Annotated in this window: 50 protein-coding genes and 1 pseudogene (1 of these 51 running past the window's edge); 11 read left to right on the forward strand and 40 right to left on the reverse strand. The window is 60.9% G+C overall.

The window, feature by feature from the left end:
• Positions 1-783, forward strand: a 783-nt coding sequence (locus tag GVN17_RS25800; RefSeq protein WP_166598116.1) for an HAD-IC family P-type ATPase, incomplete at its 5' end; no start/stop codon positions are given.
• Positions 784-945: 162 nt separating this feature from the next.
• On the opposite strand, the gene hutG is transcribed toward GVN17_RS25800, so the two are convergent.
• The 10 genes from hutG to hutU form a co-directional block, all read right to left on the reverse strand.
• Positions 946-1,749, reverse strand: coding sequence for an N-formylglutamate deformylase (gene hutG / locus GVN17_RS25805; protein ID WP_166598117.1), 804 nt, complete (start codon positions 1,747-1,749; stop codon positions 946-948).
• A gap of 24 nt (positions 1,750-1,773) precedes the next feature.
• Positions 1,774-2,979 (reverse strand): imidazolonepropionase, encoded by a 1,206-nt coding sequence (gene hutI, locus GVN17_RS25810; RefSeq protein WP_166598118.1) that lies wholly within the window; start codon positions 2,977-2,979, stop codon positions 1,774-1,776.
• 131 nt (positions 2,980-3,110) lie between these two features.
• A complete protein-coding gene (locus GVN17_RS25815; RefSeq protein ID WP_166598119.1) occupies positions 3,111-4,505 on the reverse strand; it encodes an amino acid permease in 1,395 nt (464 codons plus the stop codon).
• A gap of 214 nt (positions 4,506-4,719) precedes the next feature.
• Complete coding sequence (hutH, locus tag GVN17_RS25820; RefSeq protein WP_371928619.1) at positions 4,720-6,270, reverse strand: histidine ammonia-lyase; 1,551 nt, start codon at positions 6,268-6,270, stop codon at positions 4,720-4,722.
• The gene (hutH, locus tag GVN17_RS25825; RefSeq protein ID WP_166598120.1) at positions 6,267-7,904 is read right to left on the reverse strand and encodes a histidine ammonia-lyase; all 1,638 of its coding nucleotides are present in this window, start codon (positions 7,902-7,904) and stop codon (positions 6,267-6,269) included. The genes hutH (GVN17_RS25820) and hutH (GVN17_RS25825) overlap by 4 nt, the downstream gene beginning before the upstream one ends.
• Positions 7,905-7,918: 14 nt before the next feature.
• The gene (locus tag GVN17_RS25830; RefSeq protein ID WP_218576409.1) at positions 7,919-8,746 is read right to left on the reverse strand and encodes a glycine betaine/L-proline ABC transporter ATP-binding protein; all 828 of its coding nucleotides are present in this window, start codon (positions 8,744-8,746) and stop codon (positions 7,919-7,921) included.
• A complete protein-coding gene (locus GVN17_RS25835; RefSeq protein ID WP_166598122.1) occupies positions 8,746-9,597 on the reverse strand; it encodes a proline/glycine betaine ABC transporter permease in 852 nt (283 codons plus the stop codon). Before GVN17_RS25835 ends, GVN17_RS25830 begins: the two co-directional genes overlap by 1 nt.
• 169 nt (positions 9,598-9,766) lie before the next feature.
• The gene (locus tag GVN17_RS25840) at positions 9,767-10,732 is read right to left on the reverse strand and encodes an ABC transporter substrate-binding protein (protein WP_166598123.1); all 966 of its coding nucleotides are present in this window, start codon (positions 10,730-10,732) and stop codon (positions 9,767-9,769) included.
• Between the two features lie 130 nt (positions 10,733-10,862).
• The gene (locus GVN17_RS25845) at positions 10,863-12,332 is read right to left on the reverse strand and encodes a cytosine permease (protein ID WP_166598124.1); all 1,470 of its coding nucleotides are present in this window, start codon (positions 12,330-12,332) and stop codon (positions 10,863-10,865) included.
• Between the two features lie 161 nt (positions 12,333-12,493).
• A complete protein-coding gene (gene hutU, locus GVN17_RS25850) occupies positions 12,494-14,188 on the reverse strand; it encodes a urocanate hydratase (RefSeq protein ID WP_166598125.1) in 1,695 nt (564 codons plus the stop codon).
• 427 nt (positions 14,189-14,615) lie between these two features.
• Here hutU and GVN17_RS25855 point away from each other — a divergent pair, with 427 nt between their 5' ends.
• On the forward strand, positions 14,616-15,200 hold the full coding sequence (locus tag GVN17_RS25855; protein WP_166598126.1) for a sigma-70 family RNA polymerase sigma factor: 585 nt from the start codon (positions 14,616-14,618) through the stop codon (positions 15,198-15,200).
• Positions 15,197-15,838 (forward strand): DUF1109 domain-containing protein, encoded by a 642-nt coding sequence (locus GVN17_RS25860; RefSeq protein WP_166598127.1) that lies wholly within the window; start codon positions 15,197-15,199, stop codon positions 15,836-15,838. Before GVN17_RS25855 ends, GVN17_RS25860 begins: the two co-directional genes overlap by 4 nt.
• Before the next feature lie 57 nt (positions 15,839-15,895).
• Here GVN17_RS25860 and GVN17_RS25865 read toward each other — a convergent pair whose 3' ends face one another.
• The 7 genes from GVN17_RS25865 to hutC form a co-directional block, all read right to left on the reverse strand.
• Positions 15,896-16,636: an anti-sigma factor domain-containing protein gene (locus GVN17_RS25865; RefSeq protein WP_166598128.1), complete on the reverse strand. Its 741-nt coding sequence runs from the start codon at positions 16,634-16,636 to the stop codon at positions 15,896-15,898.
• A gap of 196 nt (positions 16,637-16,832) precedes the next feature.
• Positions 16,833-17,558, reverse strand: coding sequence for an anti-sigma factor domain-containing protein (locus GVN17_RS25870; RefSeq protein WP_166598129.1), 726 nt, complete (start codon positions 17,556-17,558; stop codon positions 16,833-16,835).
• Positions 17,555-18,109, reverse strand: a complete 555-nt coding sequence (locus GVN17_RS25875; protein WP_166598130.1) for a sigma-70 family RNA polymerase sigma factor — start codon at positions 18,107-18,109, stop codon at positions 17,555-17,557. The genes GVN17_RS25870 and GVN17_RS25875 overlap by 4 nt, the downstream gene beginning before the upstream one ends.
• A 99-nt stretch (positions 18,110-18,208) precedes the next feature.
• Positions 18,209-18,739, reverse strand: coding sequence for a DUF3455 domain-containing protein (locus GVN17_RS25880; RefSeq protein ID WP_166598131.1), 531 nt, complete (start codon positions 18,737-18,739; stop codon positions 18,209-18,211).
• 110 nt (positions 18,740-18,849) lie between these two features.
• Positions 18,850-20,028 (reverse strand): Na+/H+ antiporter NhaA, encoded by a 1,179-nt coding sequence (gene nhaA / locus GVN17_RS25885; RefSeq protein WP_166598132.1) that lies wholly within the window; start codon positions 20,026-20,028, stop codon positions 18,850-18,852.
• An 84-nt stretch (positions 20,029-20,112) separates the two neighbouring features.
• Entirely contained in the window at positions 20,113-20,706 is a 594-nt protein-coding gene (locus tag GVN17_RS25890; RefSeq protein WP_166598133.1) for a HutD family protein, read from the reverse strand.
• A complete protein-coding gene (gene hutC / locus GVN17_RS25895; protein WP_178115765.1) occupies positions 20,703-21,413 on the reverse strand; it encodes a histidine utilization repressor in 711 nt (236 codons plus the stop codon). The genes GVN17_RS25890 and hutC overlap by 4 nt, the downstream gene beginning before the upstream one ends.
• A gap of 196 nt (positions 21,414-21,609) precedes the next feature.
• On the opposite strand from hutC, the gene GVN17_RS25900 reads away from it, so the two are divergent.
• Positions 21,610-22,974, forward strand: coding sequence for a formimidoylglutamate deiminase (locus GVN17_RS25900; protein ID WP_166598135.1), 1,365 nt, complete (start codon positions 21,610-21,612; stop codon positions 22,972-22,974).
• Positions 22,975-23,112: 138 nt separating this feature from the next.
• Here GVN17_RS25900 and GVN17_RS25905 read toward each other — a convergent pair whose 3' ends face one another.
• The 7 genes from GVN17_RS25905 to GVN17_RS25935 all read right to left on the reverse strand — a co-directional run bounded on the left by GVN17_RS25905 (position 23,113) and on the right by GVN17_RS25935 (position 33,080).
• The gene (locus GVN17_RS25905; protein ID WP_256665389.1) at positions 23,113-23,655 is read right to left on the reverse strand and encodes a lipocalin family protein; all 543 of its coding nucleotides are present in this window, start codon (positions 23,653-23,655) and stop codon (positions 23,113-23,115) included.
• A gap of 41 nt (positions 23,656-23,696) precedes the next feature.
• Positions 23,697-23,951, reverse strand: coding sequence for an outer membrane protein assembly factor BamE (gene bamE, locus GVN17_RS25910; RefSeq protein WP_081563693.1), 255 nt, complete (start codon positions 23,949-23,951; stop codon positions 23,697-23,699).
• Between the two features lie 349 nt (positions 23,952-24,300).
• On the reverse strand, positions 24,301-24,903 hold the full coding sequence (locus tag GVN17_RS25915; RefSeq protein WP_166598137.1) for a DUF924 family protein: 603 nt from the start codon (positions 24,901-24,903) through the stop codon (positions 24,301-24,303).
• Positions 24,904-24,905: 2 nt separating this feature from the next.
• On the reverse strand, positions 24,906-25,916 hold the full coding sequence (locus tag GVN17_RS25920) for a class 1 fructose-bisphosphatase (RefSeq protein WP_166598138.1): 1,011 nt from the start codon (positions 25,914-25,916) through the stop codon (positions 24,906-24,908).
• A 182-nt stretch (positions 25,917-26,098) separates the two neighbouring features.
• Positions 26,099-27,484, reverse strand: coding sequence for a DUF3999 domain-containing protein (locus tag GVN17_RS25925; protein WP_166598139.1), 1,386 nt, complete (start codon positions 27,482-27,484; stop codon positions 26,099-26,101).
• Positions 27,481-30,348: a DUF2339 domain-containing protein gene (locus GVN17_RS25930; protein ID WP_371928620.1), complete on the reverse strand. Its 2,868-nt coding sequence runs from the start codon at positions 30,346-30,348 to the stop codon at positions 27,481-27,483. The genes GVN17_RS25925 and GVN17_RS25930 overlap by 4 nt, the downstream gene beginning before the upstream one ends.
• A 248-nt stretch (positions 30,349-30,596) precedes the next feature.
• Entirely contained in the window at positions 30,597-33,080 is a 2,484-nt protein-coding gene (locus GVN17_RS25935; RefSeq protein ID WP_166598140.1) for a glycogen/starch/alpha-glucan phosphorylase, read from the reverse strand.
• A gap of 312 nt (positions 33,081-33,392) precedes the next feature.
• Here GVN17_RS25935 and pip point away from each other — a divergent pair, with 312 nt between their 5' ends.
• The 4 genes from pip to mdoH all read left to right on the forward strand — a co-directional run bounded on the left by pip (position 33,393) and on the right by mdoH (position 39,772).
• Positions 33,393-34,364: a prolyl aminopeptidase gene (gene pip / locus GVN17_RS25940; protein WP_166598141.1), complete on the forward strand. Its 972-nt coding sequence runs from the start codon at positions 33,393-33,395 to the stop codon at positions 34,362-34,364.
• A gap of 142 nt (positions 34,365-34,506) precedes the next feature.
• Positions 34,507-34,944: a D-aminoacyl-tRNA deacylase gene (gene dtd / locus GVN17_RS25945; protein WP_166598142.1), complete on the forward strand. Its 438-nt coding sequence runs from the start codon at positions 34,507-34,509 to the stop codon at positions 34,942-34,944.
• A 258-nt stretch (positions 34,945-35,202) separates the two neighbouring features.
• Positions 35,203-37,191 carry a glucan biosynthesis protein G gene (locus GVN17_RS25950; RefSeq protein ID WP_166598143.1) on the forward strand — a complete coding sequence of 663 codons (1,989 nt, stop codon included), beginning with the start codon at positions 35,203-35,205 and terminating at the stop codon, positions 37,189-37,191.
• On the forward strand, positions 37,184-39,772 hold the full coding sequence (gene mdoH, locus GVN17_RS25955) for a glucans biosynthesis glucosyltransferase MdoH (RefSeq protein WP_166598144.1): 2,589 nt from the start codon (positions 37,184-37,186) through the stop codon (positions 39,770-39,772). Before GVN17_RS25950 ends, mdoH begins: the two co-directional genes overlap by 8 nt.
• 369 nt (positions 39,773-40,141) lie before the next feature.
• Here the strand turns inward: mdoH and GVN17_RS30090 are convergent, their stop codons facing one another.
• The 12 genes and pseudogenes from GVN17_RS30090 to ubiE form a co-directional block, all read right to left on the reverse strand.
• Entirely contained in the window at positions 40,142-41,017 is an 876-nt protein-coding gene (locus GVN17_RS30090; RefSeq protein WP_371928621.1) for a methyl-accepting chemotaxis protein, read from the reverse strand.
• A pseudogene (locus tag GVN17_RS30095) lies at positions 41,000-42,085 on the reverse strand (methyl-accepting chemotaxis protein); the annotation flags it as partial. The pseudogene GVN17_RS30095 and the gene GVN17_RS30090, both read right to left, overlap by 18 nt.
• A 284-nt stretch (positions 42,086-42,369) precedes the next feature.
• Complete coding sequence (locus GVN17_RS25965) at positions 42,370-44,286, reverse strand: methyl-accepting chemotaxis protein (protein ID WP_166598146.1); 1,917 nt, start codon at positions 44,284-44,286, stop codon at positions 42,370-42,372.
• A 180-nt stretch (positions 44,287-44,466) separates the two neighbouring features.
• Entirely contained in the window at positions 44,467-45,174 is a 708-nt protein-coding gene (locus GVN17_RS25970) for a 16S rRNA (uracil(1498)-N(3))-methyltransferase (protein WP_166598147.1), read from the reverse strand.
• Positions 45,171-45,965, reverse strand: coding sequence for a twin-arginine translocase subunit TatC (tatC, locus tag GVN17_RS25975; RefSeq protein ID WP_166598148.1), 795 nt, complete (start codon positions 45,963-45,965; stop codon positions 45,171-45,173). Before tatC ends, GVN17_RS25970 begins: the two co-directional genes overlap by 4 nt.
• A complete protein-coding gene (gene tatB, locus GVN17_RS25980) occupies positions 45,962-46,474 on the reverse strand; it encodes a Sec-independent protein translocase protein TatB (protein ID WP_166598149.1) in 513 nt (170 codons plus the stop codon). Before tatB ends, tatC begins: the two co-directional genes overlap by 4 nt.
• 10 nt (positions 46,475-46,484) lie before the next feature.
• Positions 46,485-46,757: a twin-arginine translocase TatA/TatE family subunit gene (locus tag GVN17_RS25985; RefSeq protein WP_166598150.1), complete on the reverse strand. Its 273-nt coding sequence runs from the start codon at positions 46,755-46,757 to the stop codon at positions 46,485-46,487.
• Positions 46,758-46,799: 42 nt separating this feature from the next.
• On the reverse strand, positions 46,800-47,132 hold the full coding sequence (locus tag GVN17_RS25990; protein WP_166598151.1) for a phosphoribosyl-ATP diphosphatase: 333 nt from the start codon (positions 47,130-47,132) through the stop codon (positions 46,800-46,802).
• Between the two features lie 2 nt (positions 47,133-47,134).
• Complete coding sequence (hisI, locus tag GVN17_RS25995) at positions 47,135-47,539, reverse strand: phosphoribosyl-AMP cyclohydrolase (RefSeq protein ID WP_166598152.1); 405 nt, start codon at positions 47,537-47,539, stop codon at positions 47,135-47,137.
• A 56-nt stretch (positions 47,540-47,595) separates the two neighbouring features.
• On the reverse strand, positions 47,596-49,215 hold the full coding sequence (ubiB, locus tag GVN17_RS26000; protein WP_166598153.1) for a ubiquinone biosynthesis regulatory protein kinase UbiB: 1,620 nt from the start codon (positions 49,213-49,215) through the stop codon (positions 47,596-47,598).
• Entirely contained in the window at positions 49,212-49,835 is a 624-nt protein-coding gene (locus GVN17_RS26005; protein WP_166598154.1) for an SCP2 domain-containing protein, read from the reverse strand. The genes ubiB and GVN17_RS26005 overlap by 4 nt, the downstream gene beginning before the upstream one ends.
• Positions 49,835-50,605, reverse strand: coding sequence for a bifunctional demethylmenaquinone methyltransferase/2-methoxy-6-polyprenyl-1,4-benzoquinol methylase UbiE (gene ubiE, locus GVN17_RS26010; protein ID WP_166598155.1), 771 nt, complete (start codon positions 50,603-50,605; stop codon positions 49,835-49,837). Before ubiE ends, GVN17_RS26005 begins: the two co-directional genes overlap by 1 nt.
• A 141-nt stretch (positions 50,606-50,746) precedes the next feature.
• Between ubiE and GVN17_RS26015 the strand changes: the two genes are divergently transcribed.
• The 3 genes from GVN17_RS26015 (at position 50,747) to GVN17_RS26025 (ending at position 52,621) form a co-directional block, all read left to right on the forward strand.
• Positions 50,747-51,025, forward strand: coding sequence for a polyhydroxyalkanoic acid system family protein (locus tag GVN17_RS26015; RefSeq protein ID WP_166598156.1), 279 nt, complete (start codon positions 50,747-50,749; stop codon positions 51,023-51,025).
• Between the two features lie 263 nt (positions 51,026-51,288).
• Complete coding sequence (locus GVN17_RS26020; protein ID WP_166598157.1) at positions 51,289-51,726, forward strand: phasin family protein; 438 nt, start codon at positions 51,289-51,291, stop codon at positions 51,724-51,726.
• A gap of 10 nt (positions 51,727-51,736) precedes the next feature.
• Positions 51,737-52,621 (forward strand): phasin family protein, encoded by an 885-nt coding sequence (locus tag GVN17_RS26025; protein WP_166598158.1) that lies wholly within the window; start codon positions 51,737-51,739, stop codon positions 52,619-52,621.
• Positions 52,622-52,748: 127 nt separating this feature from the next.
• Here the strand turns inward: GVN17_RS26025 and GVN17_RS26030 are convergent, their stop codons facing one another.
• The 4 genes from GVN17_RS26030 to phaC (GVN17_RS26045) form a co-directional block, all read right to left on the reverse strand.
• The gene (locus tag GVN17_RS26030; RefSeq protein ID WP_166598159.1) at positions 52,749-53,363 is read right to left on the reverse strand and encodes a TetR/AcrR family transcriptional regulator; all 615 of its coding nucleotides are present in this window, start codon (positions 53,361-53,363) and stop codon (positions 52,749-52,751) included.
• Between the two features lie 161 nt (positions 53,364-53,524).
• Positions 53,525-55,207, reverse strand: coding sequence for a class II poly(R)-hydroxyalkanoic acid synthase (gene phaC, locus GVN17_RS26035; protein WP_166598160.1), 1,683 nt, complete (start codon positions 55,205-55,207; stop codon positions 53,525-53,527).
• Between the two features lie 162 nt (positions 55,208-55,369).
• Positions 55,370-56,224, reverse strand: a complete 855-nt coding sequence (phaZ, locus tag GVN17_RS26040; protein ID WP_166598161.1) for a poly(3-hydroxyalkanoate) depolymerase — start codon at positions 56,222-56,224, stop codon at positions 55,370-55,372.
• 241 nt (positions 56,225-56,465) lie between these two features.
• Positions 56,466-57,671: the 3' portion of a class II poly(R)-hydroxyalkanoic acid synthase gene (gene phaC, locus GVN17_RS26045; RefSeq protein ID WP_166598162.1), read on the reverse strand. The gene runs 474 nt beyond the window's last position; the window shows 1,206 of its 1,680 coding nt (coding positions 475-1,680); the start codon falls outside the window, past its right edge; its stop codon occupies positions 56,466-56,468.

The following is a 57,671-nucleotide window of genomic DNA, read 5'->3' on the forward strand; positions in this document are numbered from 1 at the left end:
TCTCAGGCCATTGCCACTGATTTCGGCAAGGACGGGCATCTATCGGTCGAGGGGTTCGAAGCGCTGGGCGGGCGGGGTGTGAAGGGAGAGGTCGATGGTCGTCTGTATCACTTGGGCAACCACCGGTTGGTGCATGAGTCGGGGCTGTGCTCGCCCGAACTTGAGGCGCGTCTTGAGGTGCTGGAAACCCAAGGCAAAACCGTGGTGCTGTTGTTCGACGAGACCGGACCGTTGGCGTTGTTCGCCGTGGCCGACACGGTCAAGGACAGCAGCCGTGAAGCCATCGCGCAATTGCATGCGCTGGGCGTGAAGACCGTGATGCTCACCGGTGATAACCCACACACTGCCAAGGCGATTGCCGCGCAGGTGGGGATTGATCAGGCCCAGGGCAACCTGCTGCCGACCGACAAGTTGCAGGCGATTGAGGGCCTGTACGCGCAGAACCACCGCGTCGGGATGGTGGGTGATGGCATCAACGACGCCCCTGCATTGGCGCGGGCGGAGATCGGCTTCGCAATGGCCGCTGCCGGGACTGACACCGCCATCGAAACCGCCGACGTGGCGTTGATGGATGACGACTTGCGCAAGATTCCGGCGTTCATCCGCCTGTCGCGGGACACCGCTGCGGTGCTCAAACAGAACATCGCGCTGGCGCTGGTGATCAAGGCGATCTTCCTGGCCGTGACCTTCGCAGGCGTCGCGACCATGTGGATGGCGGTGTTTGCCGATATGGGGGTGAGCTTGCTGGTGGTGTTCAACGGGTTGCGGTTGTTGAGGAAGTAACGCAAGTTTTGATGACGCTGCGCTATCCCCTGTGGGAGCGAATTCATTCGCGATGGTCTGTCTGACGATGGATCTGCGTCGGATGTACCCATGTCTCGCGAATGAATTCGCTCCCACAGTGAGGTCAGCATTTCACATCAGGAAGTGTATGAAGTGGAGCGATTACTTCCCGTACTTCTCCCGCCCCCAGGCGATCATGCTTTCCAGAAGTGATTTCAATACCACCCGCGTCGGATCAGCCAGATCCGCGCGGTAGTGGAACGGCACGAACTCTTCCATGTACGTGCTCTGCGCCAGTTCCAGCTGCACCGCGTGGATGTTCTCGGACGGGTTGCCGTAGTGGCGGGTGATGTGGCCGCCCTTGAAACGACCGTTGAGCACATGGCTGTAGTTCTTCGCGCCTGCGCACACCGCTTCAACGCGTTTTTCCAGCTCGGGATCGCAGCTCGCGCCGTTGAAGGTGCCGAGGTTGAAGTCCGGCAGGCGACCGTCGAACAAGTGCGGGATGTGGCCGCGAATCGAGTGGGCGTCGAACAGCAGCGCGTAGCCGAACTCATCACGCAGACGCTCAAGCTCGTTGCACAGGGTGTCGTGGTACGGCGTCCAGATTTGCTCCAGATACATCGCGCGTTCTTCCTGGGTCGGCACCTGGCCTTCCTTGAACAGCGGGTCGCCTTCGAACAGCGTCGACGGGTACAGCCCCGTGGTCGCACCGGCATACAACGGCTTGTCGTCTGACGGGCGATTGAGGTCGATGACGAAGCGCGAATACTCGGCCGCCAACACGCTGGCGCCCAGATCGTGGGCGAAATCGTAGAGGCGCGGGATGTGCCAGTCCGTGTCCGGCAGGCTCACAGCCTCGTCCACCAGCCCTTCGCGCACCACCGGCGTCAGGTTCAGACCTGGGTGCGGCATGCTGATCAGCAGCGGCACGCGACCGCGAGTGAAACTAAGTACCTTGTCCACAGTATTCTCCTGATTGGAAACGGCTTAGAAACGACTTTCCACGCCGTGACGCACGACGCGTTTATCCAGATCCCCGCCCAGCCAATAGGCCAGGTCCGCGGGCCGTTCAATGTTCCATGCAACGAAATCGGCGACCTTGCCGACTTCCAGCGAACCGTGCGTTTCGGCCAGTCCCAAGGCTTGCGCGGCATGAATCGTTGCGCCCGCCAGGGCTTCTTCCGGGGTCATGCGGAACAGGGTGCAGGCCATGTTCAGCATCAGTCGCAGCGACAGGCCCGGCGAGGTGCCGGGGTTGAGGTCGGTGGCGATGGCGATCTTCACGCCGTGTTTGCGCAGGGCGTCCATCGGTGGCAACTGGGTTTCGCGCAGGAAGTAAAACGCACCCGGCAGTAACACGGCGATGGTGCCGGAAGCGGCCATTGCGATGGCGTCTTCCTCGGTCATGAATTCCAGATGGTCAGCCGACAGCGCCTGATAACGGGCTGCCAGACTCGAACCATGCAGCGACGACAACTGCTCGGCGTGCAGCTTCACCGGCAAGCCCAATTGGCCGGCGGTGATGAACACCTGCTCGACCTGGGCAGGCGAAAACGCCAGGTATTCGCAGAACGCATCCACCGCATCCACCAGATTTTCAGCCGCCAGTGCAGGCAGCATTTCCGAGCAGATATGGGCGATGTAATCGTCGGCGCGGTCTTTGTACTCAGGGGGCAGGGCGTGGGCAGCGAGGCAGGTGGTGCGCACGGTGACCGGGAGTTTTTCCCCCAGCTGGCGAGCGACGCGCAGCATTTTGCCTTCGCTGGCCAGGTCCAGGCCGTAGCCGGATTTGATCTCGATCGTGGTCACGCCGTCCTTCAGTAAATGCTGCACACGGCGCTCGGCGCTGGCGTAGAGCTGTTCTTCGCTGGCCGCCCGGGTCGCGCGCACGGTGCTGGCGATACCGCCACCGGCCGCTGCGATCTCGGCGTAGCTGACGCCTTGCAGACGCTGCTCGAATTCGCCGCTGCGATTGCCGCCAAACACGGTGTGGGTGTGGCAGTCGATCAGGCCAGGTGTGACCCACGCGCCGTCAAGGTCAACCTTTTGAGCATCAGCCAGATCAGGGGCATCGCTCAGAGGACCGACCCAGGCAATGTGCGCTCCGTCGGTCACGATGGCCGCGTTCTCGATGATCGAATACGTGCCGTTTGCCATGGTTGCTGCGTGACAGTTATGCCAGAGCGTTTTCATCGATACCTCCAGAGTGCGAAACGATAAAGAACCTGTGGGAGTGAGCTTGCTCGCGATGACGGTGTGTCAGACGGCATAGATGTTTCTGGCCCGTCGCAATCGCGAGCAAGCTCACTCCTACAGGATTGGTGTCATCCGACAGATCGATGTTTGGTCAAGTCTTGTTTTGGCTTCACCCAAACCCGATACGCAATCACCAACATCACAATCCACACCGCACCCACCAGAAGCGCTGCCTGCGTATCGGGGAAATACCCCAGCACCACAAACACGAATACCATGAAGGCAGTGGCGGCAATCGGTGCGACCGGCCACAACGGCACCGGAAATTTCAATTGCGCGACGTCTTCCGGACTCATCGAGCGACGCATCGCAATCTGCGTGACGAGGATCATCAGCCACACCCAGACCGTGGCGAAGGTCGCGATGGATGCGATCAGCAGGAACACGTTCTCCGGAATCAGATAATTCAGCACCACGCCGCAGAGCAATGCGGCGCCCATCACCAGCACGGTCATCCACGGCACGCCGTTGGCCGACAATTGCGCAAAACCCTTCGGTGCCTGACCCTGTTTGGCCAGGCCATACATCATGCGACCGGCGCCGAAAATGTCGCTGTTGATCGCCGATACCGCTGCCGAGATCACCACGATGTTGAGGATGATCGCCGCCGAGGAAATCCCCAGCTTGTCGAAAATCTGGACGAACGGGCTGCCCTGATTACCGATCTCCTGCCACGGATACAGTGACATCAGCACGAACAGCGTCAGCACGTAGAACAGCAGAATGCGCAGCGGCACGGCATTGATAGCGCGGGGAATCACCCGCTCAGGATTGCGCGCTTCGCCTGCTGCCACACCAATAATCTCGATGCCACCAAAAGCAAACATCACCACTGCCAAAGCCGCCACTAGCCCGCTGACGCCGTTGGGCATGAAGCCGCCCTGGGTCCACAGGTTGCTCACGTGGCTGACGCTGTCGCCCGCAGACGACCCGATGCCGAACAGCAGAATCCCGAAGCCCGCGAGGATCATCGCGATGATCGCGCCGACCTTGAGCAGCGACAGCCAGAATTCCGTTTCGCCAAACACTTTGACGCTGCACAGGTTGAGCGCGCCAATCACGAAAACGATGCCGAGCACCCAGATCCAGCGGGGTACGTCGGGGAACCAGAAACCCATGTAGATCCCGAATGCCGTGACGTCGGCCAGGCAGACGATGATCATCTCGAATGCGTAGGTCCAGCCCAGGACGAAGCCTGCCAGCGGACCCAAGTATTGCGTGGCGTACTCGCTGAACGAGCCGGACACCGGGTTGCGCACGGCCATCTCGCCGAGTGCGCGCATGACCATGTACACCGCGGCACCCGCGATGAGGTAGACCAGCAGTACAGCGGGCCCGGCCAGTTTGATCGCCGACGCCGAGCCATAGAACAACCCGGTGCCGATGGCAGAACCCAGCGCCATGAAGCGAATGTGACGGGCGCTGAGCCCGCGTTTCAGATCTGTTGCGTTTTGCGGTTTCATTTCACGCGTTTTCCTAGTCTTTCCTTTTGCTGAAATGAGGATGGGCACCCAATCCTGTAGGAGTCAGCTTGCTCGCGATAGCGGTTTGTCAGACACGCAATTAGCGCCTGATGAACCGTCATCGCGAGCAAGCTCACTCCTACAGGGCGGTGGCGAAACGCCAAAAGCGCTCCCACCTTCATTTCAATGACAGGCCGTCCCTGGCCTGTCCCGATCAGAAGCTCGGCAGCAGGTCAGCGGAAACCAGTTCGCTCAGGCAATTGGATGCCAGCAGCGCGGTGGCGGCCTCGATGTCAGGGGCGAAAAAGCGGTCTTTTTCGTAGAACGGGACTTTGCCGCGCAGGGTGGTGCGGGCGATTTCCAGTTTTTCCGAGGTCTTCAGACCATTGCGCAGGTCCAGACCCTGACACGCAGCCAGCCATTCTACAGCCAGCACGCCACGGGTGTTTTCCGCCATTTCCCACAGACGCTTGCCAGCGGCGGGTGCCATCGACACGTGGTCTTCCTGGTTGGCCGAGGTCGGCAGGCTGTCAACGCTGTGCGGGTGGGACAGCGCCTTGTTCTCGCTGGCCAATGCCGCTGCGGTCACCTGGGCGATCATGAAGCCGGAGTTCACGCCGCCATTGGCCACCAGAAACGGCGGCAGTTGCGACATATGCTTGTCCATCATCAGCGAGATGCGGCGTTCGCTCAGCGAGCCGATTTCAGCGATGGCCAGCGCGATGTTGTCGGCGGCCATGGCCACCGGCTCGGCGTGGAAGTTGCCGCCCGAGATGATGTCGTCTTCGGCGGCGAACACCAGCGGGTTGTCGGACACGGCGTTGGATTCGACGGCCAGCACTTCAGCGGCCTGACGCAACTGGGTCAGGCACGCGCCCATGACCTGTGGCTGGCAGCGCAGGGAATACGGGTCCTGAACCTTGTCGCAGTCGCGGTGGGAGTCGGAGACCTGGCTGCTGTCGCCCAGCAAGTCGCGATAGGCCGCGGCGGAATCGATCTGACCACGTTGACCACGGGCGGCGTGAATCCGCGCATCGAACGGCGAACGCGAGCCGAGCACTGCTTCAACGGTCAGCGCACCGCAGCTCAAGGCGCCGGCAAACAGGTCTTCGCCTTCGAACAGGCCACGCAGGGCGTACGCGGTCGACACCTGTGTGCCGTTCAGCAGGGCCAGGCCTTCTTTTGCGGCGAGGGTCAGCGGCTTCAAGCCAGCGACTGCCAAGGCTTCAACGGCGTTCAGCCACTGGCCCTTGTGGCGCGCCTTGCCTTCGCCCAGCAGCACCAGTGACATGTGCGCCAGCGGTGCAAGGTCGCCGGACGCACCGACCGAACCTTTCAGCGGAATGTGCGGATAGACCTCGGCGTTGATCAGCGCGATCAGTGCGTCGATCACCTGACGACGAATGCCCGAGAAACCACGGCTCAGGCTGTTGACCTTGAGCACCATGATCAGGCGCACCAGCTCGTCACTGATCGGCTGACCGACGCCTGCGGCGTGGGACAACACCAGCGAGCGTTGCAGGTTTTCCAGATCGGCGCTGGCGATGCGGGTCGAAGCCAGCAGGCCGAAACCGGTGTTGATGCCGTAGGCCGTGCGGTTTTCAGCAAGGATACGCTCGACGCAAGCCACGCTGTCTTCGATCTGTTGGTCGGCGCTGGCGTCCAGCGTGAGGGTTACGGGTTGCTGATAGATCGCGCGCAGTTGCGCCAGGGTCAACTGGCCGGGGATCAGGTTCAGCGGGGTCGCCTTTTGGGTGTCGGTCACGATGCTGCTACTCCTTCGTTGATGTCGGTCGCGTGCCTTGAACTGGCTCCTGCCTGTTCCGCGCTTGTGGCGCTCGGACTGCGACTGTTGCTGTTATGGGTTGCCGCATAATCGCGGCAGACCTGAAAGACGGTTTCCAGTGATTCTTCGTTCTTGAGCAGGGTCACGCTGCTGGCGATGTCCGGGGCCAGCCAGCGGTCTTCGTCATAAGCCGGAACGCGCTCACGCAGCAGACGCCACGCGGCTTCGGTGCCCACGCCGAAGCGCGGCCCCTTAAAGAATTCGAACGCCTGAGCGGCGAGCAAGTACTCGATGGCGAGGATCTGCGTGACGTTTTCCAGCACCTTGTGCAGCTTTAACGCGGCGCTGGTGCCCATGCTCAAGTGGTCTTCCTGAAGCCCCGACGTCACGTAGTTGTCGATGACGGCCGGTTGCGCCAACTGACGATTTTCCGCGCAGAGGGAAGCGGCGACATATTGCACGATCATCATCCCGGAGTTGACCCCCGGCTGGCTGACCAGAAACGCAGGCAGGCCGCTGACGGTCGGGTTGATGAGGCGGTCCAGACGTCGCTCGGCGATCGAGCCGAGTTCAGCCATCGCAATGGCGAGCAGGTCCGCCGCCATGGCCACGGACTGACCGTGCGGGTTGGCTTGCGAGACGACGCGATAGGCGTCAGGCGTGCCCAGCAGCAACGGGTTGTCGGTGGCCGAATTCAGCTCGGTTTCGATCTGCTGGGTGGCGTGGGCGAGTTGGTCGCGGGTGGCCCCGTGGACCTGCGGAATCGAACGGATGCTCAAGGCGTCCTGTGTACGAATGCCTTTGCTGTTGGCCAAGACTTCGCTGCCCGCCAACAGACCGCGCAGGTTCCTGCCCACTTGCTGCATGCCCGGATGGGGCTTGAGCGCAATGATCGTTTCATCGAATGCGTCGAGCTGACCGCGCAGGCCTTCGAAGGTCATGGCGCTGATCACGTCGGCCCATTGCATCAGGCGATTCACGTCGGCGATGGCCAGGCAGCTCAGGCCGGTCATGCACGGCGTGCCGTTGACCAGACACAACCCGTCCTTGGCGCCTAGCTCGACCGGCGACAGACCTTCCTCGCTCAGCGCTTGCAACGCCGACACGACTTGCCCGCGATAGCTGACCTGGCCGACACCCAACAGCGCGACGCCGATGTGTGCCATGTGGGTCAGGTAGCCGACCGAACCCTGGGACGGCACCTGCGGCGTGATGCGGCGGTTGAGCAAAGCCATCAGCGCTTCGACCACCTGACGATGGATGCCGGACTTGCCCTGTGTGTAGTTGATGATCGCGGCGCAGATGATCGCGCGGGTCTGCTCGTCGGGCAGCGCCGGGCCGACACCGCAGGCGTGGCTGAGCAGCGTATTGCGCGACAGGCGGCTCAGTTGCTCGCCTTGCAGCGACACGTTGCACAGCGCCCCCAAGCCGGTGTTCACGCCGTAGGCGCGTTCATCGCTGGCGACGATGCGCTGCACGATGGCCTGGGCGTTGTCGATCCGTGCCCAAGCGTTATCGGACAAGGCCAGCGTGGCGCCATGACGGGCCACGGCAGTGATGTCCTGCCAAGTGACCCGTGCATCGCCGATGATGATCTGTTCTGCTCGCGACATGACTACAGCCGTCCTTAAATGGTCGCCACCCGCCGCTGGACGAAACGGTCAACGTAGTCGTCTGCAGGGGAGTAGAGGATTTCTTTGGGGGTGCCGACCTGAATCAACCGGCCATCCTTGAGAATGGCGATGCGGTTGCCGATGCGCACGGCTTCATCCAGGTCGTGGGTGATGAACACGATGGTCTTCTTCAGGGTTGCTTGCAGTTCCAGCAACTGGTCCTGCATTTCGGCGCGGATCAACGGGTCGAGGGCGCTGAACGCTTCGTCCATCAGGATGATGTCGGTGTCGGCGGCCAAGGCGCGGGCCAGGCCCACACGCTGACGCATGCCGCCCGAGAGCTGATGCGGGTACTTCTTCTCGTAGCCCTTCAAGCCGACGGTGGTGATCCAGTGCTGCGCACGCTCGGCACATTGCGCCTTGCTCTCGCCGCGAATCGCCAGACCGTAGGCCACGTTGTCGGCCACGGTCTTGTGGGGCAGCAGGCCGAAGCTCTGGAACACCATGCTGATCTTGTGGCGACGGAAGTTGCGCAGCGCTTCCATGTCGTAGGTCAGGATGTTCTCGCCATCCACCAGAATCTCGCCGCTGGTGGGGTCGATCAGGCGATTGAAGTGGCGCACCAGCGTGGATTTTCCGGAACCCGACAGGCCCATGATCACGAAGATCTCGCCGCTGCCGATCGACAGCGACAGGTCGTTCACGCCGACCACACAGCCAGTCTGAGCGAGGACCTGATCCTTGCTCTGGTTCTGCTGGACCATCGCCAACGCTTCGTTGGCGCGGTTGCCGAAGATTTTGTAGACGTTTTTGACGACGATTTTGTTCTGTTCAGCGTTCATCACTTGCTCGCCTCATGCCGTGGGCGGCCATAGGCCTGCGTGATACGGTCGATCACGACCGCCAGGATGACGATGGCCAGGCCCGCTTCGAGGCCGCGTCCGACGTTGAGCGTCTGAATGCCCACCAGCACGTCTTCGCCCAAGCCACGGGCGCCGATCATCGAGGCGATCACCACCATCGACAGGGCCATCATGGTGGTCTGGTTGATCCCGGCCATGATGCTCGGCAGGGCCAGCGGCAGTTGCACGCCGAACAGCTGTTGCCAGCGGTTGGCGCCGAACGCGTTGATTGCTTCCATCACTTCGCCATCGACCTGGCGGATGCCGAGGTCGGTCAGGCGAATCAGCGGCGGCGCAGCGTAGATCACGGTCGCGAAAATCGCCGGGACCTTGCCCAGACCGAACAGCATCAGCACCGGGATCAGGTACACGAAGCTCGGCATGGTCTGCATGATGTCGAGCAACGGCATCAGCACCGACCGCAGGCGATTGCTGCGCGCGGAGAGAATCCCCAGCGGCACGCCGATCAGCACCGAGATGAAGGTCGCCACCAGCATCAGCGCGAGGGTCTGCATCAACTTGTCCCACAGGCCGACCGCGCCGACGAGGAACAGCAGACCGACCACCACCGCCGTGGTAGTGAATTTGCGCGTGGCGTGCCAGGCGATGAGGCCGACGATGGCCAGCAACACCCACCACGGCGCCACGCGCAGCAGGCCTTCGAGTTTGACGATGGCCCACAGGAGCGTGTCGGAGATGTGCCGGAACACGTCGCCGTAGTTGGTGACCAGTTTGTCGACCCAGTCATTGACCCAGTCGGCGATGGAGAACGTGAAGCTTTCGGGGAACATAATCTTGTCTCGATCTATTTGATGGCGCTTAGCCCCTGTAGGAGTGAGCTTGCTCGCGATAGCGTCGTGTCAGCCAAGGATGATGTTGGATGTTTAAACGCTATCGCGAGCAAGCTCACTCCTACAGGTTCGGTTATGCCGCGATTCGTGCGGCATCCGGATCTAAGCCTTACAACGAAGCTTCTACCTTCTTGGCAGCGTCTTCGCTGACCCACTGGTGCCAGACCTCAGGATGTTCCTTGAGGAAGATCTTCGCCAGCTTTGGCGACTCGATGCGATCCTTGGTCATGCGGGCCAGGTTCTGGTTCAGCAAGTCGATCGGGATGTTCACCTTTTCCAGCACCGACACCAGCTCGGGCGCCTGCTCGTGGAAGGTCTTGGACAGGCCGACTTTGATGTCGATGGTTTTGTTCACGCCCGCTTTTTCTTCCAGACGCACCATGTCCACTTGCCCCATCAACGGCGTCGGCGACCAGTAGTACGCCAGGATTGGCTCGCCACGCTTGTAGCTCGACAGAATCGCTGCATCCAGCGCCGGGCCGGTGCCAGGGCGGAAGTTGGTGTACTTGCCTTCCAGGCCGTAGCTTTTCAGCATCTCGCTGTTTTCCAGCTCACAGGTCCAACCAGCCGGGCAGTTGTAGAAACGGCCCTTGTCCGGCTCTTCGGCGTCCTTGAAGACTGCTGCGTATTTGCCCAGATCGGCAATCGTTTTCAGGTCCGGGGCCTTGGCTTCCAGCTTGCGCTTGGCGTCGCCTTCAATCACGTAGCGCGGCACGTACCAGCCTTCCACGGCACCTTTGACCGGCGCGCCGACACCCACCACTTTCCCGGCGGCTTCAGCCTTGTTCCACACTTCGCTGCGGCCTACCCACTCCTCAGCGAAAATTTGAATGTCGTTGGTACTCAGGGCGTTTTCCATGGTGATGGAGTTGCCGGGCAGGCTGTCGGTTTCGCAGCCGTACCCCTTGTTCAACACCACTTGCAGGACGTCGGTCAGCAGCATGGCGCTTTCCCAGTTCAGACCGGCGAATTTCACCGGTTTGCCAGACTCACACCATCCCGCTGCCTGGCTGGCACCACTGGCGAACAAGCCTGCGGTCAGCAGTGTGGATAGCAGGGCCTTTTTGGATTTCATTATGTGTAGCTCCTGGTCTTGAATGGGTTTTCGACAATCACCAAAGCGGTCGGCACTCAGCCTGATCAAAGGCCGGATGTGGGTTCCGCACCGCTCTGGCACAGCTTTAACAGACGGGCATGACGAACTTTCAGTTCACCGCAGCCTGCGTCGGTGCTGCATTTTTGGGTGTTTGAGGCGTGACGTCTTCGGTCGGCAGAATCAGGCGGTCGGCGATCTTTCCGGGCCATTTCCGCGCGGCGACGTAATACAGCACCGCAGGCACCACCAGACCGATGATCCACGAGATGTCGGTGTCATCAAGGCTGGCCACCAGCGGCCCGGTGTAGAAATGGGTCGAGATGAACGGCATCTGAATCAGCACGCCGATCACGTAGATGCTAATGCCGACCCAGTTCCAGCGACCATAACGACCGTCCGGGTTGGACAGGGCAGGGATGTCGTAGCGCTCCTTAGTGATGCAGTAGAAGTCCACCAGGTTGATCGCGCTCCACGGCGTGAAAAACGCCAGCAGGAACAGGATGAACGCTGAGAAATCCTTGAGGAACGAGTCCTTGCCCAACAGCGCCAGCGCGGTGGCGATGCCGACCATCGCGAAGATGTACGTCAGGCGCAGCGCGCTGGAGATGTGGCGATTGCCGCGAAAGCCGCTGACGATGGTCGCAATCGACATGAAGCTGCCGTAGGCGTTGAGCGTGGTGATCGTCACCTTGCCGAACGCGATGCTGAAGTACAGCGCGGCGGCCACGGCACCGGTGCCGCCCAGGCCGACGATGTACGAGACTTCGTGATGAGCGAAGTTCTTGCCGGCCAGTGCCGCCGCGAACACGCCAAACACCATCGAAGCCTGTGCGCCAATCACCGAACCCAAGCCGACGGCCCAGAATGTCTTGCTCGCCGACGTGCTGCGCGGCAGGTAGCGCGAGTAGTCCGCGACGTACGGGCCGAACGCGATCTGCCACGAGGCCGACAGGGAAATCGCCAGCAGGAAGCTGCTCAGCGAGAAGTGTTTGTTGCCCAGCAGCGCGCCGACGTCGTTACCGGCCAGCAGTGCGCCGAACAGGTAAACGAAGGCGATCACGCCGATGATGCTGGCGATCCGGCCGATCATGTGGATGACCCGGTAGCCGAAAATGGTCAGGACGACGATGGCAGCGGCGAACAGCACAATGCCTTGCCAGTCGGGCACCTGAATCAGTTGAGCGACGGCTTGCCCGGCCAGCAACGAGCCGCTGGCGGAGAAACCGATGTACATCAGGCACACCAGCACCAACGGGATCACAGCCCCATAGACGCCGAACTGCACCCGACTGGAAATCATCTGCGGCAGACCCAGTTTCGGACCCTGCGCCGCGTGCAGCGCCATCACGCCACCGCCCAGCAGTTGACCGATGAACAAACCGATCAGCGACCAGAACACGTCGCCGCCCAACACCACGGCCAAGGCCCCGGTGACGATGGCGGTGATTTGCAGATTCGCACCCAGCCAAAGGGTGAATTGACTGAACAGACGACCATGTCTTTCCGCGTCAGGGATGTAGTCGATCGAACGCCTTTCGATCACCGAAGCTTGTGCAACACGATCCTCTGGAACAGCCATCTCAAAACTTCCCCTAAAGCGAGTGTTGATGCACGTATTGCCGAACGCCGACCTTCTGTAGGAATGAGCTTGCTCGCGAAGGCGTCAGGTCTGACTCCATGACGGCGTCTGATAGGCCGCTATCGCGAGCAAGCTCACTCTTACAAGGGGTTCCGCCTGACTTACTTGATCATCGGCAGATTCAGGCCCTGCTCTTTGGCGCAGTCGATGGCGATCTGGTAACCGGCATCGGCGTGGCGCATGACACCGGTGGCCGGGTCGTTGTGCAGAACGCGGGCGATACGCTCGGCCGCTTCGTCAGTGCCGTCGCAAACGATGACCATGCCCGAGTGTTGCGAGAAGCCCATGCCGACGCCGCCGCCGTGGTGCAGCGACACCCAGGTCGCGCCGCTCGCGGTGTTGAGCAAGGCGTTGAGCAATGGCCAGTCGGACACCGCGTCCGAGCCGTCTTGCATCGATTCGGTTTCGCGGTTCGGGCTGGAAACGGAGCCGGAGTCCAGGTGGTCACGACCGATCACCACCGGCGCCGACAGCTCGCCACTGCGCACCATTTCGTTGAACGCCAGGCCCAGCTTGGCGCGCTGGCCCAGACCGACCCAGCAGATACGTGCCGGCAGACCCTGGAAGCTGATGCGCTCGCGGGCCATGTCCAGCCAGTTGTGCAGGTGGTCGTCGTCCGGGATCAGTTCCTTGACCTTGGCGTCGGTCTTGTAGATGTCTTCCGGGTTGCCCGACAGCGCGGCCCAGCGGAACGGGCCGATGCCACGGCAGAACAGCGGACGGATGTACGCCGGGACAAAACCCGGGAAGTCGAACGCGTTGCTCACGCCTTCTTCCTTGGCCATCTGGCGGATGTTGTTGCCGTAGTCGAAGGTCGGGATGCCTTGTTTCTGGAACGCCAGCATCGCTTCGACGTGTTCGGCCATCGATTGCTTGGCGGCCTTGACCACGGCAGCGGGTTCAGTGACAGCGCGGTCGCGGTACTGCTCCCAGGTCCAGCCTTTTGGCAGGTAGCCGTTGAGCGGATCGTGGGCGCTGGTCTGGTCGGTGACCATGTCAGGGCGCACGCCGCGGCGGACCAGTTCCGGGAGGATTTCAGCCGCGTTGCCCAGCAGCGCGATGGAGATCGCCTTGCCTTCGGCGGTGTACTTGGCGATGCGGGCCAGCGCGTCGTCGAGGTCAGTGGCTTGCTCGTCGACGTAGCGGCTTTTCAGGCGGAAATCGATGCGGCTCTGCTGGCATTCGATGTTCAGCGAGCAGGCGCCAGCCAAGGTCGCGGCCAGAGGCTGTGCGCCACCCATGCCGCCCAAACCGGCGGTCAGGACCCAACGGCCTTTCAGGTTGCCATCGAAGTGTTGGCGACCGGCTTCAACGAAGGTCTCGTAAGTGCCCTGAACGATGCCCTGGCTACCGATGTAGATCCAGCTGCCAGCGGTCATCTGGCCGTACATGGCCAAGCCTTTTGCGTCCAGTTCGTTGAAGTGTTCCCAGTTCGCCCAGTGCGGCACCAGGTTGGAGTTGGCGATCAGCACGCGCGGGGCATTGCTGTGGGTCTTGAACACGCCGACCGGCTTGCCGGATTGCACCAGCAGGGTCTCGTCGTCATTCAGGTGGGTTAGGCTTTCGACGATTTTGTCGTAGCACTCCCAGTTACGCGCCGCACGACCGATACCGCCGTACACCACCAGCTCGTTGGGATTCTCGGCGACTTCCGGGTCGAGGTTGTTCATCAGCATGCGCAGCGGCGCTTCGGTCAGCCAGCTTTTTGCGGTCAGTTGGGTGCCCCGGGAAGCGCGGATTTCCACGTCGCGGCGTTTGGTCCATTGCTGAGCTGGGGTTTTGTTGTCAGTAGTCACGTCACAATCCTCGATGGTCAATCCGGCCCAGGCACTGGGCTGACGGTGCCTGTGTCGAACAGGCGGAATATGGGTCTGGCAGATCTGGCGCCGCTGACAGTGAATCGAAGCGGTGCACTCACAATACTCTTGCATACTCATATTTACTTGTACATACAAGCATATGCAACCTAAAGGCCAACTTGCTTCGTCCACGTTTCGAAACCCCGCCAGCCCGCGCAGTTCGTGACGTTTCTATGTTTCGTGGTATTGCAACTATGGGCCTCAAGGCGTTACGGGATTCCCGTGATTGTTACTTTTAGGTGCGACCGCTCCCTGACGGTGCATTAGGTAACAGAAAATTGAATTGTTTGTGGCAGCGGTTGGGCTTCTACTGCGCCTGCGATTTACAAAGAAAATTTCAACGCGGATGTAACCAGGGCGACCGATGGACCGAATTACAGATCACGCTGCGCACACCACTGCCTTGCGGACCCGGGAAACGCAGCTTCAATCGTTGTTTCTGGCCGGTCAGGACGGTAACGAGCGGGCTTACAGGACCTTTCTGACTGACTTGAGCACTCACTTGCGAGGCTTTTTGCGCGCGCGGCTTCAGCGTCAGCCCGGTGAGATCGAAGATTTGCTGCAAGAAGTGCTACTGGCCGTGCACAACGCCAGGCATACGTATCGGGTCGATCAGCCGTTGACCGCCTGGGTGTTTGCCATTGCTCGCTATAAACTCACGGATTTTTACCGTGCGAGGTCCAGGGGCGATGTGTTCAACGACTCGCTGGACGACACCGCTGAGCTGTTCGCCGAACCCGAGCTTGAGCCTGCACAGGCCAGTCGCGATTTGAGCAAGCTGTTGGGCGATCTGCCTGACCGTCAGCGCTTGCCGATCATGCATGTGAAGCTTGAGGGGTTGTCGGTGACAGAAACCGCGAAGATGACCGGGCTTTCCGAGTCGGCGGTCAAGATTGGCGTGCATCGCGGCCTCAAGGCGCTGGCGGCACGCATACGAGGCACACGATGAAAACCGATGATCTGATTTCCATGCTCGCGGGCGGCGTCGCCCCGGTTGATCGCGGGCAGCTTGCCAAGCGTTTCGGCCTGGCAGTGGTGCTCGCCGCGCTGGGTTCGTTATTGATGGTGTTGGTGAAGTTTGGCGCCCGGCCTGACCTGATGGAGGCTGCCCAGACGCCGCTGTTCTGGGGCAAAATCGCGTTCCCGGCGTGCCTGGGCGCGGGTTCGTTGTGGATGGTCCTTCGTCTGGCTCGACCTGGTCTGAGCGCGGGTTCGGGGCGCTGGCTGGTGGGGGCGGGCGTATTGCTGGTCTGGCTGGCGGGGGTGATTGCCTTGATGCAGGCGCCTGCCGACGCGCGTGTCGCGATGATCTTTGGCAAAACCTGGAAAGTCTGCGCGATCAACATCGTGCTGTTGTCGATTCCGGGCTTCATCGCGATCTTCTGGGCGCTGCGTGGCATGGCGCCGACCCGTCTGCGTCTGGCGGGGGCCAGCGGCGGATTGCTCGCCGGTTCGCTGGCGACCATCGCCTACTGCCTGCATTGCCCTGAAATGGAAATTCCGTTCTGGGGCGTCTGGTATCTCATGGGGTTGGTGGCATCCACCGTAATCGGTGCGCTGGTCGGGCCTCGGGTATTGCGCTGGTAGGCACGGCGGAGCACCGAGCGACGGCTGACAGGATTGCATTCAGTCAGCCGTTGTCGCTCAACCCGCCTTCACCGCTTTACCGATGAACTGAATCGGCCCGCTTGGCTTGTTGATCGGCGAGCCACCGGCCTTTTCCAGCGACAGCTCGAACACCTGATTGGGTTGCAGTGGCGGCAAGCGATCCGTTGGCACGTTCAGCGTCTGGCCCGGCCCGACGAGTCCGAGGGAAATCGGACCTTCCCAATCATCCGCCTGGGTCCAGAACTGCAACACCTTGCCCAGTGGCACCTCGACCTTGTCCACCGGCACCAGTTCGATACCGCGCAGGTTGCTCGCCTGAATCACCCAACTGGCGGTGTGATTTTCGGGGGAAGAGAGCACGGCCAGAAAGGCTGGCGCTGGCGGGGTCGGAATCTGGCCCAGCAACTGGGTGGTCAGAATCGCCGAGGCGGCCAATCCCATGCCCGCCAGCCCGCGCCACAATCCGGCGTTGTCCCACCACTGGCTACGACGTTTCAGTCGTTGAGCTTTGCCACCCGGCTGCGTAAACGGCAGCGTACCCATCGTGCGGTCGATGCGCCCCCAAAGTCTAGGCGGTGGTGTCTTCTGCGGTTCGGCCATTTCGGTCAGGGTCAGCAGCCGAGACCGCCAGGCATCAATGGCCTTGCGCAAGGCCGGGTCATGGGCCAGACGCTCTTGTACCTCAACCCGTTGCTCAGCCGTCAGTGTGCCGAGCACGTACTCGCCGGCCAGGGTCTGAACGTCGAGATCCGGAATCTTGTCTTGTTTTTCACTCATCCAAAAACACTCCCGCCACACGGCCACGCCGTGCTCGATACAGGCGTTTACCGTGCCCGACGGCGCACCAGATGCGTGTGCGATGTAGTGCTGAGAATAACCGCCGACGCATTCCTGAAACACATCGTTACGACGCACGGAAGGCGAATTTTCAGGGTCGTTTCGTCAGCGCCCATCCACTCATTTCCCCAGCGGCTCAAATCACCTTCACGGCGCGACCAATGAATTGAATGGGGCCTGTTGGTTTGTTGATCGGCGAGCCCGTGGATTTCTCAAGGGTCAGCTCGAATAACTGGTTGGGCTGCAGCGGCGGCAGGCTGTCCAGCGGCACGCTCAGCACTTGGCCTGGCTTGACCAGCCCAAGCGACACCGGGCCCTGCCAATCGTCGGCCTTGGTCCAGAATTGCAGCGCCTTGTCTTCGGGTATCGAGGTTTCGCCCAACGGGATCAGCTGAATATCACGGCTGTCGCTGGCCTGAATCACCCAGCCCGGCGCCTTGTCCTGCGGCGCGACGAGCACCACCAGATAAGAAGGCACCGGTTTGGGTGCATGCTGCGTCACCAGCAACGCCGCCATTACCACCGAAGCGGCGACTCCAAAACCGGCGACGCTGCGCCACAGGTTAAGGCTGTCCCACCAACGCGGCGCTCGATCCACTCGTGGCTGTGAGAAAACCGACAACGAATCGAGGCTGTGCTCGATTCTGTTCCAGAGAGAGGTGGGCGGCGTCTGCGGCTCTGCCAGATCAGTGAGCGAGAGCAATCGGGCTTCCCACTCGTCGACCGCCCTGCGTAGCGCAACATCGTGTTCAAGGCGCTGCTGAACGTCAGCCCGTTGCCCAGCGGAGAGCGTGCCCAGTACGTATTCACCGGCCAGGGACTGGACATCGTCGTCAGAGGGGGTGCCTGGTTGTTCGATCATCCTATGCACTCCCGCAGCGAAGCCAGGCTGCGCTTGATCCAGGCTTTCACCGTGCCCAAGGGGGCGCCCAGTTTTTGCGCGATCTGTTGATGAGAGTAGCCATCGACGTAGGCATGAAAAATACAGTTGCGACGCACCGGCTCCAGTTGTTCGAGGCAGGTGTGGATTCGGCCCGGGTTGACCCGCCAATCGAAGGCGTCATGGGTCTCTTGCCAGCCTTCGACCGTTGTTTGCACGTGGCTGTCATCGTCCGTTGACACTTCCCGCGCGCTGTTGCGCACGCTGTTAAGCGCCAAATGCCGAGCCACCGTGAACATCCACCCACGGGCGCTGCCACGGGAGGGGTCGAAACTCGCCGCGCTGCTCCATATCTTGATAAAGGCGTCGTGCACGATGTCCTCGGCACGCGCGCGGTCGATCACAATGCGTTGCACCACACCGAGCAGACGCGGGCTTTCCTGCTCATAAAGACGTTGCAGCGCCCGCCGTTCACCGCGGGCGCAGGCAAGCAACGCTGCTTCATAGTCAAACGGTGTCTGAGGTGCGGACAAATTGATCGGCCATCCATGGGAGTGTGTGCGATCACGGTTGAGGTCGCTTGCGCAGGAGCATAGCCCGTTTACTGCGCAAGACCTCTGAAACCGTCGTGATCAGTTGCTGGCCCAGAAAATGTAATCAGCCTGATACTTGACCACTTCTTTCGCGCCTTTGTTGGCGGCCGAACACGTTGTGGAGGGCGCTACGCCGCCTTTGAGCGCTACGCGTTGAATGTAGGTGACGCCGTGCATGGCACCTTTACCTTCGGCGGGATTGGCCTTGACCAGTTGATACGGCAGGTTGCCCTCGCCCGATGGCGCAACCGCCAACTGGGTGCCGGTGATTTTCGAACCGTCTTTCGCTTCCCACGTTGCCGGTGGGCCGAAGTAGGTCCCGACCTGTTGGCCCTTGCGATCATTGAGCACCGCCTTGGGGCCGACGAACGTCCATGCCATTTCGCTGGCGTTGTCTGCTTTGGTTTTGCACTCGTAGGTGATTTCGCCGACGCCAGTGGTTTCCATGCTGACTTTGTGACCGGCCGGGACCTTGATGCTGTCCGGCAAATCCGCCTGAGCGAAGGCTGAAGACGCACACGTGAAAGCCAGGGCGCTTGCGGCCAGGCAAAGGTAGTGTTTAGCGTTCATCGCAGTTTCTCCTGAGGGTATTTCAGTGGGCAGCGAAGGGCTGCTGACTGTACTACCCGCCAGAACCGGATCTGGATGCAGCGGTTTGAAAAAAATGTTCAGGAAGCGGCTCAGCGTTGCGCCAACTTGCTGCGCAATAGGGCGATGCCCGCCAGCGCGGACAAAATCGATCCCATCAGCACCCCGATTTTTACCTCGTCAATCAAATGCGGCGCGCTGGGGAATGCCAGGTTGCCGATGAACAGGCTCATCGTGAAACCAATCCCGCATAGCAACGCGACACCGTAGAGCTGCATCCAGTTACTGCCCTCGGGCAATGTTGCCAATCCCGACCGAATCGCCAACGTGGCCGCGAGAAACACGCCAATCTGCTTGCCAGCGAACAAGCCCAACGCAACCCCCAGCGGCACCGGGTCCACAAGGTTGCCCAGGCTGACGCCCGACAGTGACACGCCTGCGTTGGCGAACCCGAACACCGGCACCACGGCAAACGCGACCCAGTAGTGCATCTTTTCCTCCAGCAACAACAGCGGCGAACGGGCCTCTTCCTGCCGTGTGCCGAGCGGAATGCACAGCGCCAGCGCGACACCGGCCAGCGTCGCGTGCACGCCGGATTGCAGGACGAAAAACCACAGCAGCAGGCCCAGCAACAGATACGGCAACAGTCGCTGTACGCCCATGCGGTTCATGATCACCAGCACTGCCAGCGTGGCGAACGCAGCGCCGAGCATCGGCAGGTTGAGGCCGGTGCTGTAGAACAGCGCGATGATCGTGACCGCACCCAGATCGTCGAGAATCGCCAGGGCGGCGAGGAAGACTTTCAGCGATGTCGGCACGCGCTTGCCGAGCAATGACAAGACGCCCAGCGCGAAGGCAATGTCGGTGGCCGCCGGAATCGCCCAGCCGCCGAGGGTTTCGGCGTTGCCGAGATTGATGCCGACGTAAATCAGCGCGGGTATCAGCATCCCGCCCGCCGCCGCAAAACCGGGCAGGGCGCGCTGGCCCCAACTGGCGAGGCCACCGGCGAGCACTTCACGTTTGATCTCCAACCCGACCATCAAAAAGAAGATCGCCATCAGGCCGTCGTTGATCCACAACTCCACCGAAAGGCCGCCCCAGACGCTGTGAAGCGCGGCGAAGTAGAACGCGGCCATGGGCGAGTTGGCGACGATGATCGCGGCAAGCGCTGCCCCCATCAACACGATTCCGCCTGCGGATTCCGACGCAAGGAAACTGGCGAGAACGGCGAGGGCGCGTGGGGTTTCTTTTTGGGGGCTGGGCGATGTCATGCGCGTCCTTGTGTCAGTTTTTTTAGGTCTGCCCCGGTAGCGCTCACGGCCTTCGGCCAGATGCGTGGGGCTGCCATCGGGTTTTCAGATCGCAGTCAGCTCAATTACGCAAACCCGACTCGCCGTTGGCGCATACAGGACCACTTCCACCAGCGCCCCTTCCTTGTTATCCAGTTGCAAACAATCGTGTTTTTCCAGCAACTGCGGCGGATGCTCGCCCACGTTGGCCGCCATCTGCTCGGCCGCGCTGAACACTACGAACACATTCGCCGAGCTGAAGAAGCGCTGAGGCTGCAGCACATCGATCCATTGCAGGCGTGCGCGATAACGGGTTGGCGCGTAGATCAGGTTGAAGTCGCGAATCGGCCCGTTCAACAGCGTGCACGACACCTGACTGTCACCGCTGAACGCGAATGGATCGGACGGCAGCAACGGCTCGCTGTTTTTGCCATCGATGTTCAGCGTCATGCCCGCGCCTTGCAGCACCGTGATGATGCGCAGATAACCGGCGAACACCGAAAAACCGCCCGACTCGCCAATATCCGCAATCGACAGGCGCCAGCCGAAGCCGTCCAGCCCTTGGCCTGCATCGCGGGTGATTTCTTCGGTGCTGCCACCGCCGTTTTTCCAGGGCATGCGCGGGTAGTCGGCGGCACGCAGAACAGTCAGCTGAGTCATTTGGTGAAACGTCCTTCCAGGCGGTGGCGTGAGCCGGGGTGGATCAGGCGGGCGGCGGTCACCGGTTGACGGCCCGACCACGTGCGGCGGCGAACCAGCAGGCAGGGTTCGCCTTTTTCAATTTGCAGCAGCTTGCATTCATCCGGGTCCGCCAGAATGGCCTCGACCACGTGCTCACCTTCGGTCAGCGGAGCCACCTGATTGAGGTAGGCGTAAGGCGTCTGCTTGGTGAAGTCCTGTTGCAGATACTCGGGTGCGACAGCCGCGTTGACAAAACGGTCCTCGATTTGCACGGGAATGTCGTTTTCAAAGTGCACGATCAACGAGTGGAACACCCGCTGGCCTTCGCGCATGTCCAGCGCCAATGCGCGCTCGGAACCGGCGGCCTCTTCGCAGAGGATGATGACTTGACAGGTGTGGGTGTGGCCGCGAGAGGCGATTTCGTCGGCAATGTTGTGCACTTCGAACAACGCGGACTGAGTCTTGGGTTCAGCGACGAAGGTGCCCACGCCCTGCATGCGCACCAGCATGCCTTCGGCAGTCATTTCGCGAAGGGCGCGGTTGATGGTCATGCGGCTGAAGCCCAGTTGGGTCACCAGTTCGCTTTCGGACGGCACGCGGTGATGCGGCGGCCAGGTTCCGTTCTGGATCTGCTGGGTGATCATTTGCTTCACCCGGGCGTAGAGCGGCGCCGGACTGTCACCCATCTGGGCGGCCAGTGGAGAATTGGCAGGCGGAGTCGGCACAGAAAAATCCTTGTTATAAGCAAAAACAGTGGGTGAAGAAGCTGCAGACAGCGCCCACGCTAACCATTAACGCGAGCGCCGACAAGCTTGCCGCAGTTTACCGGGCAGGCAAACGTCTGTATATGTATAGACAATTTCACGCGAGGGGTGCGAAACGATGTCAGTTTTCTTTGCCGAACGAGCGTTATTGCCAGCGGGCTGGGCCAATAACGTGCGTTTTGAGGTCGGTGCTGATGGTGTTCTGACCAATGTCCAGTCCGACGCCGAGCGTCAGGGTGCCGAACTGATCATCGGCCCGGTGGTGCCGGGCATGCCGAATCTGCACTCCCACGCGTTCCAACGCGCGATGGCCGGGCTGGCGGAAGTGGCGGGCAACCCCAACGACAGCTTCTGGACTTGGCGCGACTTGATGTACCGCCTCGTCGGCCAGATCAGCCCGCAGCAACTCGGCGTCATCGCTCGTCAGCTGTACATCGAAATGCTCAAGGGCGGCTTCACCTCGGTCGCTGAATTCCATTACGTGCATCAGGACGCAAACGGCAAGCCTTACGCCAACCCTGTCGAGCTGGCGTTGCAGGTCAGCCAGGCGGCGAGTTCGGTCGGCATCGGCATGACCCTGCTCCCTGTGCTGTACACCCACTCTGGATTTGGCGGACTGGCGCCCAACGAGGGCCAGCGTCGATTCATCAATAGCACCGAAAGCTACCTGAACCTGCAATCGGACCTGAAACCTATTATCAGCGCACAACCGGCCCAAGCGCTGGGCTTGTGCTTCCACTCGCTGCGCGCCGTCACCCCACAGCAGATCAGTGATGTACTGGCCGCCAGCGACAAGCAATGCCCGGTTCACATTCACATTGCCGAACAGCAGAAGGAAGTCGATGACTGCCTGGCGTGGAGTGGTCGTCGCCCGCTGCAATGGCTGTACGAGAACGTCGCGGTCGACGAGCGCTGGTGCCTGGTGCACGCAACCCACGCCGAAGCCGACGAAGTGGCCTTGATGGCGAAAAGTCGCGCCATCGCGGGGCTGTGCCTGACCACCGAAGCGAACCTTGGCGACGGGATTTTCCCGGCGGTGGACTACATCGCACAGGGCGGACGTTGGGGCATTGGTTCAGACAGCCACGTTTCGCTCAGCGTTGTCGAAGAACTGCGCTGGCTGGAATACGGTCAGCGTCTGCGGGATCAACGTCGTAACCGGTTGTACCGTCCGGATCAACCGATGGTTGGTCGCACCCTTTACGACGCCGCACTGGTGGGCGGTTCGCAGGCAATGGGTCAGCCGATCGGGGCACTTGAAGTCGGCAAGCGTGCAGACTGGCTGGTGCTGGATGGCAACGACCCGTATCTGGCCACGGCGTCGGGCGACGGCATTCTAAACCGCTGGCTGTTTGCGGGCAGCGACCGGCAGATTCGTGAAGTCATGGTGAACGGCCAATGGGTGATTCGTGACGGGCGGCACGTGGACGAAGAGGAAAGCAGCCGCGCGTTTGCGCAGGTGTTGAGGGAATTGCTCGGGTAAGACCAGCGGTGATCAGTCTGTAGAAGCGAATTTATTCGCGAAACGGGGGGGACATCCGACGCTGATCTGTCGTCTGGTCTACCTTCGCGAATGAATTCGCTCCTACAGAGGGTGTGCGTACGTCAGTGGAATCGGGGATCAGTCGGCGGCTTTCGCCACCTTCGAATCCTCGATCCGCCAGATCAGCTTGGTCGTGTCATACCCCTGCTGCTGCGCTTTCATCATCAGTTCGTTCTTCACCGACTCCGACACGTGGGCGGTGCGCGACAGCAGCCACAGGTACTTGCGATTCGGGTTGCCGACCAGCGCGACCTTGTAATCGTCGCTGACGTACAACACCCAGTAATTCCCCTTGGCCACGCCCGGCGCGAGATGCGAGAACCAATTGTCAAACACCACCCACAGCTTGTCGGTCTTGCCTTCAACTTGCGGCGACGCCGTGCCGGTCGCTTCTTCCCACTTGCCGTCCAGCGTGCGGCAGCGGTTGGTTACGGCGATGTTGCCGTCGTCTTTCAGCTTGTAATGCGCCTCGGATTGCGCGCAATTGCGCTGGAAGAACATCGGCATCCGCGCCAATTCGTACCAGGTGCCCTGATAACGTTTCAAGTCCACATGGTCCGCCGTGCGCGGGGCCATGGATTCCGCTTCCGGCTCGACCGCGCAGGCGCTCAACCCGATCATCGCCAGCGCCACGGCCGCAGCGCGCATCATGAAACCCACCTTCATTTCAGCCCCTGACCCGAATACAGCACGACTTTATCGGCCGCGTATTGAACGCTGATAAAGGTCTTCTGGTCGCCCCACGTGCAGCTCGACATCCCCAGTGCACCCGAGCATTCAGTCGGGCTGCCCAGCAATTGTTCGATTTGCGCCTTGGACATCCCCGCCGAGATTTTCGAATAGTTTTCCTGATTGATCTTGCTGCACGCGGCCAGCAGCACGCAGAACGACAACAACGCGAGAGATCGCAACGACATGGGTGAGGCTCCTGAATCGAGAGGGGGCAGCGTCACAGCGATTGGCCTCTGGCGCAAAGCACTGACGTCATGCCGAAAGCTTAGAAGAGAAAGGGTGGGTCTGGTTCCGTGGGTGAACTCGCTTACGCTGCAATCTGTTTTTGATTCTGCCCGAAGGGCGTAGGAGTCTAGCTTGCTGACGATCTGTCGGGGTCGCGCTCGACCGTGAGGCGGCAGCAAATGCCGCAAATGCGGTGTATCTGGCATAACCGAGGTGTCTGATCTTGCTACCGGTTCCCGGCAGATCGTCTGACCGCAGCCCGGAGCAAGCTTGCTCCTACGCCTTCGGCAGAAGCAGATCGTGCAACGCTCAAAACCTCGACCCAGGACCCTTCAAAAACGCCATCTCTTCCTCCGTCGAGTCCCGCTCCAGCACCTCATTGCGATGGGGAAATCGCCCAAACCTCTCGATCACCACGCGATGTTTCTTCGCATAGTCCAAGGTCTGCTTGAAATACCCGCGCTCAGCCTCTGGCACCGAGGGCAATAGCTCGGTGAACCGCTGGATAGCATCGTCCTGGGCGGCGAGGTGTTCGGTGTGTTCGAGAACGAGGTAGATGAAGGTGCGTTGCAACGGGGCCAGCCATAAGTCCCGTTCAAGCGTCAGTCCTTCCTGGACCAGTTCTTGAGCACGTTTGTCACCCGCATAGGCCAAAGGGCTGTTGCGGAAGATCATGCGAGGGAGTTGGTCGAGGAGCAGCACCAGGGCGAGCCAGCCTTCAGGGGTTTCAGCCCAGTCGGACAATTCGCCCTGGAGCGCCTGATCGACCAGAGCACCGAAACGCTGGCGCGCGTCGGTGTCCTGAGAGGCTTTCTTGCCAAACCACAGCGTGTTTTTCGCCTTGGCGATTTCGGTCGGTGATTCGGCCGAACCGAACCACCACGCCAGCACCGGCAGCCAGGGCGAGTTCACGGTTATTCCTGGTGGTACGACGTTGCGCGTTCCACTTCCTCTTTCGAGCCCAGGAACACCGCCACACGCTGGTGCAGGCCTTCAGGCTGGATGTCGAGGATGCGCTGGTGGCCGTTGGTGGACGCGCCGCCCGCTTGTTCAACGAGGAACGACATCGGGTTGGCTTCGTACATCAAACGCAGCTTGCCCGGCTTGGACGGCTCGCGAGCGTCGCGTGGGTACATGAACAGACCGCCACGGGTCAGGATGCGGTGCACGTCGGCGACCATCGCAGCCACCCAACGCATGTTGTAATTCTTCTTCAGCGGGCCTTCTTCACCGGCCAGCAGCTCTTCGACATAGCGTTTGACCGGGGCTTCCCAGTGACGCTGGTTGGACATGTTGACGGCGAATTCCTGGGTGGACTCCGGAATCTTGATGTCTTCATGGCTCAGCACGAAGCTGCCCATTTCGCGGTCAAGGGTGAAGCCTTTAACGCCGTCGCCGAGCGTCAGGACCAGCATGGTTTGCGGACCGTAGATGGCGTAACCGGCAGCGACCTGTTGAGTGCCTGGCTGCAGGAAGGCCTTTTCGTTCAGGGCTTCGTTCTGGCTCAGGTATTCATTCGGGCAACGCAGCACCGAGAAGATGGTGCCGACCGGGGCGTTGATGTCGATGTTGGAAGAGCCGTCCAGTGGGTCGAACACCAGCAGGTACGCGCCCTTCGGGTATTTGCCCGGGATCTGGTAGGCGTTGTCCATTTCTTCGGACGCCATGCCTGCCAAGTGACCGCCCCACTCGTTGGCTTCCAGCAGGATTTCGTTGGACATCACGTCCAGCTTCTTCTGCACTTCACCTTGAACGTTCTCAGTACCCATGCTGCCGAGGACGCCACCCAGGGCGCCTTTGGATACTGCGTGGCTGATTTCCTTGCACGCACGCGCCACCACTTCGATAAGGAAGCGCAGATCGGCAGGAGTGTTATTGCTGCGGGTCTGCTCAATCAGATAGCGACTCAGGGTAACGCGGGACATGGAGAGCTCCGGAAGAAGGGAAATAAAAAACGCGCACAGTTTAACGCGTGTAAGGACTTATTACTGCCTGTCAGACCGACTCTGTAGTGATTGAGTTCACGGGCTACATGAGCGTAGACGTTCGACCGTGACAAGTTGAGGTGCCACGTTCGCGTTTTTTCACCTGCAGGATCGGTTCAGCTTCAACGCTTCGAATTCGATGCGCGCAACGTGCCAATCGCCATCCATCCCAAAAAAATCACCCCCAGCACCAGCACGCTCCACAGGCCGATGCGTTTCCAGTCCGGCCCCGAGGCGACGGGGGCGGCAGGCGCTGCAACGGCCACCGGCGTAGTGGTCAATCTGGCCGTGCCCAGCGCTGCCAGCTTCTCCGACGTCACGCCGGGCACCAACGTGTTGAGCGGCAGGTTTGCGCCTTTGATGGTCGCGTTGCCGATGGCAAGGCTGTAAGGCGGTGCACCTCGGCCCAGGAACACCACTTGCGTGGCGCGCACGGCGAAGCGGAGTTTTGGTGCTGCATTGCCCAAACCACCGCCGCGATCATCGACTTCGAGTTTCAGTTGCCGGACGACATTGCCGGGCAGCGCCATTTCATCCTGCACCACTTCCTGGCCGTTCTGAGTCAGCCGATAGAGCAGGCCGTCGTCGATGAGCTGCCATGGGGCGTTGTTGTCCGCCCGGCCATACAGCGTGGCCGGCGCGAGGCTGTTGGGCTGAGTGATGTCGACTTTCATGCGCTCCAGCGGCAGGGCCACCGGAAGCTGCCAGACATACACGCTGGGCTTTTCGACCGTGCCGGTGATGCTCGGCGACCAGCTCAGCGGCATCACGCCGGGGCGTGTGCTGACCAATTGCGCAGAGGTCAGCGTCGGCGCCGATTGCGGGTTGGTCCACAGCAGACGCAGATAGCGAGCGTTGCGTCCAGGCAAGGTCACGACGCGCTGTTCGACCCGCTCGTCCGCGAACGAAAGCCGCGCCACCTGACCCTCACCCCATCGCTTCCAGTGCTGCAAGTCGTCGCTGGCCTCGATGCTGAATCGCTGAAAACCATCGCGCTCGGCGTTCCAGTCGAGAATCAACTGGTCCAGCGGCGCGTTGATGGCGCTGGTGTCGAGCAGCCAGCCGCGCAGGATTTCTTCGCCTGCCTCGATCTCGCCCTGGGGCTGGACTTCGACCAGCGTGCCGGTGGTGGTGCGTTCGACGCGGATTTTCGGCTCGGCGTCCTTGGCGTCGTCGCTGTTGTAGAGGGGGAACCACTTCACATCGACGGGGGTTTCGTCTTCGGCGCGCTGCGGCTGACTGAGGGTCAGCGCGTACGGCTGGGCCTGACCATCGGCGTTGAAAATGCGTACGTCGTTGAGGTTGCCTTGACGTGCGTTCAACTGCGCGGCGAGTGGCAGCTCAAGGCGATACCACGGCCCTTCACCGCTGACGCTCAACGGTGTGTGGCTGGCGAAATCGTCCGGCAAGTCTTCGGCTTGAGCGAACAGCGCGGCGCACAGCATCGATCCGAAAACAGCGGCCTTGACGAGGGACTGACGGCTCAACAACGAACTCCTGATTTTCATGGCGATGCCGAATCAATGGGCGCTACGTCGTCTGACGATGGACTGCGCGTAGGTTTCTTCGGCGGCAATGGTGCGAAATATCCCACCACGAGCAGCAGAATGCCAACGCCGATGAACGAGACGATTCGCTCAAGTCCGCCGCGATTGCTCAGCTCGATGAAGAACAGTTTGGCGACCACGATGCCGATCAGCACCGCGCCGACAATCCACACATCCCGCCGTTTGCGCAGATGGCCGCCGATCATCAGCGCCAGCGCCATCAGGGTCCAGACGATGGACAGGCCCGCTTGCACGCGCATCGATTCGAACAGCGCGTCGGTGTGCCAGGCAACGCCCGCCCAATGATGCGCGGTGCGCATGACCATGGCGGTGACCAGCGCAAAGACCGAAGCCCCGGCGATGACCAGCGCCACTTTGCGCGCATGATCGGGACTGACGCCCAGCTGTGGCAGTTGCTGACGTGTCCAGCTGAAGATACCGGCGAGGGTGATCAACAGGCCCAGCTCCAACGGGTTGATCAACGGGAGGTAAGGCAGCGGATCGGCCGCCCCTTCGCTGAACCAGTTTGCAAGCCAGAACCACGTTAGCATCAGGACCGCCAGAGGCGCAGCGGCCCAGACCCTATATTCGCGAGGGTAGGCACTGACCGGCCACGGCACCGGCACCGGCCCATTGCGCGGCGCGGTCATCGCCAGCAAATAAAGGCTTGGCAGCAAGGCCCAACCCAGCCAGCGCCACGCGTTGTAGGACTCGGACAGGATCAACAGGCCGTAACGCAACTCCAGCGACAGCAAGCCGAGGATCAGCCAGCACCCAAGAACATGCGCTGTGCTGCGCAGGTGTCTATTGAGCACAGCGTCCAGCTTCTTCAGCGACAGGACATGAGCCGCGAACACCGCCACCCAGCCGAGCCAGCCCCAATCCGCAGCGGGGTGGTAATAAGGGTTGAACAGCATCAAGGCCAGCAGCGCGAGGCTGGCGGGCGTCAACAGCGTGCACAGCTGCGCCAGCCCCGACCATTTGAGGCGCAGCGACACGACGGTCCACAGCCCGACACTGAAGGCACCCAGCAGCAACAGCGTCGGGATTTCTCGGGCCCCCGGCACGTAATGGGTGCTGACGCACAGGGCGATCGACCACCACAGCGCGCCCCAGACCAACAGCGCAGGTTGCAGGACGCGTTCGCTGAACGCCAGACGCAACGTGCCGATCCGCTCTACGACGAAGGCGCTGATCAAGCCCGCCAGCCCGATGATCAGCGGCGTCCAGAAATCGCCATGATTGAAGGTCGGGCCGTCGTTCCACGCGGCCCAGCGACCCACCATTCCGAGAAACGCGAAGCCTGCGCCCAGTTGCAGAAGCAGACCAAAGAACCTCGCCAGCAGGCGGTTCTGCCGCATGCCCAACCAGAACACCGCAGCCCCCTCGACGGCCCAGGCGACGGTCGTCCACTGCGCGCTCAGCCCCAGAGGAATGGCCAGCGTCGCGAACACCACGCCGAGTGACAGGCAGGTTTCGACCAGCAGCAATGCCCGGCCCGGCGCGCGCCCGGCGAGCACCCGCGCGATGCCCATATAAAGGAGGCCCAGCACCAAGGCACTGAAGGCCGCGCCGAATTCGATGTGTTGGACGATGGCGTATTGCAGGCCGAACCCGGCGATGGGCGTGCCGAACAACAGGCTGCCATCGACGTAGTGACTGTGCTTCGCCGACCAGCGCAAGACCGCTTCGCGGCTGTCGTTTTCAGGGCCGGTGGCGTGCTCTTGAAGCTTGCGGCGGGCGAACAGTAAGCCAATGGCCAGGTACATCAGGAAGAACAGAATCAGGAACGGCTCGGTGCTCCAGAACAACTCCGGCGTGTAGGACTTCAAGCCCCACGCGCAGCCGATGCCGAACGTGCCGAGGAAGCCGATCAGGTTCAGCGGCCGCCACGCCTTGAACCAGGCGATGGCGAAGATCCCGGCGTTGAGCAGGGCGAAATAGCTGAATAGCGCGACGTGGCTGCCTTCGCCCGAGGAGGTCAGCAACGGTGCTGCGAAACCACCGAGCGCGGCCACACAGGCGAGGGCCAGGGAGTTTTGCGTCAGCGCGAGGATGGCGGAGAACACCGTCACCGCGACCAACAGGCTGAACGCCATGCCGGGCGCAAGCAGAGTGTGGACTTTCATCGCGGCGAAGACTGTCAGGTACAGCACCGCGACGCCCGTGCCTTGCAGCATCAGGGCGAAAGATTCGTTGCGCTGACGCAGCCACCAGCCCAATCCCAACAGCGCCAGCGCAGCCGCCGCGACCCCGGCGTAACGGGCTTCGATGGGCACGACCATGCCTTCGGTGGCGTAGCGCAGCAGAAATGCCAGACCGAGAAACAGCAGCACCACGCCGACGCGCAACACCGTGTTGCCACCGAGCAACCAGTCCTTGGCGCGGAGCAGGGCGCTGTCGAACAGGTTTGGCTGGGCAGGCACGGGAGCAACAGGGCGCAAGGGGGGAGGGGCATCGACCGGGCGGCGCCATTCGGAATCAGTGGTGGATTCAACAGGCTCAGGTTCGAGGTCTGGCAGATCCCAAAGCAACTCGGGGCCAGTGTCGGCGACGGGCTGGATATCGAGCGGAGCGGGCGCAGGGGCGTCTGGCAGTTGCGTGGCGGTCGAGTCCAGTTGGCTCAGACGTGCTTGAACGGCTTGGAGATCAAGCCGGGTTTTCGCCAGCTCGGCCTTCTGCGCAGCGGCTTCGCGCGCGACAGAGGAGAGGCGCAAGCTCAACCCCAGAGCCAGGCCGATAACCCCACCCACGGCGCCGCCCATCAGCGATTCGTCCAACACCGCTCCGATGAACAAGCCAGCCAACAGAAGAATCCATTGCACGCTACGACATCCCTTTTCGGCCGCAGAACGGCGATGGCGAGGAGTATATCGGGCGCCGGGGAAGAGGAAACATTTTGTGTCAGGACGCGAGAACTGCGTCGCTACAAGGGGTATTGCAAACTCCGTGTATCAGCACATTCGACGACAACTGATCCATCGTGTTTGCTGCCGGAGGTTACGACGGCAGCGCAGCGGCAGGTCAGTCGCGAAAAAGTGCAACTGACCCACCGCCGTCCTGCATCACAACATCAATCCAGCGCGTGCCAGATCTCGTTCGCGTACTCCCGAATCGTCCGGTCCGAGGAGAACCAGCCCATGCGGGCCGTATTGAGGACCGCTGAGCGCCACCATTCCTTGCTGTCGTGCCAGCGTTTTTCGACGCGGGCCTGGGCGTCCCAGTACGACTCGAAATCTGCACAGACAAAGAAACGGTCGTAGTTGATCAACTGCTCGATCAACCCGGCATAGCGATACGGGTCATCCGGCGAGAACACCCCGCCTCGGATCGCTTGCAGCACGTCGTTCAGGCGCGGCGACGACGCGATGTCGTTGTGCGCGTTGAACTCGCCCGCGTGTTTGCGCGCTTCGACTTCTTGCGACGTCATGCCGAAGATGAACATGTGTTCCAGCCCGACCTGCTCACTCATCTCCACGTTGGCGCCGTCCAGGGTGCCGATGGTCAGCGCGCCGTTGAGGCCGAACTTCATGTTACTGGTGCCCGATGCTTCGAGCCCTGCCGTGGAAATCTGCTCGGACAAGTCGGCAGCCGGAATGATGCTTTCTGCCAGACTCACGTTGTAGTTCGGCAGGAACACCACTTTGAGGCGACCGCGCAGGGTCGGATCGTTGTTCACCGTGCGGGCGATGTCATTCGCCAGTTTGATGATCAGCTTGGCCGAGTGATAACTGGCCGCCGCCTTGCCTGCGAAAATCTTCACGCGTGGCACCCAGTCGGTGCTCGGGTCGGCACGCATGGCCTGATACAACGCCACGGTGTGGAACAGGTTCAACAGCTGGCGCTTGTATTCGTGAATCCGTTTCACCTGCACGTCGAACAGCGCTTCCGGGTTGAGCGTGATGCCCAACCGCTCCTGAACGATGTTGGCCAGCGCGGTTTTGCTTTGCAGCCGTTGCGCAGCGAACGCTTGCTGGAACGCGGCGTTGTCGGCCAATGGCTCCAGTTTGAGCAGCGCGGTTTCGTGGTTGTCGAGGACCTGTTCGCCCAGTTTCTCAACCAGCATCGAGGTGAGCTGCGGGTTGGACTGGAACAGCCAGCGGCGGAAGGTGATGCCGTTGGTTTTGTTATTGATGCGGTCCGGATACAGCTTGTGCAGTTGAGCGAACACGGTCTTGCGCATCAGTTGCGTGTGCAGGGCCGACACGCCGTTGATGCTGTGAGAACCGATGAACGCCAAATTACCCATGCGCACGCGACGGCCATTGTCTTCTTCGATCAACGACACCGCGCGCAGCAGACCGAACAGGTCCGGGTCGTCCTTGTGTTCCAGGCGCACGTCGTCGATGTGCTGGGCGTTGATCATGTAAATGATCTGCATGTGGCGCGGCAGCATGCGTTCCATCAGGCCGACCGACCAGGTCTCCAGCGCCTCGGGCAACAGCGTGTGGTTGGTGTAGGCGAGGGTGCCGACGGTGATGCGCCAGGCCTCGTCCCACTCCACGTCGTACAGGTCGATCAAGATGCGCATCAGCTCCGCGACCGCAATCGACGGATGCGTGTCGTTCATCTGGATCGCGGCGTGCTCGGGCAGGCTGTTGATCGTGTAGCCCATGTTTTTGTGGCGGCGCAGCAGGTCTTGCAGCGAGGCCGACACGAAGAAATATTCCTGGCGCAGGCGCAGTTCCTGCCCCGCTTCGGTGCTGTCGTTCGGATAGAGCACGCGGGAAATACTCTCGGCGCGCACGACTTCCGCCACCGCACCCACGTGGTCACCGGCGTTGAAGCGTTCGAGGTGAAGGTCTTCAACCGCTCGTGCACGCCACAGACGCAGGGTGTTCACGGCCTTGCCGCGCCAGCCGACGACGGGGGTGTCGTAGGCAATCGCCCGGACGGTTTCGCCCGCGCTCCAGACCTGACGGGTCTCGCCCGAGGCATCCAGCACGGGCGTGCCGTTGCTGTCGAGGACCGGCTGAACGCTGCCGCCGAAGCCGATCTGGTAGATCACTTCCGGACGTTCGAACTCCCACGGGTTACCGAAGTCCAGCCAGTTCTCGGTCTGTTCCTGCTGCCAGCCATCGACGATGGCCTGACGGAACAGGCCGTGCTCATAACGAATGCCGTAACCGTGACCGGCGATGCCGAGGGAGGACATGCTCTCCATGAAGCACGCGGCCAGACGGCCCAGACCGCCGTTGCCCAGTGCAGCATCGGGTTCCAGCGTGCGAATTCTTTCCAGATCGACGTTCAGGCCTTTGAGTGCTTCACGTGCGGTTTCGAGGATACCGAGGTTGCTCAGGCTGTCGAACATCAGTCGTCCGATCAGAAATTCCAGCGACAGGTAATAAACGCGTTTCTTTTCCTGGCGGTAGATGTAGCGCGTGTGGTTCATCCACTTCTCGGCCATCTTGTCGCGAGTCGCCAGGGCGATGGCCATGAACCAGTCATGGTCGAACGCATGGTCGGCGTCTTTGCCGACAGCGAATTCGAGTTTGGTGAGTACAGCTTCACGAAAGGCTGCCACTTCAGCGTCACGAACGTTGGGTTCCGGAGACATCGGGTACGACCTCAAGTTGGTTGGACGATTGAATGGGGTTGATTGACTGTAGGGGGTGTCGTCGGTTATTTCCTGCCATCGGGCGAAATATCCGGTTGCACGCCCCTCGGTTCGACTCGAACAGCTCGCTCTGGTTCGCCGGTTTTTCAAGTTGTCAGAGGCTGCGAAGCACCTTGCATCGATCGTTCCAGTTTCCGCCGCTGCACACGATACGCGGCGTTCACTGCGCCAATATGATCATTTGTCATTTCGGGTTTATGATGCCCAACGGCAGATAGATAGAAGCCCCTGAATTGGACTTATGGAGCACCTATGCAGACTTTGTACCCGCAGATCAAACCTTATGCCCGGCACGATCTGGCAGTGGAAGAGCCTCATGTGCTGTATGTCGATGAAAGCGGCTCGCCGGAAGGCTTGCCGGTGGTGTTCATCCACGGCGGGCCGGGTGCGGGGTGCGATGCGCAGAGCCGTCGCTATTTCGATCCGAACCTGTACCGCATCATCACCTTCGACCAGCGCGGTTGCGGCCGTTCCACCCCTCACGCCAATCTTGAAAACAACACCACGTGGCACTTGGTCGAAGACCTTGAGCGCATTCGCAAGCACCTGGGCATCGACAAATGGGTGCTGTTTGGCGGTTCGTGGGGCTCGACCCTTTCGCTGGCCTACGCCCAGACTCATCCTGACCGTGTGCACGCCCTGATTCTTCGCGGCATCTTTCTGTGCCGTCCGCAGGAGATCAATTGGTTCTATCAGGAAGGCGCGAGCCGTCTGTTCCCCGATTACTGGCAAGATTACCTGGCGCCGATTCCGCAGGACGAGCGGGGCGATCTGCTCAAGGCCTTCCACAAGCGTCTGGTGGGCAGCGATCAGATCGCGCAAATGCACGCGGCCAAGGCCTGGTCCACGTGGGAAGGTCGCACCGCGACACTGCGTCCGAACCCGCTGGTGGTGGACCGCTTCTCCGAGCCACAGCGCGCGCTGTCCATTGCCCGCATCGAATGCCATTACTTCACCAACAACGCCTTCCTTGAAGAAAACCAGCTGATTCGCGACATGCCCAAGATCGCGCACCTGCCGGGGATCATCGTGCATGGCCGCTACGACGTGATTTGCCCGCTGGATAACGCGTGGGAACTGCACCAGAACTGGCCGAACAGCGAATTGCAGGTGATTCGCGACGCGGGCCACGCGGCTTCCGAACCGGGCATCACCGATGCGTTGGTACGCGCAGCGTCGCAAGTGGCGCGGCGTTTGCTCGATCTTCCGCCGGAAGAGGCTTGAAGTTCGGCCGCATACTTTCTGTAGGAGTGAGCTTGCTCGCGATTCCGGTCTGTCAGTCATGTCTGTAATAACTGCTCCAACTCATCGCGAGCAAGCTCACTCCTACAGGGTCTGGCGAACCATTCCGATACGAGGCGAATAAATGAAGGGTTTGCTCCAGCGAGTACGTTCAGCTCGTGTCGATGTCGCGAACGAAACGGTAGGCTCCATCGATCAGGGGCTGCTGGTGCTGGTGGGGGTCGAACCTCAAGACACTCGCGCCAGCGCCGACAAAATGCTGCACAAGCTGCTTAACTACCGGGTGTTCAGCGACGCCGACGGCAAAATGAACCTGTCGTTGAACGACGTGGGCGGTGGATTACTGCTGGTTTCACAGTTCACATTGGCCGCCGACACTAAAAGCGGCATGCGCCCCAGCTTCTCCAAAGCCGCGCCTCCCGCCCTCGGCGCCGAATTGTTTGACTATTTGCTGGAAAAGGCTAAAACCTCGCACGGGACGGTCGCTTCGGGCCAATTTGGTGCGGATATGCAGGTGCATTTGGTGAATGATGGCCCTGTGACATTTTTGCTTGAGACCTGAATCGCCGGTTTTGCCTGATGCACCCGAATTTATTAGGCAAAAAGCCATAAATACTTTGTTTCCCCTGATGCGTTGTAACGCGGGCTACTAGATAATCGCGCGCTACAAAGGCGAGTGAAAACTCGTCCCATCGGTAAAAACGCAGACTGGTCCGAAATCGTTTGGGGAATCATTGGCCCCTTTCGGAGTCGGAACAATGCTCGCCAACCCGGCATTTGAAAGCTGGCCGTTGGTTTCTTCATCTGTTTTCGGCGAGGGTTGCTCGTGATTGTTAGTCCATGTAATGCACCAAAGACCCCTGGCAAGCGCCTGCGCAGCGCCTTGTTGGCCGGGTCGGCTTTGTTTTGTCTTTTCGGCGCCAGCCAGCTCTGGGCGTTCGATATTGACGACGTGGCGACAAAGGCCAAAGAACTGGCCGGACAGAAATTCGTAGCCCCCAAAAGCAACCTTCCAGCGGAATTCCGCGACATGAAGTTTGCCGACTACCAGAAAATCCGCTTCTTGCAGGACAAGGCCGAGTGGGCCGCTGACAAGACGCCGTTCAAAATCTCGTTCTATCACCAGGGCATGCACTTCGACACCCCGGTGAAGATCAACGAGGTCACCGCCACGACGGTCAACGAGATCAAATACGATCCGAGCCGTTTCAGCTTTGGTGACGTCAAGTTCGATCCTAAGTCCACCGAAAACCTCGGCTACGCCGGTTTCCGCGTGACGTACCCGATCAACAAGGACGACAAACAAGACGAAATCATGACCATGCTGGGCGCGAGCTATTTCCGCGTCATCGGCAAAGGTCAGGTTTACGGCTTGTCCGCCCGTGGCATGGCCATCGACACCGCGATGTCGTCGGGTGAAGAATTCCCGCGTTTCACCGAGTTCTGGATCGAAAAGCCGAACCCGGATGACAACCATCTGGTGATCTTTGCGCTGCTGGACTCCCCACGCGCCACGGGTGCCTACAAACTGACCCTGCGTCCGGGCACCAATACCCTGGTCGACGTGCAATCGCGCATGTACCTGCGTGAGAAGGTCGGCAAATTGGGCGTTGCGCCGCTGACCAGCATGTACCTGTTCGGCGCCAACCAGCCGTCGAAAGTCCTCAACTACCGTCGCGAGCTGCACGACTCCAGCGGTCTGTCGATTCAGGCCGCCAATGGCGAGTGGATCTGGCGTCCTCTGAACAACCCGAAACACCTGGCTGTCAGCAGCTTCTCGGTTGAAAACCCGCGCGGCTTCGGTCTGCTGCAACGTGGTCGTAACTTTAGCCACTACGAAGACCTGGACGACCGCTACGACAAACGCCCAAGTGCCTGGATCGAGCCAAAAGGCGACTGGGGCAAGGGTACTGTCGATCTGGTCGAGATTCCGACTGCTGATGAAACCAACGACAACATCGTTGCGTTCTGGAAGCCGGAAACCCAGCCTGAGCCGGGTCAGCCAATCGACTTCAACTACCGTCTGCACTGGACCATGGATGAAGACTCCATTCACTCGCCGGATCTGGGCTGGGTCAAGCAGACCCTGCGTTCCACCGGTGACGTGAAGCAGTCCAACCTGATCCGACAGCCGGATGGCAGCGTTGCCTATCTGGTCGATTTCGTCGGCCCGACCCTGGCCAAGTTGGGTGAAGACCCGGCGATCCGCAGCCAGGTCACCACTGACGACAACACCGAGCTGGTCGAAAACAACCTGCGTTACAACCCGGTCACCAAGGGCTGGCGCCTGACGCTGCGCCTGAAGGTCAAGGACACCAACAAGAACGTGGAGCTGCGCGCTTACCTGCTGCGCGAGACCCCGGTCGAACCTGGTAAGGAACCTGCGCTGATCACTGCTGACAAAGCAGACAAGAAGCCTGAGAAAAAAGCGGACGCCAAACCGGCGGTCGCCGCTGCCGCGCCTAAAGACGAAAAAGCCGAAATCGTCAAAACCGACGCTGTGAAAGCCGGTGATGCGAAAGACGCCAAAGTGGCCAAGGCCGACGCGAAAGCCGATGGTAAAGACGCTGCTGCGAAAGACGCGAAGGCCGATGCCGCCAAGCCAGCTGACGCTGCCAAGGTCGCTGAAGCCAAGTCCGACGAAGCGTCGAAGCCTGAAGCCGCCCTGGGCGATGCTGCCAAGGCGAACAAAGGTAATAAAGACACCACGCAGCCAGCGGTACAGGCTGCATCCACCCAGCAGGGCCCGGCCATGAATCAACAGATTCTGACCGAGACCTGGAGCTACCAGTTGCCAGCCGATGAGTAATTCACAAGCCGTGCCTGAATCTCTAAGTGAGTATCTCGCACACCTGCCAATGAGTGACGAGCAGCGGGCCGAACTGGCCAGCTGCACCTCGTTCGCTGAGCTGCATGAACGCCTTTCGGCGCAGACCGTCACCGACTCCGCCGAGGCCGCTCAGGCTTCGGTGGGCCGTCGCCTGACCCTGACCACCGCTGACGAGTTGCACGAAGCAGAAATGCTGACGGTCGACGCCAGCGGTCGCGTATGCCTCAAAGCCACGCCGCCGATCCGCCGTACCAAAGTCGTCCCGGAGCCATGGCGGACCAACATCCTGCACCGTGGCTGGCGTCGTCTGACCGGGAAAACCAACCCGCCCAAGCCGGCCAAGGACGATCTGCCACGCGACTTGCCCAAGTCCCGGTGGCGCACGGTCGGTTCGATCCGTCGCTACATTCTGCTGATCCTCATGCTGGGCCAGACCATCGTGGCTGGCTTCTACATGAAGGGCATCCTGCCGTACCAAGGCTGGTCGCTGGTCTCGTTCGACGAAATCAGCCGCCAGACCTTGTGGCAAACCGCCGTTCAAGTGATGCCGTACGCGCTGCAGACCACCATTCTGCTGATGTTCGGAATTCTGTTCTGCTGGGTGTCTGCCGGTTTCTGGACCGCCTTGATGGGCTTCCTCGAACTGCTGACCGGGCGTGACAAATACCGTATCTCCGGCGCCAGCGCGGGCAACGAGCCGATTGAAGCCGGTGCGCGTACTGCGCTGGTCATGCCGATCTGTAACGAAGACGTGCCTCGCGTATTCGCCGGTCTGCGTGCCACTTTCGAGTCCGTTGCCGCGACAGGCGATCTGGATCGCTTCGACTTTTTCGTGCTCAGCGACACCAACGAAACCGACATCGCCGTTGCCGAGCAGCAGGCGTGGCTGGACGTGTGCCGCGAGACCAGCGGTTTTGGCCGGATTTTCTACCGCCGCCGCCGCCGTCGCGTGAAACGCAAAAGCGGCAACCTCGACGACTTCTGCCGTCGCTGGGGCGGTGACTACCGTTACATGGTCGTACTCGATGCCGACTCCGTGATGAGCGGCGAGTGCCTGACCAGTCTGGTGCGCTTGATGGAAGCGACCCCGGACGCCGGTATCATCCAGACCGCGCCACGTGCTTCGGGCATGGACACGCTGTATGCCCGCATGCAGCAGTTCGCCACCCGTGTGTATGGCCCGCTGTTCACTGCCGGTTTGCACTTCTGGCAGCTGGGTGAATCCCACTATTGGGGTCACAACGCGATCATTCGCATGAAGCCGTTCATCGAGCACTGCGCGTTGGCGCCGTTGCCCGGTAAAGGCGCGTTTGCCGGTGCAATTCTGTCTCACGACTTCGTCGAAGCTGCGCTGATGCGCCGTGCCGGCTGGGGCGTGTGGATTGCCTATGATTTGCCGGGCAGCTACGAAGAACTGCCGCCGAACTTGCTGGACGAGCTCAAGCGTGACCGTCGCTGGTGCCACGGCAACCTGATGAACTTCCGCCTGTTCCTGGTGAAAGGCATGCACCCGGTTCACCGTGCGGTGTTCCTGACGGGCGTGATGTCCTACCTTTCGGCGCCGTTGTGGTTCCTTTTCCTGGTGTTGTCGACGGCGCTGCTCGCAGTCAACACACTGATGGAACCGACCTACTTCCTGGAGCCGCGTCAGCTCTATCCGTTGTGGCCACAGTGGCACCCGGAAAAAGCCGTCGCGTTGTTCTCGACCACCGTCGTTCTGCTGTTCCTGCCAAAACTGCTCAGCGTCATCCTGATCTGGGCCAAAGGCGCGACGGGCTATGGCGGTCGGATCAAAGTCACCATGTCGATGCTCCTGGAGATGCTGTTCTCCATGCTGCTGGCGCCGGTGCGGATGATCTTCCACACCCGCTTCGTGCTGGCCGCGTTCCTCGGCTGGGCCGCGACCTGGAACTCGCCACAACGTGACGACGACTCCACGCCGTGGAGCGAAGCGGTCAAGCGTCACGGACCGCAGACATTGCTCGGCTTCGGCTGGGCGCTGCTAGTGGCTTGGCTCAACCCAAGCTTCCTGTGGTGGCTGGTGCCGATTGTCGGCTCGTTGATGCTCTCGATCCCGGTGTCGGTCATTTCCAGCCGTACCAACCTGGGCTTGAAAGCGAAGGATGAAAGTCTGTTCCTGATCCCGGAAGAGCACACCCCGCCGCAGGAGCTGGTGTCGACCGATCAGTACACTCACGAGAACCGTTGGCATGCACTGAACGATGGCTTTGTTCGTGCCGTGGTCGATCCACAGCAGAACGCTCTGGCCTGTGCACTGGCAACCTCACGTCACCGTCACGCCGAGCCGATCGAGTGGATGCGCGTCGAACGCGTGCGCCACGCCATCAAAGGCGGCCCGGAGCACTTGAACAACAACGAACGCCTGCAATTGCTGAGCGATCCTGTTGCGCTGGCGCGTCTGCATGAGGCGGTCTGGGCGGAAGGCAACGAAGCGTGGCTGGAAGCGTGGCGAGCGTCGGTGAAAGCCGACCCTCACGCGCCCCTGCTGCCCTTGCAGCCTGCGACACACCTGAACGTGCCGTCGCTCGCCAATGCCTGATTGACGTAACCGCTGCAAAAAAAACGCCGCCGGAGAGTGATCTTCGGCGGCGTTTTTGTTTGGGTGTGATCAGGTACAACCTCCAGCAGCCGCACTTCCTGTAGGAGTGAGCTTGCTCGCGAGGTGTCCTGTCAGATGTCGCAGTGTTGACCGACCTGGCGTCATCGCGAGCAAGCTCACTCCTACAGGGGAGGAGCGACCCTCAAATCGCATCTTCGCCAGCGAATCTGTGGGAGCGAATTCATTCTGGGCGGCAATCCGACGATGCGGGGGTACATTCGACGCATCTGCGTCGGGTGTACGATCTTTCGCGAATGAATTCGCTCCCACAGCGATCTCGTAGCAAGAACGCCATAGAGAGCATCGCGTTCAGCCCACCCGAAACTTCCCGACCATCTCTTGCAGATGCGTCCCCAGTCGCGCCAGCTCCAGGCTTGAAGCGGCGGTTTCTTCGCTGGCTGCTGCTGTCTGTTCGGACACATCCCGCACGGTCAGCACGCTCCGGTTGATCTGCTCGGCGACGACGCTTTGTTCTTCGCCTGCCGTCGCGATCTGCTGGTTCATGGTCTGGATCGTCGAGACCGTGCGGGTGATGTGCTCCAACGCCGCACCGGCCCGACGGCTCAACTCGACGCTGCGATCCGTCAACGTGCGGCTGGCATCCAGCGTGCTCACCACCTGTTGCGTGCCGCTCTGCAAGGCCGCGATCAACAGTTCGATTTCTTCGGTGGATTGCTGCGTGCGTAAGGCCAGGCTGCGCACTTCATCGGCGACAACGGCAAACCCCCGGCCCGCTTCCCCCGCCCGGGCCGCTTCGATGGCGGCATTCAGCGCAAGCAAATTCGTCTGCTGTGACACCGACTTGATCACGTCCAGCACGCCGCCGATCTTGTCGCTTTCCAGCTTGAGCTTGCCCATGGCGTCAGTGGAATTGGCCACCTCGACCGCCAGCCGTTCGATCTGGCCAATGGCGTCTGCGACCACCTGATCACCTTCCCGCGCCTGCTGATCAGCCTGCACCGCCGCCTCGCTGGCCTCTTCGGCGTTGCGTGCGACTTCCATCACAGTGGAGGTCATCTGATTCATCGCCGTGGCGACCTGATCCGTTTCACGTTTCTGATCGTTGACCCCGGCGCTGGTCTGTTCGGTTACCGCCGACAGCTGCGTGGCGGCGCTGGCAATCTGCGCGATACCGTCACTGATGCCCGAAATAAGCGCCCGCAGTCGCAGGGTCATGTCCTGCATGCTTTGTTGCAGACTGCCCATTTCGTCATGGCGTTGCACGTCGAGGTCAACACTCAGGTCGCCGCTGGCAATCCGCTTGGCGGCTGCGAGGGTCTGGTGCAGTGGCAGGATGATCTGCCGGGTGATCAGCCAGGCCGCCAACAACCCCAGCACGATAGCCAGCAGTGCCACGCCGATCAGGGTGTTGCGCGACCGATCGGCATCGCTGTCCCGGCGCTGGCTTTGCAGTGCGGTAATCTCGGCGGTGGATGCGAGCAACACGTCGCCCATGGCTTCCATCGACTCTTGAGCGGCCTCAGCTTTGGTCTGAGCCACTTTCAGCGTATTCAGCTGTTCGCGGTAGTTTTCCAGTGCTTTGCGCGCTGCCGTCAAAATACTTGCGTTGGTGTCGGAGGGGCTGGCCACGATCTGATCGACCGCCTCAATCGCCTTCTCGATTGCTTTGATCGCCCCTGTTTCAAAGGCATCCTTACCGCTGTAAACGTAAGCCTGAACCTCGTAGCGAGCCGTCTGAATGTGCCGCCGCAGTTGCAGGATATTGGCGAATTCTTCGAGTTTTTCCTTGTTATCCTGCTCCTCGCTGACAGCCTTCAATACGTCAGCCTCGACCTGATCGACCGCACTGATCACGTTATCCGAAAGCTCTTTCATGAGCGCCCGAGATGTATCGCGGGTTTGCAGCAATTGGCTCAAGTCGCCGAAAGCCTGTTCCAGCGCTCGGACGGTCTCGCTTTGTTTATTGAGCATTTGAAGTACGTCCGCGTCTTCCTCGTCATGCCTGAGCGTTCCAAGGTGCGCTTCGATTTCATTGATGCGGGTGGCGACCAGGCTGGCACTCTCCGGCGTGTTTTCCATCCGGAACGTGATGCGTTCGGCGCGCAGGTCTTTGGTCAGGGCGTTGAGCTGGGCGATAGAGGTCAGCGACTCTGAGCGCTCGATCATGGCGTCGAGGCCGTGCCAGCCCGTGAGGGTGATGACCAGCGTCAGCAGCAATACCAGGCCGAAGCCCAGTGCCAGTTTGAGTTTGACGCTGGTATTGGCCAGCGCCCCGTTGATTCCTTGCGACATGGTGCATCTCCTGCGGATGGGCGATAAGCGCGCATCGGCAGGGGAAACGGGAGCGTGACCTGAAGAGGGTGTAGGACGTTTCCGAGGCGAAGCGTGGGGTGAACCAGGTCACAGATATTCAGTTGTGCCCGGATTTCGACGGCTCCCCGTGCCCCTGTAGGAGCGAATTCATTCGCGAAAAATCGTACAGCCGATGGAGATGCATCGGATGTACCACCGCTTCGTCGGATTGCCGTCCAGAATGAATTCGCTCCCACCGGTTTCAGCGGCGGCAAGCTGCTCGGTCAAACCCTGAACCGGCCGACCAGCCCCTGCAGATGCGTGCCCAAACGTGCCAGTTCCACGCTGGAGGCCGCGGTTTCTTCACTGGCCGCTGAGGTCTGTTCCGACACATCCCGCACGTTCAGCACACTGCGGTTGATCTCTTCGGCCGTTGCACTTTGCTGCTCGGCGGCGGCCGCAATCTGCTGGTTCATGGACTGGATCGCGGACACGGTTCGGGTAATGCTTTCCAGCGCGCCACCAGCCCGACGGGTCAGTTCCACGCTGCTGGTCGTCAATTCACGGCTGTTGTCCATGATCGTCGCCACCTGTTGCGTGCCGTTCTGCAAGCCCGTGATCAGGTCTTCTATCTCTTCGGTGGATTTCTGCGTGCGCTGGGCCAGGCTGCGCACTTCATCGGCCACTACGGCGAAGCCGCGACCCGCTTCACCGGCCCGGGCGGCTTCGATGGCCGCGTTGAGCGCCAGCAAGTTGGTCTGCTGCGCGACCGACTTGATCACGTCCAGCACGCTGCCGATTTTGTCGCTTTCGCGCTTGAGTTCACCCATGGCCTCGGTGGAATGCCCCACTTCGGTGGCCAGACGCTCGATTTGAGCGATGGCCTCGCTCACGACCTTGTCGCCTTCACGGGCCTGCTGATCGGCCGCCACGGCGGCTTCTGAAGCCTCCTCGGCATTCCGTGCGACTTCTTGCACCGTGGCCGTCATCTGGTGCATGGCCGTAGCGACCTGGTCCGTCTCGACTTTCTGATTGTTAACCCCGGCGCTGGTCTGCTCGGTCACCGCGGACAGCTGCTCAGCGGCGCTGGCGATTTGCGTGACACCGTCGCTGATGCCGCCGATCAGCTCGCGCAGGTTCACTGTCATGCGCTGAATGCCGCCTTGCAGCTGACCCAGTTCGTCACGGCGATCAATGCTCAAGTTGTGGGTCAAGTCGCCGGACGCGACGCGATCCACCGCGACGAGCGTGTGTTTCAACGGCAGGGTAATCTGGCGAGTAATGGCCCACGCCGCAAGGACCCCGAAAAACAGAGCCAGCGCTGTCGCCAGACTCAGCATCGATTGGGCCTGCGCACTGTCGGCGTCTCGCTTGGTATTTTGTGAGGTGGTCAATTTGTCACTCAGGTCGAGCAACTGCTGACCGAACCCCTCCATCTTCTGCAGCGCCTGGCGGCTCACCAGTTGGGCGTCGCGGTATTGTGCGACTGCAGCGCCGTAACTTTTGAGGGCCAGATTCGCCCGTTGCAGCTGCGGGATGTATTGGGACGAGACATCGCCCGCCAAGGTGTTCACGCCAACGATGGCTTCTTCGATGGCGGATGTGGCGCTCTTTTCGAAATCTGGATTGCCGCTGAAGGTGTAGCCGCGTACTTGAAAACGCGCCTGCTGAATCAGCTTGCTCACGCCCACGGCGCTGTTGAATTGCAGAATGTTGTCGTGCTGGATCAACGCCTCTTCGATCTTGTTGACCTCGTCCACGGCGGCGTCAGCGGCTGCGCCCAGATTCACGCGGCTGGCTTCACGGGCTTGAATGGCTTTGGCCATGTCCTCGAATGTGCGACGGTAGTCAGTGGCGGCCTGGGTCTGAGCGTCCAGCAGCTTCAGATCGCTCCCGACCACGAGCTTGCCGTGGGCCGTCTTGAGCTCCGCGTCGAGATGGTCCAGCGCGGTCATGACGGCCTTCGCCGTATCAGGGCTGGCTTGGGTTTCGTAATTCATGCGTGCAATGCGTAGCGCCAGGGAATACTCATTGATCTGGGAGATCGTCGCGAGCTTCTCGCCGCGATCAATCAACGACCTCACGCCCGACCAGCCTGTTGCGGTGATGACCAGCGTCAACAGCAAAACCAGCCCGAACCCGATCCCGAGCTTACGACTGACACTGATATTTCCGAGGCGTTGGGCGGTCCAGCGATACATGACGATTCCTTGCTGATTGTTTTTTGGGACGTCACGCTATCGGCAAGTGCGCACCAATCTGAAGCAGAGCGAGGATGGCATATCGGCCAAGAGTCGTTGCAATGGGAAGAGCCTGGAATCGAAGACGTTGGAATCGCGCCGCGATGCCGCCTCTGCCTTCGGCAGAAGCCTGAGCCCGGCTTAGAACAACCGGGCGAGGAGGGCAGTCACGGCGGTTTCGACCCGCAGGATGCGGTCGCCGAGCTGCACAGGGTTCAGGCCGGATTCGCGCAGCAGGTCGACTTCGTAGGGAATCCAGCCGCCTTCCGGGCCGATGGCCAAAGTGACCGGCTCATTGACCGCACGCGGGCAGGCCGGGTAATCGCCGGGATGCCCAACCAACCCAAGCGTCCCCTCAACGATGGCAGGCAGCCGGTCTTCGACGAACGGCTTGAAGCGTTTCTCGATGATGATCTCAGGCAACACGCTGTCCCGGGCCTGTTCCAACCCCAGGATCAGTTGCTCACGAATCGCCCCAGGCTCCAGAAACGGCGTCTGCCAGAAGCTTTTCTCGACGCGGTAACTGTTGACCAGAATGACCTTGGGCACACCCATGGTGGCAACGGTCTGAAACACCCGGCGCAGCATTTTGGGGCGGGGCAGGGCGAGCACCAGGGTCAGCGGCAGTTTAGCGGGAGGCTCACGGTCGAAACTGACAGACAGTTCCGCCTCGCGGGGTTCGAGACGCAGTAACTGCGCGCTGCCGAGCAAACCGCCCACGCGTCCAACGCGCAGGCTGTCGCCGACCTCCGAACGATGCACCTCTAGCATGTGTGTGAGGCGCCGATCGCGCAACACCACCCGATCAGCCGAGATGAAGTCGGCCTCTTCCAGAAGCAGCAGGTTCACGGCTGGGTCGCTGGCGGCTGGTCTTGCTCGTCTTCGGCTTTCTCGTCGTCTTCGTGGTCGCCGCGTTTGGTGACCATCGAGCTGCACAACACGCCGATTTCAAACAGCAGCCACATCGGCACGGCCAGCAGCGTCTGGGAGAAAATGTCCGGCGGCGTAAGGATCATGCCGACCACAAAGCACCCGATCACCACATAGGGGCGAATCTTCTTCAGGTACTTCACGTCGACGATGCCGATCCACACCAGCAACACAACCGCGACCGGGATCTCAAACGCCACGCCGAACGCCAGGAACAGCGTCATGACGAAATCCAGATAACTGGAGATGTCCGTCATCATCGACACCCCTTCCGGGGTCACGCTGGCGAAGAAGTGAAAGATCAGCGGGAACACCAGGAAGTAGGCGAAGGCCATCCCGGCGTAGAACAGAATGATGCTGGAAATCAGCAGCGGCACCGCCACGCGTTTTTCGTGTTTGTACAGGCCTGGCGCGATGAAGCCCCAGATCTGGTACAGGATGACCGGCATTGCCAGGAACAGCGCCACCATCATCGTCAGCTTGAACGGGGTCAGAAACGGCGAGGCCACATCAGTGGCGATCATCGTCGCGCCCTCGGGCAAGAACTTGCGCAGTGGCGCCGAGACGAAGGTGTAGATCTTCTGCGTGAAGTAGAACAGCGCACCGAAGATCACGAAGATCGCCAGCACGCAACGCAACAGGCGCGAGCGCAGCTCAGTGAGGTGCGAGACCAGCGGCATTTGCTGGTCGTTTTCCGGGATTTCGCTCATGGGGCTCGTGGGGGCTGTGTCGAATCGTTGGCGGAGGGCGCGCCCGGCACGGCCGTGGGCGTAGTGGCCACCGGAGCGGGCGCAGGTGTCGCGACAGGCGGAACAGGCTCGGGCTGCGCAGCGGGCGGCGTGACCGACGCGCTTTCAGCAGGCGCTGCCGGGCCAATGTCGGCGCTCGGTGGCGTAGGCGCGGCACCCATGATCGGCGCGGCGGGCTCGCTGACCGGCTGAACCGCTGGCGGCACGACGGGCGCCGCCGCTTGCTGCGGTTGCATGATTTTGCGCGCTTCTTCTTCCAGCGAAAGAATGTGCTCGTTGTGCAATTGACGACGAATTTCATCGGCGCCGATTTCGCGCTCAACTTCCTGTTTGATCGCGTTGAAGCTGCGTTTCAGACGCCCGATCCAAAGCCCGGCCGTCCGCGCTGCCCCCGGCAAACGCTCGGGGCCCAATACCAGCAGGGCAACGAGGCCGACCAGCAGCAGTTCAGAGAAGCTGATACCAAACATGCGTCACGACCTAGTCTTTGCGGATGGGCTCTTCGACTTTCTGCGCAGTGCCGTCGATGGTGTGCGGCTGATACGGCGGCTGAGTCGGTGGAACAGGCTGCGCGGTCGGCTGTGGCTGAACAGGCGGTTGTTCGGTCGGTTTTTCTTCGTCGTTCATGGCCTTGCGGAAGCCTTTGATCGACTCGCCAACGTCAGTGCCCAGGTTTTTCAGTTTCTTGGTGCCGAAGACCAATACGACGACCACAAGAATGACGATCCAGTGTTTCCAGTCAAAAATGCCCATGACGCGTTCCTCACAATGATTTCAGGGCTCGCAGGCCCGTGTTTAATCCGTCGAACGAGCAGCTTTTTCGACGTGTCCGGACAGGCCGAAGCGGCGGTCCAGTTCATCGAGTACGGCTTGCGGGTGCTGGCCCAGCGCTGCGAGCATCACCAGGCTATGAAACCACAAGTCTGCCGTTTCGTAGATGACATCGCTGCAGTCCCCGCTGACGGCGGCGTCCTTGGCAGCGATGATGGTTTCGACCGACTCTTCACCGACCTTCTCCAGAATCTTGTTCAGCCCCTTGTGATAGAGACTGGCGACGTAGGAGGAGTCGGCAGCCGCGCCTTTGCGCTCTTCGAGCACTTGGGCGAGGCGAGACAGGGTATCGGTCATGTTCAGTGTCCTGCGTGATAAATGGCGTGCGGGTCTTTGAGGACCGGGTCCGCGGTCTTCCAGCCAGCATCGTCGCCTGCACCGTCAAAAACCCGGTAGAAACAGCTTTCGCGGCCGGTGTGGCAGGCGATCCCGCCGATCTGCTCGACCATCAGAATGATGACGTCGGCGTCGCAGTCCAGACGGAGTTCGTGCAATTTCTGCACATGGCCCGATTCTTCGCCTTTGCGCCACAATTTGCCACGGGAGCGCGACCAGTAGATGGCGCGGTTCTCGGTGGCCGTCAGGCTCAGCGCTTCGCGGTTCATCCAGGCCATCATCAGGACGCGCCCGGTCTTGTGGTCCTGCGCAATCGCTGGCACCAAACCGTCACTGTCCCATTTAATCTCGTCCAGCCAGTCTTTCATCGTCGGCTCCGGCCGATGGGTGGGTGGGTTAGTGTGCCAGCGGCTTGCCCCGATGGCTATCGGCGCACGACCAGATAGAGCCCGGCGACCAGCATCAGCAGCGCGGGCCAGGCACTCAGGGCGATCAATTCGTCACCTGATTGAGTATGGGCCGTCGCCAGCACCACGCCACCGCCCAGCAATGCCGCGCCGATCAGACGCAACGCCCAGTGGTCGCCCTTGCGCGTGTACGGAGGCGCGGGATCGGAAGTGTGCGGCTGCGAGAGGCGCTCCAGCAGATCGCGTGTCATGTTCGCCAGATGTGGAATCTGTTCGACCTGGGATTGCAGGTTGCCGATCAGCGTTTTAGGACTGACGCGCTCGCGCATCCAGCGTTCCAGAAACGGCTGCGCGGTGCTCCACAAGTCCAGTTCCGGGTACAACTGACGGCCCAGGCCTTCGATGTTGAGCAGGGTTTTCTGCAACAGCACCAGTTGCGGCTGCACTTCCATGTTGAAGCGACGCGCGGTCTGGAACAGGCGCATCAGCACCTGACCGAAGGAAATGTCTTTGAGCGGTTTCTCGAAGATCGGCTCGCACACGGTACGAATCGCGGCTTCAAACTCGTTGAGTTTGGTCTCAGCGGGCACCCAGCCTGAGTCGATGTGGAGCTGTGCGACGCGGCGATAATCCCGCTTGAAGAACGCGAACAGGTTGCGCGCCAGATAGTCCTGGTCTTCCGGCGTGAGGCTGCCGACGATGCCACAGTCGATGGCGATGTATTGCGGGTCCCACGGCGAAACCGTGCTGACGAAAATGTTGCCAGGGTGCATGTCGGCGTGAAAGAAGCTGTCTCTGAACACTTGGGTGAAGAACAGCTCCACGCCACGCTCGGCGAGTTTCTTCATGTCGGTGCGCTGATCCGCGAGGGTCGCCAGATCGGTTACCTGAACGCCGTAAATCCGCTCCATGACCAGCACTTTCGGGCGGCACCAGTCCCAATAGACCTGAGGCACGTACAGCATCGTCGAGCCTTCGAAGTTGCGGCGCAGCTGGCTGGAGTTCGCCGCTTCGCGTAACAGGTCGAGTTCGTCGTAGATGGTCTTCTCGTAGTCGGCGACCACGTCCACCGGGTGCAGCAGGCGGGCGTCGGCAGACAAACGCTCGGCGATCTTGGCGAGGATGAAGAGCCACGCCAGGTCCGAGCCGATGACCGGCTTGAGGCCCGGACGCACGACTTTCACGACGACTTCTTCGCCGGTCTTGAGGCGAGCGGCGTGAACCTGCGCCACCGACGCGGACGCCAACGGCGCAACATCGAAACGGCTGAACACGTCGTTGATTTTCGCGCCCAACTGCGACTCGATCAGGGCAATGGCCTTTTCGGATTCGAACGGCGGCACGCGGTCCTGGAGCATCATCAGCTCGTCGGCGATGTCTTCGGGCAGCAGGTCGCGGCGGGTCGAAAGCAACTGGCCGAACTTGATGAAGATCGGCCCCAGGTCCTGCAACGCCAAGCGAAGGCGCGCACCTCGAGTCAGCTCGCTTTTGCGTCGGGGAATCCAGCGCCACGGCAGCACGAAGCGCACGGCGAGCAGCCACCACGGCAGTGGCAGGGCGAACAAAAGATCATCGAGGCGGTAACGGATTACGACACGCTGGATGCGAAACAGGCGGCGGACGGCAAGCAGGCTCATGCGTTATCGCTGGATTTGAGGGAGTGGGCCAGACGCTCGAAGCGGGCTTCGAGGCGTTCCAGGTCTTGTTGGGTCTGATCCAGTTCGGCGAAGCGGGCTTCAGCCTCGCGTTTGCCGACCAGGGTGCGGGATTCTTCGGCCAGGTATTCGGCCAGGTTGTGGCTCAGGCTCGCCATGCTCTCGCGGGTCCAGCGTGCGCTGTTGCGCAGGTGGCCACCCATCAGCGGCGTGGCGACTGGGCCGAGCCAGCGTTGCAGCTCGTATTCCCAGTCGAGGTCGAGATCCTGCAATACGCCCACCAACTCCAGCAGCACGGCGCTTTCGCCATCCAGCTCGACCTCCGGGCTGTGCAGCACGGCGTTCTTGTCCTTGCTCAGCGCAAGGCGCATGAGGCTGGCAGCCGGGGCGCGCAGGGTCACGTCAGCGCCTGCTTCCCAGCGCGAGGCCAACATCAGGCCTTCGTCGCTGGGCAGAATGTGCAGGTGAAACGCCGGGCTTGTGCATTCGACCGCAATCACCTTTCCGCTCAGGCGCTCAAGGCGTGGCAGGGCGGTGCTGTCCATTTGCAGCACACGGTTGATGCCGTGCTCGGCACTAGCGAGCAAGCCGCTGATCAGCATCAGGGCTTGATACCACGGTGCAGGGCGACGATGCCGGACGTCATGTTGTGGTAGGTCACGCGATCGAAACCGGCCTCTACCATCATTGACTTCAGGGTTTCCTGATCCGGGTGCATGCGGATCGATTCGGCCAGGTAATGATAGCTTTCCGAATCATTGGTGATCAGCTTGCCCGCCAACGGCATGAACGCGAACGAATAGGCGTCATAAACCTTGGACATGACTTTGTTGGTCGGCTTGGAGAATTCCAGCACCAGCAGGCGGCCACCCGGTTTAAGGACGCGCAGCATCGAGCGGATGGCGTCTTCCTTGTGCGTGACGTTGCGCAGGCCGAAGGCAATGGTCACGCAGTCGAAATGGTTGTCCGGGAACGGCAGCTTTTCAGCGTCGGCCTGGACGAACTTGATATTGCCCGCCACACCACGGTCGAGCAGGCGGTCGCGACCGACTTTCAGCATCGACGCGTTGATGTCGGCCAGCACCACTTCACCGGTCGGACCGACCAGGTGGGAGAATTTCTTGGCCAAATCGCCCGTACCGCCTGCGATGTCCAGCACGCGGTTGCCGGTGCGCACACCGGAAAGCTCGATGGTGAAGCGTTTCCAAAGACGGTGCATGCCGCCGGACAGCACGTCGTTCATCAGGTCGTACTTGGCCGCCACGGAATGGAAAACCTCGGCGACTTTCTCGGCCTTCTGGCTTTCAGCGACGGTTTTGTAACCGAAGTGGGTGGTGGGTTCGGCATCGCTGCCTTTGCGCGGATCGTTCATATCGCTGTCACCGGAATAAAGTGCCGCCATTCTAATCGTCGGGGCTGGCTTTGTCTTGACAAGGCTCACCGCCAACAGTTTCTTCGCCGAACGCCGCTGGTATAGTGGCCCGACGATTTACGCCGATGAAGGAGCCCGCCGATGGCCCGTATTACCGTGGAACGCCCGCATGCACTGGGCAAGGACAAGGCTCGCGAGAAAGCCGAGCTGCTGGCTGAGAAGCTGGGCGACAAATATGGCATCGAGCACAGCTGGAACGGCGACACCGTGTCGCTGGAAGGCAAGGGCGCCAAAGGCACCGTTGAGGTGGAAGACGCGCTGGTGCGGGTCAACATCGAGCTGAATTTCTTCCTGTCGGCGATGAGCACCACGATCCAGTCTGAGGTCGAGCGGCAGCTGGATAAAGCGCTTATTGCCTGACGGCCTATTTTTAGGAGCGTGGCTTGCGGGCGCTAGCGCTGTAACGTAGGCCGAAAGTCTGTAGGAGTGAGCTTGCTCGCGATAGCAGTTCGTCGGCCCTCGATGCGTCTACAGACATACCGCTATCGCGAGCAAGCTCACTCCTACAGTTGCTCGTCGTGCTCATCGTCTAGGGTGAGCTTTCTAATTTTTCTCTCTACTTTGTGCCCATGCCCCCGTCTGCGGGGTGGTTCCTCCTATCCCTTTCGAGCGTGAGGTGCACCATGGCCAAAGTGATTCTGAAGAAAAAAATCGAAGCCGAAGAAGCGAAGACGTTCTCCGAGGTTCGTCTCTACGCCCGCAAAATCTGGCTCGCAGGCCTGGGTGCTTACGTGAAGGCCGGGCAGGAAGGCGCTGAGTACGTCAAAGAGCTGATCAAGACCGGCGAGCAGACCGAAAAGAAAGCCAAGAAAGTCATCGACGAAAAAATCGAAGCCGCGAACAGCGAAATCGATTCGGCGAAGGATGAAGTCACCGGCGAAATCACCAAAGCCAAAGGCCGTGTGGAAGTGCAACTCGACAAAATCGAGAGCGCCTTCGACCGCCGTGTGGCCGGCGCCTTGAATCGCATTGGCATTCCGTCTAAACATGATGTTGAGACACTGTCTGCTAAGCTCGATGAGCTGACGGCATTGCTTGAACGTGTCGCGCGTAAACAATAAGGAGAGCGGGATGGCTGGCAAAAAGAAAACCGAAAAAGAAGGCAGCTCCTGGATTGGTGAAGTGGAGAAATACTCCCGCCAAATCTGGCTGGCTGGTTTAGGCGCTTACTCGAAGATCAGCAATGACGGCAGTAAGCTTTTCGAAACGCTGGTGAAAGACGGCGAAAAAGCCGAGAAAGAAACCAAGGCCACCGTCGGTAAAACCGTCGACACGGCCAAGGCTTCGACCAAGTCCCGCGTCGGTGACGTGAAGGACCTGGCGCTGGGCAAATGGGGCGAACTGGAGGGGGCTTTCGACAAGCGTCTGAACAGCGCGATTTCTCGCTTGGGTGTACCGAGCCGCAACGAAGTCAAAGCCCTGCACAGCAAAGTTGATCTGCTGACCAAGCAAATCGAAAAACTGACGGGCGCCTCGGTGCCTTCGGCGTCGAAAACGGCAACGGCGAAACCTGCCACTAAAACCGCCGCCAAACCCGCTGCCAAGCCGTTGGCGAAAGCTGCGGCTAAACCGGTCGCCAAAGCCGCAAGCGCCGCCGCCAGCAGAACCGCAGCGGCCAAGCCGGTAGCCGCTGCGTCGAAAGCCGCTGCGTCCACCGCCGCCAAGGCGAAAACCGTTGCTGCGAAACCGGCGGCCAAACCCGCCCCGAAAGCAGCGGCCAAGCCTGCTGCGGCAAAACCGGCAGCCAAGCCTGTCGCGGCCAAACCCGCCGCTGCGAAAAAGCCAGCCGCTGCCAAGAAACCCGCAGCACCGAAGCCCGCCGCAGCCGCCAAACCGGCCGCAGCATCCACTCCTGCTGCAACCACCAGCGCCGCGCCTGCCTCCCCGGCACCGTCCGCGCCCGCCGCTGCACCGTCGACCAATTCCGCCGCGTCGACACCTTCCAGCCAGTCCTGATTCACGGCTGGTTGGACCGAAGCCCGATCTGTGAGAACAGGTCGGGTTTTTTGTTGCGATAGAGGGGAGATAAATACCAAACATCTGTGCCATCCGACCGGCAGCGAAGGGGATGTTTCGGCTGACATCAATCCTCCAGATAATGCAAAGCCAACCGCTCTGCCGCATGCCTCGCGCCCGGTTTCAGGTGCGGCGCGACGAGCATCATGATCTGGTACACCACCACCCGAGTTTCACCCTCACGGTCGAGGATGCGTTGGTAATCCAGCGAGAACAGCAGCGTCATCGTGATCTGTTCGACCAGTTGCCCCAGCGCCTGCGTGTCGCTGGTGACTTGCCCTTCGGCCTTCAAACGCGCCAGCAGAGAGGCGAGGGTGCGCTTGATGGCGTTGAGCAGGTGGCGAATGCCCCGTGCGAGCTTCGGCAGGCGGCTGGCGAGGTTCGACAGGTCCTGGAACAGAAAGCGGTAATGGGACAAACGCTCGACGATCAGGTGCAGAAACAGCCAGTAATCCTCGGCGTCCAGGCGCGCATCGGCGGGTGGGTCGAGCAGCGGCGCGAGCTCGGACTGGAAGCGCTCGAACAGCTCCATCACCAACGGCTCCTTGCCGTGAAAGTGGTAGTAGAGGTTGCCGGGGCTGATCTCCAGCTCGTTGGCGATTTCCAGGGTTGAAACATTGGGCTCGCCTTGCTGATTGAACAGCAGCAGGGCGCATTCGAGTATTCGGTCGCGGGTCTTCATCCGGTCTTCTTAATTCGGCACTGAGGTATTCGAATGCTCCTGTAGGAGTGAGCTTGCTCGCGAAAGCGATTCGTCAGGTTTGAATGTGTTCAGAGACACACCGCTATCGCGAGCAAGCTCACTCCTACAGGAGCAACGTTCAGCAAGAGTCCGTGGTGCTTCTAGCGAACTCTGACATACGTCCCGGGCGCCGCCTCCATCGGCGGGTAATTCTGATTGCCCAGCGCCAGCAGCGTTTCGCGCTGCGCGCCCGAGCGCTCTTGAATCCAGCTCAGCCAACTCGGCCACCAACTGCCGTCCGTGCGGTGGGCGTCGTAATACCAGGCGCGGGGATCACTGCTGAGCTTGCCGTTCTCAACGAAGTTCGCCTTGGGGTTGCCGGGCGGATTGAGAATGCTCTGCACGTGGCCACTGTTCGACAGCAGGAAGCGCCGGTTGCCGCCAAGCAGCAAGGTCGAGCGGTAGACCACGTCCCACGGCGTGATGTGGTCGTTGATGCCCGCGACGCTGAAACTGTCCACCGTCACTTTCTGCAGATCGATGGGTGTGCCGCACACTTCCAGTCCACCCGGACGGGTCAGCGGGTTGTGCTTGAAGAAGTCCAGCAGATCGCCGTGCAGCGCGGCGGGGAGACGCGTGCTGTCGTTGTTCCAGTAAAGGATGTCGAACGGCGGCGGCGCCTTGCCCAGCAGGTAATTGTTCACCCAGTACGTCCAGATCAGATCGTTGGGGCGCATCCACGCGAAGACCTTGGCCATCTCGCGACCGTCGAGCACGCCGCGCTGGTAAGAGCGGCGCTTGGCGGCTTCGAGGGTTTGTTCGTCGATGAACAACGTCGCTGGGCTTTCAATTTCGCTGTCCAGCAAGCTCACCAGGTAACTCGCGCTCGACACCCGCCTCAGTTGTCGCTTGGCCTGCAAATGGCCCTGCAGCGCTGCGATGGTCAGGCCGCCCGCGCAGGCGCCCATCAAGTTGACTTCCCGCGCGCCGGTGATCGCACGGCACACGTTCATCGCTTCTTCAGCCGCCTGTACGTAACTGGAAAGCCCCCATTCCCGATGGCGGACGTCCGGATTGCGCCAACTGATGATGAAAGTCTGCACGCCGTTTTTCAGGGCGTACTGCACGAAGCTGTTGGTGGGGCTCAGGTCGAAAATGTAGAACTTGTTGATCTGCGGCGGCACGATCAGCAGCGGTCGGGCGTATTGCTTTTCGCTCATCGGCGAATACTGGATCAGCTCCAGCAGCTCGTTGCGAAACACCACGGCGCCGGGAGTGACGGCCAGGGTGCGACCGATCTCGAACGCGTCCTTGGTGGTCTGGCTCGGCAGGCCGTTGTTGTGCATGAAGTCGTCGAGCATGTGGCTCAGGCCCTTCACCACGCTGGTGCCGCCGGAGTTGAATAGCTCTTTCACAGCAAGCGGGTTGAGCAGGGTGTTGGTCGGCGCCAGTGCATCGTTGAGCAGGGAGAAAATGAATTGCGCGCGAGAACGGTCGTCTTCGGGCAGGTCGCTGTGGTCGATCCAGTCGCGCACCTGATGCTGCCAGCTCAGATACGCCTGCAAGCCGCGACGGTACAGCGGATTGTGCGTCCAGGTCGGATCGTTAAAGCGGGCGTCATTCGGGTGTGGCTGGTGAGGCGTATCGCCCAGCATCACACGCCCCAACTGACCGCCGAGGGCAATCGCATGGCGCGCCGTGTAAACCGGGTGCTTGAGACCTTGCAAGGCCACGCTGCGCAGGGTCGACAGCAGATCCCGACCACGCAGGCCGGTGATTGCGCTTTGCGCATTGATGTAGGTCGCTGGCGTCGGATAACTATTCTTCGCCGGTTTGTCTCGCATGGATCAACACTCCTTCGTCTGGCCATCAGCAAATACAGCGGCGCACCGCTCGACCTCCCCTGAGCAGTGCGCTGTTCCACGTCTGGCAATCCCGCCGATAACGCAGTCAGTGAAGCGATTTCTCTTTGATGTGAGGCACGAATGCGCCCCTTATTCCTTGGGTTATCGCACGGTCGGTGCAGGTTGTGGATGCATGACGGCGCGTTGCCGCTCCTGTTGCAGAAACTTCATGATGATGGGGGCCACGGCTTCGGCCCGGGTGATCAAAAACAAGTGACCATCGTCGATTATGTGTAGCTGGGCATTGGGGATACGCCAGGCCAGCAGTCGCATATTGATCAGCGGAATCAGCGGGTCGTCATCCCCTGCCAGCACCAGCGTCGGTTGCTGGATCTTGTGCAGCCAATGAATGCTGGTCCAGCCCATGCCCGCGAACAGCTGCCAGTAATAGCCGAGCTTTCCGGATGAACGGACTTTCGCGGCGTGGTTTGCCGCCAGATTCGGATCGCGGCGAAACGCTCCGCCATAGATGTCCGGCGCGATGCGGATCACGTGCGACGGCTGAATGTAACGACGCGGGCTCGCCATCATCCACAGCACTTTCGGTTTGCCCGGCACCATCACCGCGCCCGCCGCCGTGGCCGCGAGCACGAGTTTTTTGCAGCGCTCGGGGTAGTCGTGGGCGAATTGCTGGGCCAGCGCTCCGCCCCACGAAACGCCAATCGCGTTGACCTGTCCGTAGTCCAGATAATCCAGCATCCGTGCCGCAAGTTTCGCCAGACCAGGAAAGCGATAGGGACGGTTTGGCGTCGATGAACCGCCAACACCAGGCACGTCGAAGGCGATGACTTCGAGGTCAGGGTCCAGCGCATCGACGAACGGAAACACCAACTCCAGGTTGGCGCCGATGCCGTTGAAAATCAGCAGCGGCGTGAGATGGCTCTTGCCGGGGCGCACTGCGGTGCGGATGTTGTGACCATCCAGATCTATGGTGCGAAATACGAACGGTTGCGGCATGCGCGAAGCCCTGTTGGTTAAACGCCGGTAAAGCAGTCCTGCGCGTCTTCCGGTCCTGAAACCGCGTGGGCGGTTTCTGTGTGTTCGATGCTTGCCGTCAGTGGCGAATCAGAGCTCACAGTTGCCTGTAAACCTGTAGGAGTGAGCTTGCTCGCGATTGCGATAGTTCAGTCAGTGTTATATCGACTATTCCGACGACATCGCGAGCAAGCTCACTCCTACAGGTGGTAGTTAATCCAGATCAACGCTCATGCACATACGTGCCCGGAGACGCTTCGCCTGCGGGATACGCCTTGTTGCCCAATGTAGCGGGAGATTTTTTCAGTTTGCCGGAGCGCTCGGCTTGCCACGCCTGCCAGTGCAGCCACCACGAGTCAGTGTGTTTGCTGGCGTCCTCCTGCCAACGAGTGGCTTCTTCGGGCAGTTCCGGGTTGGTCATGTAGCGCGCCTTCGGGTTGCCCGGCGGGTTCAGAATGCTCTGGATATGCCCGCTGTTGGACAGCACGAATTCGGTCTTGCCGCCGAACAGTCGAGCCGACTTGTAGCACGACACCCACGGCGTGATGTGGTCGTTGGTGCCTGCGAGACAGAAGATGTCACTTTTGACCTGTTTCAGATCAATCGGCGTACCGCAGACCTCCAGCGCGTTTGGACGAATCAGGGGATTGTTCTTGAACATCTCGATCAGATCGCCGTGAAACGCGGCGGGCAGGCGCGTGGTGTCGTTGTTCCAGAACAGGATGTCGAACACCGGCGGCTCGTTGCCCAGCAGGTAGTTGTTGACCCAGTAATTCCAGATCAAGTCGTTGGGGCGCATCCAGGCGAAGACCTTGGCCATGTCCTTGCCTTCCAGCACGCCCGCCTGATACGAATGGCGCTTGGCCGATTCCAGCGTCTGCTCATCCACGAACAGCGCGACCTGCGTGTCGAGGGTGGTGTCGAGCACGCTCACCAGCAGGGTCAGCGCGTTGACCTTCTGCTCGCCCAGCGCCGCATAGTGGCCGAGCAAGGCAGTGCAGGTGATTCCGCCGGAGCAGGCGCCCAGCATGTTCACGTCCTTGCTGCCGGTGATCTTGCAGACCACGTCCACCGCTTCTTTCACCGCGTCGATGTAGGTGGACAGGCCCCATTCACGCTGGGCCTTGGTCGGGTTGCGCCAACTGATGATGAAGGTCTGCACGTTGTTGCGCAGGCAGAAGCGCGCCAGGCTTTTGTCCTGGCTGAGGTCGAACACATAGAATTTGTTGATCTGCGGGGGTACCACCAGCAGAGGGCGTTCGTGGACCTGCTCGGTGATCGGCTTGTACTGGATCAGTTCCAACAGGTCGTTGCGAAACACCACGGCGCCTTCGGTGGTGCCGAGGTTTTTGCCGACCTCGAAGGCGTCCATGTTGACCTGGCTCGGCATGCCGCCGTTGTTCACCAGATCTTTCGCCAGGTGCGAGAG

This window comes from Pseudomonas sp. SLFW, from assembly GCF_009905615.1.
Classification (GTDB): domain Bacteria; phylum Pseudomonadota; class Gammaproteobacteria; order Pseudomonadales; family Pseudomonadaceae; genus Aquipseudomonas; species Aquipseudomonas bambusae.

Coding starts and splice junctions, on each gene's coding strand:
- hutI (WP_166598118.1), bottom strand. CDS start 2,979: ATGAAAACGCTCTGGCATAACTGTCACGCAGCAACCATGGCAAACGGC.
- GVN17_RS25815 (WP_166598119.1), bottom strand. CDS start 4,505: ATGAAACCGCAAAACGCAACAGATCTGAAACGCGGGCTCAGCGCCCGT.
- hutH (WP_166598120.1), bottom strand. CDS start 7,904: ATGTCGCGAGCAGAACAGATCATCATCGGCGATGCACGGGTCACTTGG.
- GVN17_RS25830 (WP_218576409.1), bottom strand. CDS start 8,746: ATGAACGCTGAACAGAACAAAATCGTCGTCAAAAACGTCTACAAAATC.
- GVN17_RS25835 (WP_166598122.1), bottom strand. CDS start 9,597: ATGTTCCCCGAAAGCTTCACGTTCTCCATCGCCGACTGGGTCAATGAC.
- GVN17_RS25840 (WP_166598123.1), bottom strand. CDS start 10,732: ATGAAATCCAAAAAGGCCCTGCTATCCACACTGCTGACCGCAGGCTTG.
- GVN17_RS25845 (WP_166598124.1), bottom strand. CDS start 12,332: ATGGCTGTTCCAGAGGATCGTGTTGCACAAGCTTCGGTGATCGAAAGG.
- GVN17_RS25855 (WP_166598126.1), top strand. CDS start 14,616: ATGGACCGAATTACAGATCACGCTGCGCACACCACTGCCTTGCGGACC.
- GVN17_RS25860 (WP_166598127.1), top strand. CDS start 15,197: ATGAAAACCGATGATCTGATTTCCATGCTCGCGGGCGGCGTCGCCCCG.
- GVN17_RS25865 (WP_166598128.1), bottom strand. CDS start 16,636: ATGAGTGAAAAACAAGACAAGATTCCGGATCTCGACGTTCAGACCCTG.
- GVN17_RS25870 (WP_166598129.1), bottom strand. CDS start 17,558: ATGATCGAACAACCAGGCACCCCCTCTGACGACGATGTCCAGTCCCTG.
- GVN17_RS25880 (WP_166598131.1), bottom strand. CDS start 18,739: ATGAACGCTAAACACTACCTTTGCCTGGCCGCAAGCGCCCTGGCTTTC.
- nhaA (WP_166598132.1), bottom strand. CDS start 20,028: ATGACATCGCCCAGCCCCCAAAAAGAAACCCCACGCGCCCTCGCCGTT.
- GVN17_RS25890 (WP_166598133.1), bottom strand. CDS start 20,706: ATGACTCAGCTGACTGTTCTGCGTGCCGCCGACTACCCGCGCATGCCC.
- hutC (WP_178115765.1), bottom strand. CDS start 21,413: ATGGGTGACAGTCCGGCGCCGCTCTACGCCCGGGTGAAGCAAATGATC.
- GVN17_RS25900 (WP_166598135.1), top strand. CDS start 21,610: ATGTCAGTTTTCTTTGCCGAACGAGCGTTATTGCCAGCGGGCTGGGCC.
- GVN17_RS25905 (WP_256665389.1), bottom strand. CDS start 23,655: ATGATCGGGTTGAGCGCCTGCGCGGTCGAGCCGGAAGCGGAATCCATG.
- bamE (WP_081563693.1), bottom strand. CDS start 23,951: ATGTCGTTGCGATCTCTCGCGTTGTTGTCGTTCTGCGTGCTGCTGGCC.
- GVN17_RS25920 (WP_166598138.1), bottom strand. CDS start 25,916: ATGTCCCGCGTTACCCTGAGTCGCTATCTGATTGAGCAGACCCGCAGC.
- GVN17_RS25925 (WP_166598139.1), bottom strand. CDS start 27,484: ATGAAAATCAGGAGTTCGTTGTTGAGCCGTCAGTCCCTCGTCAAGGCC.
- GVN17_RS25935 (WP_166598140.1), bottom strand. CDS start 33,080: ATGTCTCCGGAACCCAACGTTCGTGACGCTGAAGTGGCAGCCTTTCGT.
- pip (WP_166598141.1), top strand. CDS start 33,393: ATGCAGACTTTGTACCCGCAGATCAAACCTTATGCCCGGCACGATCTG.
- dtd (WP_166598142.1), top strand. CDS start 34,507: ATGAAGGGTTTGCTCCAGCGAGTACGTTCAGCTCGTGTCGATGTCGCG.
- mdoH (WP_166598144.1), top strand. CDS start 37,184: ATGAGTAATTCACAAGCCGTGCCTGAATCTCTAAGTGAGTATCTCGCA.
- GVN17_RS30090 (WP_371928621.1), bottom strand. CDS start 41,017: ATGCAGGACATGACCCTGCGACTGCGGGCGCTTATTTCGGGCATCAGT.
- GVN17_RS25965 (WP_166598146.1), bottom strand. CDS start 44,286: ATGTATCGCTGGACCGCCCAACGCCTCGGAAATATCAGTGTCAGTCGT.
- tatC (WP_166598148.1), bottom strand. CDS start 45,965: ATGAGCGAAATCCCGGAAAACGACCAGCAAATGCCGCTGGTCTCGCAC.
- tatB (WP_166598149.1), bottom strand. CDS start 46,474: ATGTTTGGTATCAGCTTCTCTGAACTGCTGCTGGTCGGCCTCGTTGCC.
- GVN17_RS25985 (WP_166598150.1), bottom strand. CDS start 46,757: ATGGGCATTTTTGACTGGAAACACTGGATCGTCATTCTTGTGGTCGTC.
- GVN17_RS25990 (WP_166598151.1), bottom strand. CDS start 47,132: ATGACCGATACCCTGTCTCGCCTCGCCCAAGTGCTCGAAGAGCGCAAA.
- hisI (WP_166598152.1), bottom strand. CDS start 47,539: ATGAAAGACTGGCTGGACGAGATTAAATGGGACAGTGACGGTTTGGTG.
- ubiB (WP_166598153.1), bottom strand. CDS start 49,215: ATGAGCCTGCTTGCCGTCCGCCGCCTGTTTCGCATCCAGCGTGTCGTA.
- GVN17_RS26005 (WP_166598154.1), bottom strand. CDS start 49,835: ATGCTGATCAGCGGCTTGCTCGCTAGTGCCGAGCACGGCATCAACCGT.
- ubiE (WP_166598155.1), bottom strand. CDS start 50,605: ATGAACGATCCGCGCAAAGGCAGCGATGCCGAACCCACCACCCACTTC.
- GVN17_RS26015 (WP_166598156.1), top strand. CDS start 50,747: ATGGCCCGTATTACCGTGGAACGCCCGCATGCACTGGGCAAGGACAAG.
- GVN17_RS26020 (WP_166598157.1), top strand. CDS start 51,289: ATGGCCAAAGTGATTCTGAAGAAAAAAATCGAAGCCGAAGAAGCGAAG.
- GVN17_RS26025 (WP_166598158.1), top strand. CDS start 51,737: ATGGCTGGCAAAAAGAAAACCGAAAAAGAAGGCAGCTCCTGGATTGGT.
- GVN17_RS26030 (WP_166598159.1), bottom strand. CDS start 53,363: ATGAAGACCCGCGACCGAATACTCGAATGCGCCCTGCTGCTGTTCAAT.
- phaC (WP_166598160.1), bottom strand. CDS start 55,207: ATGCGAGACAAACCGGCGAAGAATAGTTATCCGACGCCAGCGACCTAC.
- phaZ (WP_166598161.1), bottom strand. CDS start 56,224: ATGCCGCAACCGTTCGTATTTCGCACCATAGATCTGGATGGTCACAAC.